The organism is Streptomyces sp. NBC_00289 (assembly GCF_041435115.1).
Lineage (GTDB): Bacteria > Actinomycetota > Actinomycetes > Streptomycetales > Streptomycetaceae > Streptomyces.
The window spans coordinates 5,459,659-5,515,536 of sequence record NZ_CP108046.1 but is presented as its reverse complement, the minus strand read 5'-3'; the positions used below and the strand labels follow the sequence as shown (position 1 = coordinate 5,515,536).

The window sequence follows — 55,878 nt, the reverse complement described above, 5'->3', positions numbered from 1 at the left end:
AGTACGCCTATCCGATGCACGTCCACGACGCGTGGACGCTGCTCATCGTGGACGACGGGGCCGTCCGGTACGACCTCGACCGGCACGAGCACGGCACCCCGGACGACACGGTGTCCCTGTTGCCGCCGCACGTTCCGCACAACGGCTCTCCCGCCACCCCGCACGGCTTCCGCAAGCGGGTCCTGTACCTGGACGACAGCCGGCTCGCCGACGACCTCATCGGGGCCGCCGTCGACGCGCCCGACCTGCGGGACCCGGTGCTGCGCCTGCGCGTCGGCCAACTGCACACCGCCATGGAGCGGCCCGGTGACGAGCTGGAGGCCGAGAGCAGGCTGACGCTCATCGCCGAACGGCTGCGTGCCCGGCTGCTGCCTGCCCTGGCGGCCGGCGCTCCGCGCCCTGACCCGGTCCTCGCCCGCCGGCTGCGGGAGCTGCTCGACGAGCACGTCGTCGACGGCCTCGGCCTCGAGGAGGCCGCCGGGCTCGTACACGCCCATCCCGCGCATCTCGTACGGGCGTTCAGCAGCGCCTACGGCATCGCCCCGCACCAGTACCTCAACTCCCGCCGGGTCGACCGCGCCCGCCGTCTGCTGCTCGACGGCCGCCCGCCCGGCGAGGTGGCCACGGCGACCGGCTTCTTCGACCAGTCCCATCTCACGCGCCACTTCCGGAAGTTGGTGGGAGTCACACCGGGGCGGTACGCCTTCGCAAGGTCGGCGGAAGGAACGCGACCGGTGGCGGGCGGCGGATAGCGTCCTGCATGGAGGACACGTAAGGCGGCCTCGAAAGAGCCCGGAAGGAGTCTCGTCGAGGTCAGTCGGCCGGGCGCTGTGTCAGGTGGGCGAACGCCTCCAGGTTCCGCGTCGACTCGCCGCGGGAGACGCGCCACGCGTACTCCTTGCGGATCGAGGACGCGAAGCCCAGCTCCAGAAGGGTGTTGAAGCTGCCGTCGGCCGCCTCCAGGACCTGTCCGAGGAGGCGGTCGGTCTCGTCGGCGGTGACGGCCGCCAGCGGCAGCTTGCCGGTGACGTAGACGTCGCCGAGCGGGTCGACGGCGTAACTCACGCCGTACAGCTTGAGGTTGCGCTCCAGGAGCCAGCGGTGGACGCCGGACTCGTTCTCGTCGGGGTGGCGGATCACGAAGGCGTTGAGGGAGAGCGAGTGTCTGCCGACCAGGAGTGAGACGGTCGTCGAGAGCTTGCGGGTGCCGGGGAGCTTCACGACGTAGTTGCCGGGAGCGGGGCTCTCCCATTCGAGTTCGGCGTCCTTCAGGAAGCCCTCGATCACCTGGGCCGCCGTCTCTGCATCAGCCATGGTGGGAGCGTACGCGACGCCGGTGGGACTGGGTCGCGGCCGTGTAGACGTCCGCGGTGGCGGCGGCCGCGGTGTCCCAGCCGAAGGACTGGGCGTGCCGGGCGGCGGCCGCGCCCATCCGGGGCGACAGGGCCGGGTCGTCGGCGAAGTCGCGCAGCACGCGCGCGTAGTCCGCGGGACGGTGCCCCTGGACCAGGAAGCCCGTCTGCCCGTCGCGTACGGCCACCGGGAGGCCGCCGACCGAGGCCGCCAGCACCGGCGTACCGGCCGCCTGCGCCTCTATGGCCACCAGGCCGAAGGACTCGCTGTAGGAGGGCATGACCAGGACGGAGGCCGCCCGGAACCAGTCCGCCAGCTGCTCCTGGCCGACGGGCGGACAGAACCGTACGACATCCGCGACGCCGAGTCGCGAGGCGAGTTTCTGCAGGCCCTCGGGCTTGGCCAGGCCGCTGCCGCTGAGGCCGCCGACCACCGGGACCACGAGGCTCGGGCGCAGATCGGGGCGCTCGTCCAGGAGGACGGCCACCGCGCGCAGGAGGACGTCGGGGGCCTTGAGGGGCTGGATACGGCCCGCGAAGAGCGGGATCAGCGCGTCCTGGGGCAGGCCGAGGCGGGCGCGGGCGGCGGCGCGGCCGTCGGCGGGGCGGAAGCGCTCGAGGTTCACGCCCGGGTGGACGACGGCGACCTTGCCGTGGTCGGCGGCGTAGTGCCGGACGAGTTCGTCGGCCTCTTCGGCGGTGTTGGCGATGAGGCGGTCCGCGGCGGCGACGATCTGCGTCTCGCCGATGACGCGGGCGGCGGGCTCGGGGGTGTCGCCGTCGGCCAGGTTGGCGTTCTTGACCTTGGCCATGGTGTGCATGGCGTGGACGAGGGGGACGCCCCAGCGCTGGGCGGCGAGCCAGCCGACGTGGCCGGAGAGCCAGTAGTGGGAGTGCACGAGGTCGTAGTAGCCCGGGCGGTGGCCGGCCCACGCCTGCATCACACCGTGCGTGAAGGCGCACAGCTGAGCCGGGAGGTCCTCCTTGGCCAGGCCCTCGTAGGGGCCCGCGTCGACGTGGCGGACGAGGACACCGGGGGCGAGCTCGACGGTCGGCGGGAGACCGCCGGTGGTCGCGCGCGTGAAGATCTCGACCTCGATGTTGATCGCGGCGAGCCGCTGCGCGAGCTCCACGATGTAGACGTTCATGCCGCCCGCGTCACCGGTGCCCGGCTGGTGGAGCGGTGAGGTGTGCACGGACAGCATGGCCACCCGGCGGGGGCGCCGGTGCAGCCTGAGGCGGGAGGGTGTCGCCGGGGAGCGCCGCCCGAGCCTGCTGACGTACTGGCTCACTTGGCGTTCCTCCTTGCTGCGGACATGCCTGTCGGAGGGCGTGGGGGACCCTCCATGGCTCTCCAACACCGGAAGACGCTGCTCCATTTCCCGCCTCCCCGTATTTGCCGAATCATTACCGGAGATCGCTCAACCGTTCGAGGTCTGGATGCGTGGTGGGTGGGTGGGGTGACTGGGGGCCCGTGCGGGGCGCATGGGAAGCGGGACGCACGGCGGCGGGTCGCGGGTGGGCACGGCCCGGCCGGTCCCCTGGTGCGCACCGCCGTCCGGGATACACACCGGGTCCAGGTGCGCACCGTCGGCCGGTCCCCTGGTGCGCACCGCGCGTCCCGGGTACCCGCATACCCTCGTACGTATGACTGCCGCCGCCCGCGCAGCGACCCGCCCCGTGGGAACGGTGACGCGCGGGACGACCAACCCCAACCGGCTGCGCCGTATGGACCGCTGGATCGCGGCCACGCACGGCGCCGAACTGCGTCGCGCCGCCGATCCGGTCGCCGTCGACCTCGGCTACGGCGCGGCCCCCTGGACCGCCGTCGAACTGCTCGCCCGGCTGCGTGACGTCGCCCCGCACGCGCGCGTGGTCGGCGTCGAGATCGAACCGGCGCGGGTCGCCGCCGCGAAGCCCTACGAGCGCGACGGGCTCGTCTTTCGGCACGGCGGCTTCGAGATTCCCCTTCCTCAGCGGCCGCTGCTCATCCGCGCGGCGAACGTCCTGCGCCAGTACGAGGAGGCGGAGGTCGCCGCGGTGTGGGAGCGGCTGTGCGGGCGGCTGGCACCGGGCGACCCGGCGACCGGCTCGCGGGGCGGGCTGCTGGTCGAGGGGACCTGCGACGAGATCGGGCGCCGGCACGTGTGGGTGGCGCTCGGCCCGGAGGGACCGCGCACGGTCACCTTCGCGACCCGGCTCGGCTCGCTGGAGCGCCCCTCGGACCTGGCCGAGCGCCTGCCGAAGGCGCTCATCCACCGCAATGTCCCCGGCGAGCCGGTGCACGCCTTCCTGCGTGACTTCGACCGCGCCTGGGCGGCCGCCGCGCCCTATGTGTCGTACGGCGCCCGGCAGCGCTGGATCCGGGCGGTGCGGGAGCTGGCCGCCGACTGGCCGGTGACGGACGGGCCCGTGCGGTGGCGGCAGGGTGAAGTGACCCTGCGCTGGGAGGCGTTGGCGCCGCGCGCCTGAACCCTCCGGCCGCCCGCTTCCCCCGTCCGACCTGCGGGGAACGATCTCCGTGAGTCGTTCGTCACACAGGCGGGGAGATCGTCGTGCCGCGGGGAGAAGGGGGGAGAAAACGCTTCGCGCGGCCTTGCAGTGCCTCTGTCTCTTTGCGCGACGACATGGCACGATCCCTCAGGCGTCCGTAAGTTACTGACGGTAAATCAGATGGCGGCAACAGGGATTCGGGGGCAGGGATATGGGAGCGGGCAGGCGCGGACTGATCACCGCGGCCGTGGCGGTGGTGTGCGCGGTCACCGTCCTCACGGCACCGGGCACGGCGTTCGCAGCCCCGGACCCCACGGCGTCACCGGCGGCCGGCTCGGGCACCGCCCCGGCGCTCCCGCCGAACAAGGACCTCGAGGCCGTCCGCAGACAGCTCGAGACGCTCTATCACGAGGCCGCCGTCGCCACCGACGCGTACAACGCGGCCGAGGAGAAGGCCCAGCGGCAGTCCGCGCAGATAGTCGAGCTGGCGAAGAAAATCGTCAAGGGCCAGGAGAAGCTGGCCGAGTTGAAGGACCGCGCGGGCGCCGCGGCCCGCGCCCAGTACCGCGGCGGCGGGCTGCCGGACGAGGCCCACCTGATGCTGAGCGACAACCCGCAGGAGTTCCTCGACGGCGCCGGCCGGGTGCTCCAGGGCCAGCGGGCGACCAAGGGTCTTCTCGGGGAGATGGCCCGCACCCAGCAGGACCTGGAGCTGTACGCGAAGGACGCCTCGACCCAGTGGAAGAAACTGGAGGCGGGCCGCAAGGCCAAGGCCGCGGCCACCAAGAAGGTCGAGCAGCGGATCGCGGCGGCCGAGGAGCTGGAGTCCCGGCTGGAGAAGGAGGACAAGGAGCGCCTCGCCGAGTTGGAGGAGGCGGCGGCCCGTCAGGCGCAGACCACCTGGCTCGACTCCGGAATCCTCGACGACATCGACGGCAGCGCGAGCGAGCAGGGCAAGAAGGCGGTGGAGTTCGCGACCGCCCAGCTGGGCAAGCCCTACGAGTGGGGCGCCGAGGGCCCGAAGACGTTCGACTGCTCCGGCCTGACCTCACAGGCCTGGGCGCACGCCGGGCATCCCGTCCCGCGCACCTCGCAGGAGCAGTGGAAGCAGCTGCCGCACGTCGCCGTCGAGGACATGCGGCCCGGTGACCTGGTCATCTACTTCGGCGACGCCAGCCATGTGGCGATGTACGTGGGGGACGGCGCGATCGTGCACGCCCCGCGACCCGGACGGACGGTGACCGTCGCGGGGGCCGGTTCCATGCCGATACTCGGGGTGGTACGACCGGACGCGTGAGCGTACGGAGGTGGACGGGCGGCGCCTCGGCCAGCCGGGCGGCGCCCGCGGGGCGAGGCCGCAGTCAGCGGGGCGGTGCCCGCGGGGTGGGGCGGTCGGCATGCGCGAGCCCGGCGAACGGCGTCGGTGGGGCAGGTGAACGGCGCCTGCGGGCAGGGTGAACGGCGTTGCGGTCCAGGTGAGCGGGGTTCGGGTGGCGGTGACCCGCGCCACGTGATCTGTCCCACGCCCGGCCTGCCGCCAACGTGACGTTCGTCATCCCGGCGACACCTCTGACCTGTCCAACTGATGTACTGATCGCGGCATATGACACTGGCCGACGCCCAAGCGGCCGGCCTCACACCATTCCGTTGCGGCGCCGACTACCGCTATGGTCCCCGTCGGTGGGTCGAGGTCCCTCGCCCCACCATGCCCTCGGGGGGAGGGAAGGAACCCAAGACGATGCCCGTACCCGTACCGCGGCAGAGAGCGATCCCGGCCGTGGAGAGTGGTCAGGCGCCGGTCGCGTCACCCAGCGGCCGCTCCAGGGAAGAGGCCCCGCGCACCGAAGCCACGGCCGCGATGCCTGCCGGGACGACGGCCGGTACCGCCCAGGGCACCACTCAGCCCCACCTGACGCTCCTGCTCATAGAGGACGATCCGGGCGGCTCGACAGCCGTGCCCGAACTGCAGGACGCGGCCGGCAGGCCGATCCGCATCCGTACCGCCCGCAACCTCACCGAGGCCGAGCGGCTGCTCACCGACGACGTCCACTGCATCCTGCTGGACCTCGCCCTGACCGCCCCCGGCCTGTCCGGTGACGACGAGGAACTGGCCGTACTCAGGCACGTGCTGCGGCTCGCGCCCCGGCACGCCGTCCTCGCGCTCACCGCGTCCGGCGACGCCGAACGCGGCACGGAGGCGGTGCGGGTGGGCGCCCAGGACTACCTGTTCCGGGACGAACTGGACGCTCGGCTGCTGAGCCGCGCGATCCGCTACGCCGTGGAGCGCAAGCGCTCCGACACGGCCGAGCGGCGGCTCGCCGAGGGCCGGATGCGCGCCCAGGAGAACCGCCGACTGGAGCGGGGCCTGCTGCCCACGCCCCTCCTGGAGGGCTCCTCCCTGCGCTTCGCGGCCCGCTACCGTCCGGGCCGTTCGCGTGCCCTGCTCGGCGGCGACTTCTACGACACCGTCCGCACCCCGGACGGCACGGTGCACGCCATGATCGGTGATGTCTGCGGCCACGGGCCCGACGAGGCGGCGCTCGGCGTGGAGCTGCGCATCGCCTGGCGGGCGCTGACCCTGGCGGGTCTGTGCGGGGACGAACTGCTGGGGACGCTGCAACAGGTCCTGGAGCACGAGCGCTCGGACGACGAGATCTTCGCGACGCTGTGCACGGTCGACATCGCGCCGGACGGCCGTCGCGCGGGCCTGTGCCTGGCGGGCCACCCCTCGCCGCTGATCGCCCGCCCGGGCCGGCCGGCCAAGCTGCTGCCGTACGACAACAACGGCCCCGCCCTCGGCCTGCTGCCGGGAGCCCGCTGGCCGCGTATGCAGGTGGAGCTGGGGGCCGAGTGGAGCCTGATGCTCTACACCGACGGTCTCATCGAGGGCCACATCGGCCAGGGCCGGGAACGCCTCGGCCAGGACGGCATGGTGGAGATGGTCCGTCGCCAGCTCGCCGAGGGACTGCGCGGCGAGGAGTTGCTGCGGGCCGCGGTCAACGAGGTCCGCGACCTCAACGGCGGCGAGCTGACGGACGACGTGGCGGTACTGCTCCTGGACCGGACGCCGTAGCCCCCACGCCGGCCTCGGATCACAGACACGCGCCCGGCCCACGGACGCGCCCCGGACGACAGGTCACTTGGCGCACACCGCACAAAAGGGCCACGCCGGACGGCAGTTCATCCGGCGCGGGCCGGACCACGGGCAGCAGTCGTACGCGAGCGAAAGCCGTGCCGTCGGCGCCGGCGTACGACGGGGCGGGGCTACCGTCCGCCGTTGTACGGCCCGTACGGTCCGTCGCTGCTGGAGCCGCCGCCTCGGCGGCTGCGGCCGCCACCCGGCAGACCGCGCAGGGCCGGGCGCACGTCGACCATGTACACGATGGACGCGACAAGGCCGATGATCGGCAGGAACGACAGGATCGGGAAGATCAGGCTCACCACGAAGGCGATGCCCAGGATGATCAGCCAGAACGGCTTGGTCTGCTTGTCGGCCGCGCGGTAACCGTCCTCGCGGCGCACGGCGGCGTCGAGCAGTGCGAAGCCGCTGAACAGGATCATGGCGACACTCAGCAGCCACATGAACCCTGCGAACCCCTGCATCAGCACAACGTCCACCACCCGAATCGGCTTGTCTTCACGCGGTCACCGTACCCGTTCCCGGAACCGTCACCCGGAGAACGGGCCGGGCACTCCAGGAGTGCCCGGCCCGTACACCTGCCCCGGTGCCTACTTGGCCGGCGGCGTGGTCTTCTTGGCGGTGGTCTTGCGCGCCGGGGCCGGAGCCGGAGCCTTCTTCGCGACGGGCTTCTTGGCCGCGGCGGACTCGGCCTTGACCGGGGTCGGCTCGGCCTTGACGGGGCCCGGCTTCGGGGCGGGCGTCTCGGTCTTGACCGGGGCCGGCTCGGCGTTCGGCTCGACGACGATCGCGAGTTCCTCGATCTCCTCGGCGGCCTCGCCACGCCAGGTCTTCACGGCCTGCTCGCCGTGCTCGGCGACCTTCTCGTAGGTCTCGCGGGCCTTCACGGCGTACTCGGCGGCGACGCCGACACCACGCAGGGCGATGTCCTGGGCCGACTCGCCGAGCTTCTTGAGGTCCGCGTCGAGCGTGCTGCCGAGCTTCTTCAGGTCACCGTCGAGGGTGCCGAAGAACTCGCCGACCCTGGCCTGCAGGCTCTCCTGGGCCTCCTTGGCCTTGGCACTGGCCTCCTTGGCCCGGGCGGCCGCCTTCTCCTGCACGGCCTTCGGGTCGGTGCCGCGTACGGCGTCGATGCGGGCCGGCGCCTCGGCGCGCAGCTGCTCCACCAGGCCGGGCACCTTCTTGGCCTGCTGCAGAGCCAGGTCGGCGGTGCCGGCGGCGAAGTAGAACGGAGTCGGGTCGCTGAAGGTCTTGCGCAGGTCGTCGGTGATGGCCATGGTGATGGTCCTCCCGTGTTTCTTTCGGCTGAGGGTTTTTGAGGTCCGCAGTCGGGCGGCCGGTCCCCTGGTCCGGATCAACTGGCCGTCTGCTGCGGATCGATGTCACTGGTACCGCTACTGCTGGTGATGCCGGTGTCGCCCGTACCGTTCGCACTGCTCTCGCCGGCCGCCTCGCCGATCTCGAATCCGTTCTCCTTGCGGAAGGACTCGTAGATCTGGAGCAGCACCTGCTTCTGCCGCTCGTTGAGCGTGGGGTCGGCGAGGAGGACCGCACGTGTCTCCACCTCGTCCCGGTCCCGCTCGGCGTCGAGGATGCCGGCCCGCACGTACAGCGTCTCGGCGGAGATCCGCAGCGCCTTGGCGACCTGCTGCAACACCTCCGCGCTCGGCTTGCGCAGCCCGCGTTCGATCTGGCTCAGATACGGATTGGACACCCCGGCGGCGTCGGCGAGCTGCCGCAGCGACAGCTGCGCCGTGCGCCGCTGCTCGCGCAGGTACTCACCGAGATTGCCGACGTTGAGCGATGCCATGTCTCCACAGTGCCGCATCGGCGCTAACTATTGCAAGCATCCGCTTGCAATAGTGCGCCACGCCACTCGGTCGGCGGTCCGCGCCCACCCGTTCGGACCCCAGTACCCACTCGTTCGGCCCGACACCCGCCTTTCTCCGGACAGGTCGCCCCGCTTCCGGTGGCTCACCGCGGTCCCCTCGCGCCGCCGAGCCACTCCTCCAGTGTCGCGAAGTCCTGGTCGGTGAGCCCGTACCGGTGGTCCACCCGGTGCAGGAGGGCCGGTCCGGGATGGTGGGCGGCGGTCCAGGTCCGGTCCTCGGCGGTGATCTCGTCGTCGACCCAGATGAAGGGACGGCCGGCCGCCCAGGCGACGAGGGGTCGGGTCTTCCAGTGCAGCGCGCCCGGCGGCTCGTCCTCGTCCGGCCAGTCCACCAGCGGCAGCGGGGGCAGCCCGAGCCAGGGCGCCACCACGACGTTCGCCTCCTCCAGCCAGGTCGTGGCCCACATCAACTCGCAGCCCAGAGCGAGCAGCCGCGGGCCGAGCGAGGGATCGACCCGGCTCAACAGGGGGTGCGCGGTGGACCGTACGACCGCGGTGGCGGGCGCCGGGTAGCGCGGGTACGGCCTTGCCGCCCCGAAGGGGATCAGCGTCCCGTCGACGTCGAGGAAGAGGAGCATCGAGGAACAGCATCGTCCAGAGCGGGCGCGCGGTGAAGCACGCGGCCCGCGAAATCGCCGACGACCGGCCACCGACCGTCAACCACCACCGACCACCCCCAGCCGCCGCTGACCACCCGCGATCAGAACGCCGGCGAATGGAACGGCAGGGATCAGACCGGCAGGGGTCAGACCGACAGGGATCAGAACGGCAGCGGCCGAGCGTGCACGACCTCCAGCCGCGACACCGCCCGGGTCAGCACGACGTACAGCCGGTGCAGGCCCCGCGCCTCCGCCTCGGCGATCGCCGCCGGCTCGACGGCGACGACGTGGTCGTACTCCAGGCCCTTGACGAGGCTCGCCGGCACCACGGCCACCCGGGCGCCGAGCTGGTCCGGGCCCGCCGCGTCGATGCCGGCCGCGTCGAGGGCCTCCCGCAGCCGGGGCACCTCCGCGTCGGCCGCGACGACCCCGACGGATCCCTCCCCGGCCAGGGCGTGCCGTACGGCCGACACGACCGCCTCCGGCACCTCGTCCGCCGCCACCCGCCTGATGGCCAACTCCCCGTCCCGGCGCAGGGAACGGCCCGCCGGCACATCCACGTCGAGGCGTTCCAGGAGGCGGTTGGCGAGCGTGACGACGGCTTCGGGGACCCTGAATCCGGTGGTCAGGGGGACGACGGCCGCGTCCGGCCTGCCGAGGTGGCGCAGGGTCGCCGGCCATGACCGCGCGGCCCACGGCGTGGTCCCCTGGGCCAGGTCGCCGAGAACCGTCAGCGATCCGAAGGCGGCGCGGCGGGCGATGGCCCGGCACTCCATCGGGGAGAGGTCCTGGGCCTCGTCGACGACGAGATGGCCGTACCCCGCCGGATGTTCGACGAGGCCGGCCACCTCGTCGAGGAGGACCAGGTCGGCGGCCGACCAGCGCGCCGACCTCCACGACCGCGGCGGCCGCGCCCACAGCAGGGCCCGCTGCTCGTCGGTGTCCAGCAGGCCGTCGGCGGCCCGTGCCAACGCCCGCGGGTCGGTGAGGAGTTCGGCGACGACCTCTTCCGGCGTCACCCGCGGCCATACGGCGTCGACGTACGCCCCGACGGGCCGCGCCCGCGAGATCGTCCGCGCCCAGGCGTTCGGCTGCGGCCCGGCCCGCCGCTCGGCCTGCGCCTGGAGAGACCGCACGACCCGGCTGCGCACCCGCTCCCGCCCCACGCCGTACGGCGGTTCCTCGGCCCGTACGGCGGCCACGATCCGTGTCAGTTCCGCGGTCTCGACCCGCCACCGGTAGGAACCGTCGGCGACCACGACCGGGGTGACGCCGTCGGCCGACACGCGCGCGTAGAGCGCCCGGCGCAGCACCTCCGCCATCCGGGCGTCGTGCTTGACGACGGCGGTCCCTTCCTCGTCGGCCCCCGTGACCGGCCGCCGGGCGATCTCGTCCTGGACGGTGGACTGCCGTACGCCGGCCTCGCCGAGGGCGGGCAGTACCTCGGAGATGTAGGAGAGGAAGGTCCGGTTGGGCCCGAGGATCAGCAGTCCGCCGCGCCGGATGCGTTGCGGGTGGGTGTAGAGCAGGTACGCGGCCCGGTGCAGGCCGACGGCGGTCTTGCCGGTGCCGGGGGCGCCCTGCACACAGACGGAGAGGGCGAGTTCCCCTCGTACGAGATGGTCCTGGTCGGGCTGGATGGTCGCGGCGATGTCCCGCATGGGACCGACGCGCGGTCGCTCGATCTCACGGGCGACGATGCCACCGGGGCGGACGTCCGTCCCGGAACCTTCCTCGGGCTCCGGCACGTCCAGGTGTTCGTCCTCCAGCCCGGTGAGGTCGGCGGAGTCGCCGCGGCTGCCCGGGGCCCAGCCGAACCTTCTCCGTACGGCGACGCCCTGCGGGTCGCGGGCGCTCGCCTGGTAGAAGGCGCGGGAGACGGGGGCGCGCCAGTCGACGACCAGGGGCGGGGCGGCGGGGTGCTCGGTGATCCGCAGCCGTCCGATGCGGTAGCGCTGTCCCGAGTGGTCGCCGGCGTCGGCGCTCCGGCCGAAGTCCAACCGTCCGAAGAACAGGGGCCCTTCGGGCAGTTCCCGTAGTTCCTTGGCCTGGCTGCGCAGGCGGTGACCGAGGACTTCGGCGTCGGCGCCGGATGCCGAGACGTCCTCGCCGGTGACGACCTGTTCCTGAGCCCCGTCGATCATGGCGGTGAGCGCGGCACGGCAGAGGTCGTGGTGGGCGCGTTCGCGGTTCAGGGAGTCCCGGAGCGAGTCCTGGAGGTCGCGGTCGGTAGACGTCATGGGTTCAGGATACAGAGACAACGTAACCGAGTAACGTTTTTTACCGCGTCTCACACCCGTCCACCGGCTAGGCGAATCGCGGCAGCCCCGCCGCCAGCAGCCCGAACGCCCGCTCCGCCGCCGCCACCGCGTCCCCGCGCACCTCCGCCACCCGCTCCCCCGCCGTGATCCGCCGCCAGTTCTCCTGCGCGAGGACCCGTCGTACGGCGATGATCTGCCCGGCCGCGAGCCGCGCGTCCAGGTCGTCGCCGAGGGCCTCGGCGAGCGCCGCCTCGGATCGCTCCAGGTAGCCGTACATCCGGGCGACCAGGGACGGGGTGCCATAGAGGAGCGCGTAGAAGGCGCCGACGCGCGGGTCGTCGTTGAGGCCGGTGATCGGATCGCATCGCTCCAGGCCGTCCAGGAAGTGCCGCCGCAGCGCGTCGAGCGGCCGCGCCTGCCCGGCCACCACCCGCGCGGCCTCGCGCTCGTGGTCGGAGATCCGGTACAGGACGAGGTCCTCCTTGGCCGGGAAGTACCGGAAGAGGGTCGGCTTGGAGATCTCGGCGGCGGCGGCGACCTCCGCGACCGAAACGGCGTCGAAGCCCCGCTCCAGGAAGAGCCCGACGGCGATGTCGGACACGCTCTCGTACATCCGCCGCTTCTTGCGCTCACGCAGGCCGCTCTCACTCATGCCGGTGAGCCTACGCACCGGGGGTCCGGCCATCGCTTGACCTCAAGCCTGCTTGAGGTCGAAGACTGCATGCACGCGCATGCACCTGCATGTGCGGCCACGAGCCGTCCATGAAGCCCGCGCGACGGGGTGACACGGACGTGCGGCACGTGGCACATGAACACCGTCACTTGAGGGATTCGTCATGCGAGCAGCACAGGTGAAGGACTTCGGCGGCCCGGAGGTCCTGGCCCCGGTGGAGCTCCCGGACCCGGTCCCGGGCCCGGGAGAGGTCCTGATCGACGTCGCCTACGCGGACACCATCTTCGTGGAGACCCAGGTGCGGGCGGGGTGGGGCCGCGACTACTTCCCCGTGACACCGCCGTACGTCCCGGGAGGCGGCGTCTCCGGAGTGGTCGCCGCACTCGGCCCCGACACCCCCGAGGAGTGGCTCGGCCGCAGGGTGACGTCCTTCGTCCAGGGCAGCTACGCCTCACGGGCGGTCGCCGCGTCCTCCGCCCTGACGGCCGTACCGGACGACGTGGACCTCCTCACGGCGGCGGCCCTGGTGCAGGACGGCGTGACGGCGGCGGGCGTACTGGAACTGACGGCGGTGACCGCCGGCGACCGGGTCCTGGTCCTGGGCGCGTCCGGCGGCATGGGAACGCTGCTGATCCAGCTGGCCCGGGCCCGGGGAGCACGCGTGGTGGCGTTGGCTCGCGGTCCCGAGAAGCTCGCCCTGGTGCGGGAGTTGGGCGCGACCCTGGCCGTCGACGCCGGCCCGTCCGACTGGCCGGAGCGGGCCCGCGAGGCCCTGGGCGGCGCGGCGGACGTGGTCCTCGACGGAGTGGGAGGCGACATCGGCACCGCGGCCTTCCCGCTGACCGCGGACGGCGGCCGCTTCTCCGCCCACGGCGCACCGTCCGGCGGCTTCGCCTCCATCGACGCCGACGCGGCCGACCGCCGGGGCATCACCCTGTTCGGCATCGGCGACGTCCGGTTCGCCCCGGCCGAACTGCGGCGCCTGACGTCGTACGCCCTTGGGGAAGCGGCGGCCGGGCGGGTGCGACCGGTGGTCGGACAGGTGGTGCCGCTGGAGCGGGCTTCGGAGGCGCATGCGCTGATCGAGGGGCGGGGGGTGGTGGGGAAGGTGGTGCTGGAGGTGTGAAGGTCCGGCGCGCGGTCTCGTGCCGCACCCCCTACGCGGACCGCCGAGCCAGTTGCCACAGATCGTCGAAATGCTTGTTCCACATGGAAACGGCTGCCTCAGCGGCAGCCGTGCCTTCCCCCGACCACACGTTGAGTTCGGCTCTGTAGCCCTTGGGGTCGTAGTACTCCGGGCCCTGGGGGTGCAGGCGCGATCGTGTGGAAAGGTCGTACAAGCCGTGCAGCACCTGCTGCCGGTTGAATATGCATACCTTGTCGCGCGGTATCCCCGGGTAGAAGCGGTACTCGCACTCCACGACCACGCGGCGGGTGGCGGTGAGCTGCGCCGCGAGATTCGACAGGGTTCCGTCGTATTCGTCGCAGCGCCGTTCCAACCGCTCCCGGTAGGCTGGGTCGTCCTCCGGCGCCTCGGCGAGGCCGACCTTGGACGGCACGAGCATCGGCTGCTTGAAGTCCGGCACCAGCATCCGGATCGAGACTCTGGTGGGGCCCGGATGGACGCGGAGGTCCTCCAGCCGGTCGGCCAGTTCGTTGAAGAGGGTCTCGCCCGTGTAGCCGAGAAAGCTGATCTCCACCCTCCGCGCTCTGAATGCCTCGCTGACGAACGTCCCGAGCTCGCTGGATTTCACGAGCGCCCGCGTCGGCACCCGGATCGACGCGGACAGATCCTTCACCTGGTCGTACAGCACGTAACCGACGAGACTGAGCAGCGCGCCACCGAGGTATGCCTTGCCCTCCAGGGCATCCCCTACCGGCTTGACGAACTGGGCGATCACACCGGTGGCGAAAATGCCGAGCAGCCCGACGCGGGTCACCACGGACTCGATGCGTTCCTGATAGCGCTTCAGCCTCCGCCCCAAGCCGTCATCGCCCGCACCGCTCGTCCCCTGGGACATGCCTGACCCCCTTCGCGCGTCGAAGCGACGGAGGCGACGTGCGACGTCCCATCAAGCGAGATGTGGCGTCACGTCATATTTCGTTGTCCACCCCCGCCTTGGCATGGCCATGATCTCCCTAGGTCAGGACGCGGGCAAGATGAGGATTCGTGGCCGGCCCCGCAGGCATGCCGAGCGAACCTTTGGCGGCCGCCAGCGTCATCGCGTACGACTGAACAGCCCGGAGGACGTTGGGGGCGTCCAGGTTGGCACCGGTCACCAGGCGGTCGAGATCCACATACGCGGAACGGACGATCTCGATCCATCGGTACACCCGCCAGTCGTCCCGCCAGTTGCTGGTGCAGGCGCGGGGCATGAGGCGCTCCCAGCGGTTGAACATGCGGTCACGGATCTCCGGCCGCGTCGGAGTGAGATGCATGTGCCGGACCAACTCGTACAGAGGGTCGCCGACGACGGCCATCTCCCAGTCGATGATGGTCAGAGCAAGCTTGTCCTCGCGCCGCACGAGGTTCCACGGATTGAGGTCACCATGCAGTAGGGCCGGGTCTCTCTCGGTCAAGCGGTGCCGGGAAAGGATCTGGCCGAGCCGGTCGGCGTCGGGCAGCCCGAGATTCCGGGCCAGCTGCTGTGATTCCTTGGGCAAACCGTCGACCAGCTGGACGAGTTGCTGCGCGAGCCAGTCGTAGAAGCGGCCCTCGCCGGCCGTGGGGTCGATCCGTTTGTAGTCGACTTCGGTCAGCGCACGGAGCTGGTCGACAAGCCGGTCCGCCTCGTGCGGAAGCAGCCCGTGCACCGGATGGCTGGGGGGGTGGTCGATCTCGCGGTGCCCCACGTACGTGTGGATCGCGAAGGGCTCCTTGCGGTAGCTCTTGCCCAGAGCCAGCACTCTGGGTGCCGCCACCTCCACGCGGGAGTCGTGGATCGCCCAGAGCACGGCGTGCTCGCTGAGAAAGCTGCGCTCACGTCTGCAAACCTGCGCCGCCTTGCGCCGCACCACGACCGGAAAGTCGACGCCCGACACCCAGACCACCGTGTTGAGGTGCGCGGTTCCCTTGAACACCCGGTGCGCCGGCGCGGTGCCCTCCGCGACCAGCGCCCGCGAGACGGCGTCGCGGGGAAAATCGGGTTGCTCCGGCACACGCCGGTCCGCCCGCCAGTCGACGAAGCTGCGCACCCACCGCAGACGGCTGCTGTCGTCCTTGCGGGACTCACGCCACCGGAAGAGGATCCGCTCGACCTCACTCTGTCCAGGAACGTTTCTGAGCCTGAGTGGTTCGGCCGCCGTTTCCAGGGCCCGGCAGACCTCTGTCGTCGCCTCGTCCAGGCTCTTCTGGTCCCGGGAGCCTGCCAGGGCCCTGGCAGCCCGCATCACGTCGGGGTAAAGGGACTGCGCCCGCTCGAACAGGACGTACTGACGCAGATCCTTGGACAGTCCGCCAGTGGCAGCAGGACGGACTCGGTGCATCGCCTCCGCCCATGCCTCGATCACCTCCGTCCATTGGTGGGACGGGTACCTCATACGGACGAGGTGGACGGCCAGGTCGTGCAGGGGGTCGCCGTAGGTGGCCAGTTCCCAGTCGACGCAGACCACGGGCGGGTCGCCGTCGTACGGCATGATCAGGTTGTCGCGATGCAGGTCCGCGTGGAGGAGGCTGTACGGCCGCCGCGCCATGGCGGGCACCCGCTCGGCCATCCGCGTGAGGGCGTCCTCGGGAATACCGAGTGCCGCGAACAGCCCACCGAACAGTTCCCAGTTCGGCTTTCTGATCTGCTGCTCAGCGAGGTTCGCCATCGTCTGCAGGAACCCCTGGCTGTCCAGGTGGTTGCGGGGCCAGGCAAGCGGTAGGGGTGGCAGAAGCCCTTTGCGTACCTGGGTCAGCTGAGCCAGTTGCTCGGCCAGCGCGCGGATGAGAAAGCTGTCGACGGGCTTGCCATTGGCGCACACGCTGGAGAGTGGCACGCCTTCCACATAGCTGTGGATCGCGATGTCGTCCTGCCGGGTGAGACACTCGGGGACATGTGGAAGGACACCTCTGATGGCGTCGAGGATTGTCGCTTCGTCCGGCCAGGTCCTGATCACCACGGGTAGCGCCTCGGCGCGTCGCCTCCGCACAGTCACCGACACACCCGGATTCCGGTTCAGGAGCCGCGCCATGGGCTCCGACAGGGGCAGTACGTAGTTCAGGTTGTGGTGTCCGCTGCTGGCTTGCCCCTCGCGGGCGGCGAGTGCCACGAATCGCGCACAGGTGACGGCGGCTGAGGCGCGTTCTCCCGGCAGGTAGCGGGAAGACGGGGATGCGCCCACTGGTCGCTCCGGATACTCGTGCGAGATGGAAGATACGGCAATACTTAAACGCCGAGAGGGTTTGCACGACCAGAGTCCGGCTTGAGTAGCCACAACGGGTGGTTTGGCGCTCTTCTGCGTCAGGTCGTTCGAGGTTGGCGTGTTCGCCATCCCATACGTACGAACGGGAGCGGTTGCTCACGCGGTTCGCGCATGCTACAGCACCCCCTCAGCTGTGACCCGCAGCCCTCGCCTATTCGCCGAGCAGGTTCCAGACCGACTCGAACCACATCTGCATGGCGTTGACGAAGACCGATCCCTGTGAATTCGGGTCGGCGTCCTTCACGTGGTGGGTGAGCGTGGCTCCGACGCCCAGGACGTCGAGGGCGGTGATCACCTCGCCGGTGCCCACGTCCATCTGGCGCTCGATCACCTCGTACATCCCGTGCAGAGCTTCGGCGCCGTTGAGCAGGTACAGCTTGAACGCGGGGATCAGTGGTGCGTGGCGGATCCTCAGGTCGACGGAGGGCACCAGGTTCTCGGTCCGCAGGTCGTTCAGCTGAACCCGCAAGGACTCCGTGTGGCGCTGTGTGATGGCGAGCAGGCGCTGCCGCGGCCGCTCGTCGCCCTCGTCGCCCTTGGCCCGGGGATAGGGCAGGGGCATCGTCTCGTCGGGCAGGAGCATGCGCAGGGCGATGTGCTGGGGCGCGATGTAACCGGAGCGGATGCGCTCCACCTGGAGACGGATGTGCGCGTCCAGGGACTCGGAGGTCAACGTGGAGACGTCGAGAGTCACTTCGGGCTGCTCGAAGGCCTCGCTGATGAGCGGCCCCAGTGTCATCCCGAGCCGCGTCCTGGTCGCCCTGGGCGTGGAGGACTGTATGCGCTGGGTCTTGATCACCCGTGAGCCGCTGCCCTGCCGTGATTCGATCCAGCCCTCGTCGACCAGCTCCCGCAGCGCCCGCTGGACGGTGTCCCGGGAGACCTCGAACTCCGCGGCGAGATCACGTTGCGCGGGCAGGAAGGAACGCAGCGGATAGGTCCCGTCCGTCATCCGGGCCCGCAGTTCACCGGAGACCTTCTGGAACTCCTTGCCGCTCCCACCCTGCCTGCCCTGCCGTGCGGTCACCTGTGGAACGTACCGCTTCCCCGCTTCCGGCAAAACGGCGGTCAACGGCTCCAATTGGCCTCCGTTGACGTCCCCGCGGAGAGTGAGAGAAAGGTGGCGACAAGGACCTGGCCGTCGGGGCTGCCGTGGTGTTCACGCTGCTGATGGCTCAGGCGTGAGACCGGAGGAGTTCGAGAACGGGCTGCAGCGAGTTCACGATCGTCTCGGCGCCCTCGTCCCGCAGGAGCTTCGCCTTGCGCTCGTTACGCGCGTAGCCGAGGAACGGGACGCCGGCCGCGCGGGCGGCCAGCAGGTCGGACGGTGTGTCGCCGATCATCAGAGCGGCTGAGGGAGCCGAGCCCATGGCGCTCAGGGCACGGGTCAGACAGTGGGGGTCGGGCTTGAGGCGGCTGAGCGTCGGGGTGCGGCCGTATATGTGCGGAGCGAAGCAGGGGACGAGATCCCGGCCGGTCAGGTATTTGCGGACACCTCGGGGGGAGTTGTTGGTGGCAATGGCCAGCCGGGTGCCGACAGCAGCCCATGTACGGATCAGCGGGTCGGCATACGGGGTTGGCATCGCCGTGGGCGTGGCCCGGAGCTCCTCCTGGGTCAAACGTTCCTCCAACTCCGCCACGAGGTCACTGCCGGGATGTCTGAGGTCCACAGCGCGCAGAACTACCTGCGGGTCCAGGGACTGCCGTTCCGTGTCGGTCAGCAGGCCGTGCAGGCCCCTGCCTTCGAGCCACTCCACCAGTTCGACCGCCACCCGCTCCGCCGAGTGTCCCGCGAACAGGCGGCAGATCGGTCCGTCGAAATCCCACAGGACGACCCGCGCGTTCATGATCAGGTTCCGGATCCGCTCGGGGTCGAACGCCGGTTGTGCTGCCGCCAGTTCGGTCTGCGTCGTATCAGAGGTCACTAAGAGAGTGTCAGGTCAGTCGTGATGGTTTCCCAGAGGGCGTCGAACCACTTCTGGGATTCCTCCACGAAGGCCGCGTCGCGCTGGCCGGTCCGCTTCTCGAAGGAGAAGAGGAGGGATTCGGTGCCGAGGACGTCGTACATGTCGAGCGTCCCGCTGTCGGAGGTCTCCTCGCGGCGCGTGACCATGTAGTACGCGATCAGCGCCTCCTCCTCGTTCAGGAGGTACAGCTTCACCGGCGGGGTGAAGGGCAGCGCGCGGAACGTCACCCGTACGTCGACGCCGTGCGAGGAGCGCAGGGTCTGCAGGTTGTGCCGCAGGACGTGACCCTGGGCGTTGCGCTGGGCCAGCCATCTCTGGTGGACGGGGTCGGCGTCGCCGCGGCCGTCGACGGGGACCGGGAAGGCGAGGGTGATGTCCCGGGACGGCAGGAGGATACGGACGTCGAGCGACTCGGGGCGGATGCGGCCCTCGTGGATCAGGCGGACCGGTTCACTCAGCGCCATCATGAGCGTCTCGGCCGTCAGACAGGCCGCGTCCACCCGCACGTGCGGCGCCGCGAAGGCTTCTGCCAGGCGCGGGGCCAGTCCCACCATGGTCGGCTGCGGTTCGGCCCGGCCGGCGGCCGGTTCGGCGATGCGCGGCGGGCTGCCCTTGCTCACGTTGCTGAGGAGACCGTCCTCCTGGAGTGCCCGCAGGGCTTGGCGGACGGTGCCCCGCTCCACGCCGAACTCCTCGGCGAGTTCGGCCTGGGTAGGCAGCCGGTCTCCGGCCTTCAGGTCCCCGCCGCGGATGCGTTCCCGCAGGCTGTCGGCGATTTCCTGGGGCGAGAGCTTTCTGCTGCCGTTCACTGCCACGTTCTCCTGGGTCACGACCAAACGCTACAACTTCGATCCATCTATGGGGAGTTGTTTGAAAGTTGTTTATGAGTAGGTACCAAGTGGGGACAACTACTACAGAGTTGGTTGCCAACTTACCGGAGTTGGCGGAAGGTTTGCCTCCTCATCGCCCCACCTCGTCCCGATCCCCTACGACCACCCCCACAACCGCCCCCCACGAACCGCCCGCCCCGGAAGCCCCGAAGGAGGAACCCCATCGTGCCTGTCCTCGCCCTTGTCTCCGCCGTCCTCGTCGTCGGTATCGAGCAGACCGTCCAGGTGAAGTACGGGATCACCGGCATCGTCGGCCTGCTCCTGCTCACCGTCGGCATCAAGTCCAACAGTCCGGCCGTCAGCTCCGTCGGGGCCGTGGTGCTCGCCCTCCTGGTCGCGGGGCCCGCCCTGTGAGGCAGGAGTCACCTGGCCGGCAGCCGTGGGAGACGATCAGTTCGTGAGCACGAGCTCCGAACTGATCGTCTCCCACAGTGCGTTGAACCACAGGTGGGACTGCTCCACGAACGTCGTGTCACGCAGGCCGGCGCCCTGTTCGAAAGCGAACAGCATCGACTGGGTGCCCTCGGCGTCGTACAGCTCGAGGCGCTCGTGGTCGATCTCCTCCGCGCGCCGCGAGAGCGTGTAGTACGCGAAGAGCGCCTCCGCGCCGTTGAGCAGGTACAGCTTCACCGGCGGGGTGAAGGGCAGGGCCCGGAAGGTGACGTCGACCTCGGTGCCGTGCGTGGCCCGCAGTGCCAACAGGTTGTGCCGCAACACCTGACCCTGGGCGTTGCGCTGGGCCAGCCAGCGGCGCTGCAGCCGGCCGTCGACCGAGGGGTCCACCGGAGCCGGGAAGGCGAGGTCGATGTCACGGCTCGGCAGCAGGATCCGCACGTCGATCTTGGCCGGATTCAGCTGTCCGGCGTGGATGCGGCGCAGGGGTTCGCCGATCGCGAGCGTGAGGGAGACCGAGGTCAGACACAGTGCGTCGATCTCGACGTGTGGGGACGCGAAGGCCGTCGCTATGCGGGGCGCGAGGCCCACGGTGGTGGGCAGCGGCGGGGCTGCCGGGCCGGTCAGGAGCCTGTCGAGGCCCAGATCGGGGGCGACCGTGGCCGGGCTGCCCTTCGACACGTTGGTCAGCAGGTGCTCTCCCTGCAGGATGCGCAGGGCCTGGCGTACGGCACCGCGCTCCACGCCGAACTCGTCGGCCAGGTTGGCCTGCGTGGGCATGCGCTGGCCCGGCCGCAGCGCACCGGACCTGATCCGGGCGCGCAGCTCGTCGGCCACCTCGTGATGTGACTTCTGTGGCCGCTGTGACCTCGACCGTCCATTGACGGAGGCATGTTTCGGGTCCACGGCCAAACAGTACAACTTCTCGCCATCTTTCGGCAGTTCGCCGGAAGGTGGTTATGAGACGCTTCCAAACGGAGATAAGTACTGTTGAGTTGGTCGCCAACTTGAGCAACGTGGTCAAACCTTCACAAGGTTGGCCGATCGTTCTCCCTTCCGGAGGGGAGCCGGGAGTCCGATCGGTCCGCAACACAGCCCAGCCACAACTGAACACCGAGGACCAGCCACAACTTCATACAGCGGGCATGCGCAAGGCATGCCGGGTACAGCCACAACCGAAGAGCACGGCCAACAGCACAGCTACGGATGGATCAGCACCAATCCAGTCGCCGACACCGAGGAGCACTCAGAACATGTCCGGGCACCACGGTCGCCCGGACGTACGCAGCAGGGCGTCGGCCTCACGGGCGGCGCCCGCTCGTTCTTCCCGGACCCGGCCCAGTGCCGCCAGCCGCGAGGCCGACTCGTCGCCCAGCCACAGCGGCGCCAACTCCCGGACGTCGAGCGTGAGCTCGGCATCCCGAGTGGTCGGCGCACAGGACGCGCCCTGCGCCGACGCCTCCAGCCGGAAGCGGCCGCCGGCCAGCCCGGTCCCGTCGACGACCTCCAGCACCAGCGAGCCCGAACGGTCGTACGTGCGCGCTTCCAGGGCCCGTACGACGTCGAGGATCCGCACCCACAGCCAGTCGGACTGCGTGCTGATCCTGGCCGCCCTCGGGTCCGGCAGGAAGTGCGGGAGCAGGTCGTCGGGGCCGCGCCAGCCACTCTTGACCTTGGTGATCCAGTCGATCGAGCACAGGTAGTGCCACAGGGCGCGCTCGGCGGCCGGCGTCGACGCGATCAGCCAGTTCACCTCCGCCGTGTTGTGCGGCCGCTTGTCGTGCCAGTTGTCGTCCGACTCGTAGGAGGCCAGCCCCTCGACCTCGCCGTCCGCCGAGCGGTACACGGCGTAGAAGGGCTCGGTCCACGACGAGCCGTACCGGATGGCGCCGGTGTTGACCCGCCACCACACGTCGCCGCGGCTGACCGCGCCCGGCACGGCCCGGCGCAGCCGCTCGTGCAGGTCGGGGCCGAGCTTGCGGACGTCCTCCGCCTCGACGAGGTCGATCCGGCCGCCGTCCTCCGGAACCGGGCGGCGGCGGTCGAGGCCGGTGCGCGGCACGTCGATCGTCCACTCGGTCATCGAGGTGGCGGGGCCGAAGCCGTAGCGGCCGTAGATCGGGTACTCGGCGGCGATCAGGGTCGCGACGACATCCCCGCGCTCCTTGGCGGCCGCCAGGTCCTGGGCCATCATGCGGGTGAGCAGGCCGCGGCGGCGGTGGGTGGCGGTGACCGTGACGCCCGTGATGGCGTCGGCCTGGACGAAGGCCCCGCCGACGGCCGTGAGTTCCTGGGCGAAGGACTTGAAGGTCGCCACGCAGCGACCGCCGTCGAAGGCGCCGAGGTAGCGGCCCGGGGTGAACTGGGCGCGGCGGGCCTCGAGCTCGGTGTCGGACGGGGTGGGCGGGCGCAGGAAGCCGGTGTTCACCGCGCGGAGCCAGTCGGGGAACTCGGTCTCGGTGATCGGGCGTATGTCGATGTCGGGGCGGCTGGTCATGAGGTCACGTTAGGTGGACCGGGGGTGGGTGTCGCGGGGATTTCCGTGCCCCTGCCTCGCGGCTCCGGCCGTCCCGGGTGAACCGGGGCCCGCCCCCTCAGAACGTCGCCCGGATCTCCCCCACCTCGTGCTCCCCGCCCGTCAGCGGTGCCCGGCCGATGCGCTGTACCACCGGGCTCTGCACCCCCATGAGGGTCAGGGTGCGGGCGAGTACCGGGCCCAGCGCCCGGCCGGCCCCGTCCTCGATCTTGAAGGCGAGGGACCGGCCGTCCGGGAGGGCGACCGCCTGGACCGCCTCCGCGCCCATCTTGGACAGGGCGCCGGGGATCTCCCGCATCAGCCAGGTGTCGGGGCGGCGGGTGCCGGCGACGTACTCGGGGTGGGCCCGCATGGCGTCGGCGACCCGGCGTTCGGGGGTGCCGGGGTCGGCGAGGACGAACGCACGGTAGGCGCGGGCCAGGCCGGTCAGGCTGATCGCCATCAGGGGCGCACCGCACCCGTCCGTGCCGACGGCCGCGACCGGTTCGCCGGCCGCTTCCTCCACCACCTCGTGGACGAGCCGCTGGAGCGGGTGCGCCGGGTCGAGGTAGGAGTCGAGCGGCCAGTCGCGGAGCACGCACGCGGCCAGCATCGCGGTGTGCTTGCCGGAGCAGTTCATCACCACCCGGTCGCGGACGGCGCCCGAGGCCAGGTAGGTCTCCCGCTCCACCGCGTCCAGGGGGAGGTCGGGCGGGCACTGCAGTCGGGCGGCGGTGAGGCCGTGCTCGTCCAGCATTTTCTGGACCAGGTCGCGGTGGAAGATCTCGCCGGAGTGGCTCGCGGCGGCCAGCGCCAGCCGCTCGCCGGTCAGCTCCAGGCCGGCCCGCAGCACACCCGCCGCCTGCATCGGCTTGTTGGAGGAGCGGGGGAAGACCGGCGCCGTCACGTCACCCAGTGCCAGCTCCACGGCCCCGTCGGCGTCCAGCACGACCAGGCTGCCCCGGTGCCGCCCCTCGACGAAGCCGGAGCGCACGACCTCGGCGAGGACGGGCGCGGGGGCCGGGGCGGGAACGGACGGGGAGGGTATCGCGGGGGCGGAGACGGACATCGGCGGTGGCCTTCCGGTGCTCGGGACCCGCCCCCCGGGGAGGAGCGGGTACTCGGGACCCCACCCCCGGGAGGGGCAGGGGCTCGGGACCCACCCCGGAAGGGGCCCGGGATCACCGGGCCGCGGCCTCACACGAGCAGGTCGTCGACTTGTGCTTCCCCTTCACGGTACCTGCGGGCGATCTCCGCGCTGCAGTCGTCGGCGGTGCGCTGGAGCCGCTGTCGGCGCCGGGAGACCTGCTGCTCGTACCGCACGAGACGGCCCATCGCCGTGTGCAGTTCGAGGTCCGTGCGGGCGTCCAGGTCGGAGAGCTCGACCTCGCCGAGCATCTCCGCCGCGAGCAGCCGGTACTCCTCGCTGTGCGGGGTGCCCAGCGTCACATGGCGGGCGGAGGAGCGGTACCGGGCCGGGGCGTCGGTCAGGATCTGCGGGAGCCGCTCCATCACGGAGCCCGTCACGGAGCCCTTGCCCAGGTCCACGACGGACACGGGTCCACGCCGGGTGAGTTCCGCGCGCAGGATGTCGATACGGCCCTGCAGCAGCCGCCGTACGTAGCTGAGGTCGGCCTCGTCCCGCTGGGCGTCCCGGCGCAGGGTGCGCAGTTCGGGCAGGCTGAGCGGGGTCAGGTCGTGCTCGGCGTCCGCTGCCAGCAGCGCGCTGTCGGTGCGCTGCAGGGGCGGCCGCAGTGTCCGCAGATCTCCCGCGGCTTCTCCCGCACAGACCTCTGTCGCGCAAATCAACGGGACAGCCCCAGGCGGCCGCCCGGTACTCGGTGTGCTCATGTGCCTCAACCGTCCCCTCGACCGGAGTGTGGAAGCATCGTGCCACCCCAAGTGGCCGCTATGTGACCGAGTGCCCCCGATCGGCCCCAGATGGGGGGGTAAGAGCAAAAAAGAAGCCCCGTACGAGCCACTGCGGACCGCACGGCATGATGGTCGGCATGCGAGCGGTGGTGCAGAGGGTGGACGGCGCGAGCGTCGTCGTGGACGGCGAGACGGTCGGGTCGATCGAGGGCGAGGGGCTGTGCGTCCTGGTCGGGGTGACTCACGAGGACACCAAGGAGAAGGCGGCCCAGCTGGCCCGCAAACTCTGGTCGGTACGCATGCTGGCGGAGGAGAGGTCGTGCTCCGACATCGACGCCCCGCTCCTCGTCATCAGCCAGTTCACGCTGTACGGCGACGCCCGCAAGGGCCGCCGCCCCACCTGGAACGCGGCCGCGCCGGGCGATGTCGCCGAGCCGCTGGTCGACGAGGTCGTCGCCCAGCTCCGCTCGCTGGGGGCGACGGTGGCGACGGGCCGGTTCGGCGCGCAGATGAGGGTCTCGCTGACGAACGACGGCCCGTTCACCGTCCTGCTCGAGATGTGACCGTCCCGACGGAGCCGCGGCGGCTCCTGGGCAGCGGCTCCTGGGGCTCCGGCGGCTAGGGCTCTACGACGACTTCCTGGGCGGCCGCCGTCGTGTCGGCGACGAGGGGCGCGTCCAGCGGTACGTTCCGCTTGACCAGGGCGAGGGCGACCGGGCCGAGCTCGTGGTGACGTACGGACGTCGTGATGAAGCCGATCTTCCGGCCGTCGGGACCCTCGTCCGCGCGCCGGAGTTCCGTGCCCGCCGCCGGCAGGTGGACCTCGCTGCCGTCCAGGTGGAGGAAGACGAGCCGGCGCGGGGGCTTGCCCAGGTTCTCGACCCGTGCCACCGTCTCCTGGCCGCGGTAGCAGCCCTTCTGCAGGTGCACCGCGGTGCCGATCCAGCCCAGCTCGTGCGGGATGGTGCGGTGGTCGGTCTCGAAGCCGAGGCGGGGGCGGTGGTGCTCGACGCGGAACGCCTCGTACGCCAGGATGCCGGCCGGCGGGCCCGCGTTCTCGGCGAACGACTCCAGGCCGGCGCGCGGCACGAAGAGGTCGCGGCCGTACGGCGTCTCCCGGACGACGGCGCCCTCGGGCACCTCCGCGATCGAACCGGCCGGCAGGTGCACGACGGCGAACTCGGCGGTCCGGTCGGTGACTTCGACCCGGTAGAAGAACTTCATCGACTCCAGGTAGGCGATCAGCGCGTCCTGGGTGCCGGGTTCGACGTGCGCCCAGACGGTCTCACCGTCGTCGACGAGGTACAGCGCGTGCTCGATGTGGCCGTTCGCGGACAGGATCAGCGCTTCGGTGGCCTGACCGGTGGGCAGGTCGCTCACGTGCTGGGTGAGCAGCAGGTGCAGCCAGCTCAGCCGATCGTCACCGGTGATGGCGACGACTCCGCGGTGCGAGAGGTCGACGAAACCGGCGCCGTCGGCGAGGGCGCGCTGCTCGCGGAACAGGTCGCCGTAGTGGGCGGCGACGCCTTCGTCCACGCCCTCGGCGGGAACGGCGCCGGGCAGGGACAGCAGAGGGCTCTTCATATGGTCAAGCCTACGACTCGGTAGTTGAACTCTTGGAAGTTGAACTTTTGAGCCGGCAGTCCCGGCATCGGCCGAAGATCGCGAAGTGCTTCATGTCCGTGTCGAAGCCGAAGGTCTCGCGCAGCGTGGCCGTGAAGTCGGCGGCCACCGCGATGTCGGCCTCGATCACGTTCGTGCAGTCCCGGCAGACGAGGTGGATGTGATGGTGCCGGTCCGCCAGGTGGTACGTCGGCGCCCCGTGCCCCAGATGCGCGTGGCTGACCAGCTCGAGTTCCTCCAGGAGCTCGAGGGTCCGGTACACCGTGGAGATGTTGACCCCCGACGCCGTCTTCCGTACTTCCACGAGGATGTCGTCGGGGGTCGCGTGCTCGAGGGTGTCCACGGCTTCCAGCACGAGTTGCCGCTGCGGCGTCAGCCGGTAGCCGCGCTGCCTGAGGTCACTCTTCCAGTCGGTGCTCACCACACCAGAGAGTCTAGGACTACTTGAAGAAAGCGATCCCGTCGTCCGGCATGTCGTCCGGCAGGGCCTTCGCCCAGCGCTCGACGTCCTCCGGGGAGACGACCTTCTTGAGGTGCGCGGACATGTAGGGGCGCAGCTCGACCTCGGGGGTCTGCTTCTCGCCGACCCACATGAGGTCGCTCTTGACGTAGCCGTACAGGCGCTTGCCGCCGGTGTACGGGCCCGAGGCGGCCGTGCGCGCGACCGCGTCCGTGACCAGGTCGATCTGCGGCTTCTGGTGCGCCAGCTCGCCGTACCAGATCTCGACGACGCCGTCGTCGCGGGTCATCGTGACCTCGACCTTGCGGTCGGCGTCGATACGCCAGTATCCGGACTCGGACTCCAGCGGCCGGACCTTGTTCCCCTCGTTGTCCAGCACCCATGTGTGGGAGCGGTACTCCAGGAAGTCTCGGCCGTCGTGCGCGAATTCGACCTCCTGCCCGAAGTTGCACTTCTCGGAGCCGGGGAAGTCGTGCACGCCCGCGCCCGCCCAGGTACCGAGCAGGAAGGCGAGCGGGACCAGGTCCCGGTGGAGGTCGGACGGGATCTCGATCATGATCGGCAGTTCCTAGACGAAGGTCAGCGCTGGCCCTGGTACAGCTTCTTCACGGTCAGTCCGGCGAAGGCGAGGACGCCGACGCAGACCAGAACCAGCAGGGCTTCGAAGAATGCCTCAAGCACGGGGTGCTCCTTGGTGAGCGAGGGTGGGCGGTACAGCGGTGCTACAAGAGCCGGGCCCCACTCTAGTCGGGTGGGGCCCGGCTCTCTCTGCGAGGTGCGGATGCGGCGGGCCCGGCCCCCGCGGAGGGCTCAGCCGAGCAGCTGGGCCTGGAGGACCACCGTCTGCTGGAAGGGCACGGCCGCGGCGGCGCCCTTGCGGGACTGGAGGATCACCGCGTAGACGTCTCCGGCGGAGAGGTAGGCCTGACGGACCTGCTCGGCGCCGTACGGCTTGGGCTCGACGTAGGCGATACGGGAGACCTCCGAGACGGCGGCCGCCTCGGGGAAGCCCTCGTCGTCGACGGCGTCGGCCGCGCCGCGCACCCGGTAGGTCGGGCTGACGAACGGGACGGCGTCACTCGCCAGCTCCGTCTCGACGACGTTCGCCGTGCCGAACTGGAGCAGGTAGACCCGCGTCCGGGTGCCGTCCGGGGTGGTCCAGCCGCGGGCCGCGATGTGCCGCAGGCCGGTGTCGACGAGCTTCTGCCCGAGCTCCTCGCGGTCCTCCTTCAGCGCGAACTCCGCCAGGTAGTCCTTGGTCGCCAGCCAGCCGTCCGAGCCGCCCAGCGCCTTGTCCTCCTTCGCCCCCTCGGGCGCGGGCAGGACCAGGGCGCGCAGGTCGGCGTAGTGCGTGCCGGTCTTGTTGTCGGCGGCGAAGGGGCCGGGGCTCCCGGCAGGCAGCGGCGGCTTGGCGAGCCGGGGGAAGTCCCAGCGCCCGTCCGACTCGGTCGCGAGTCCTGGCAGGTCCGTGCGCTCCATCCGCGTGATCCCGTACGCCGCCGAGGCCCCGACCGCCGCGAACACGAGGACGCCGGCGGTCCAGCGGAGGGCGGCCCGCAGCACCCGGCGGTCCTTGCGCGGCGGGGCCGGAGGCGGGCTGGTGAGGGGGAGCGCGGGAAGGGGCGGTGCCCCTCCGGCCGCATTGGCCGTTCCGGCCACGTCGATCGGGTCCGCCGCTCGGGGCAGATCGATCGTTCCGGCCGCTCCGGCCGGGTCCGCCGTGTCCGGCTGTGTCGTCTGTTGCTGCTCGGTCATACCGATTCCCCCGGCTCGGCGATGCGGTCGAGTTGGGTGCGCAGGAGTGCCGCGACTCCCGCGGTGTCCAGCGGCTTGGCACCGTATGCCGAGGCGGTGACCAGGACGTCACCCACGTACGCGGAGCAGAACATCCGGTCGATGTCGGCGGCGGTGGTGCCGGGCAGCCGGAAGCAGCGGGCGTCGTCGTGGCCCTTGATTTTCGGCCCCTCGCGGTAGAGGTCCAGGGCGGCGAGGAACTCGTTCTGGGCGTTCGCGCTGTTGCGGACCGCGGTCTTGTCGGCCATCCGGGCGAGCACGACGTTCACCGAGAAGATGCCCTCGTCCTGCAGGTAGGCGTACGTCTGGCCGCTGAAGTAGCTGCGCATCGCCATGCCCTTGATGCGCTGCCGGTCGATCTCCCGCTCCAACTGCTTGCGCACGGTGCGGGGCAGTCCGCTCACCGACTCCTTGCGCAGGGCGGTGGCCTGGGCGCCGCTGAGCTGCCCGTGGGAGCCGAACTGCGCGATGTCCGGGCCGCGGACCCAGCCGTCGGTGCCGTACGGCACGAGCTGGCCGGCGAGTCCGGTCCGGGCCGTCGTCGTCTTCTTCCCGGCCTTGTTCCTCGGGAACTTCCAGGTCGGGGCGCCCGCCTCGCGGTCGGCGTCCCGTACGGTCACGACCGTGACGGCCACCCCGGCGACGAGCGCCCCGGCGAGCAGGGCGGAACCGGCGACGGCCACGACTCGGCCCCACCTCACCGGCTTGCGCGCCGCGGTCACCGGCTCCGCCTCCTGTATGTCGTTGCCGTCTCCGTTCACAGCCGCTCCATCTGCCGCTCGGCAAGATCCATGATCGCCTTCTTGCCGATCGGCTTGCTGTCGTAGATCCACATCTCCATCGCGACGTCCCCGCGCCAGGCGTGCGCCTCGGCCCCGTACAACGGCAGGTATCCGGCCTTGGTGGTCGGCTCGGTGTGGACGTACGCCATGCCGTCCCCGGTGCCGGGGATGCCCCAGCTGTCGGTGCCGGCGTCCTTCTCGGCCCAGTCCTGCTGGTTGTTGCTGTTGTCGGCGGCCGCCATGCTGTTCTCCTGCCGGAACTGGACCAGCCGGACGGTCACGCGGTACGTGCTGCCGACCTCCCAGCCGGTGACGGCGGCCCTGCGGAACTCGTCGTTGACGAGAATGCCGAACTCGTCGCCCGGCCGGGTGTAGTCGTCGGCGTAGGCGGCGATGTCCATCCAGCCCCCGCTGCTTGCCAACCAGTCGGGCTCCTTGCTGCCCGCCGGCTTCCTCAGCAGCAGTCTGCGCAGATCACCGTCGGTCTTGACCTTGTGGTCCCGGGCGGCCGAGAGCGGCTCGGGGCCGTCACCCTTCGCCTGCGCGAGGGTCGGCTGCGAGAGCGGGGGCAGCTTGGTCGGCTCGCGGTCGGCCTGGACCAGGTAGCCGGCGCAGGTGCCGGCGACGAGCCCGAGCGCGGCGGCGCCGGCGATCAACAGGGCCGTACGCCCGCGGCGGCGCGACGGCCGGGACGCGGCGGGAGGCTGAGCCGCTTCCCCGGCCCCGGCGGGCGGGTCCGTGTGTACCGGTACAACCGGCACATCAGCTGCTTCTTCTCCCACTTCGGGTACTTCCAAGACGTCCCCCCACGAACGCGAAGCGCGCATTCCGTATGCGCGCTCACAGGAGACTCGTGGTCGGCGACCCGAGTTGTAAGGACGTTGATTACGATTCGGTCATGGCGAAGAAGCTCGTGATCAAGGTGACCGCGGGGGCCGATGCCCCCGAGCGCTGCTCCCAGGCGTTCACGGTGGCGGCGGTGGCCGTGGCCAGCGGAGTCGACGTCTCCCTGTGGCTGACCGGCGAGTCCGCGTGGTTCGCGCTGCCGGGCCGCGCCGCGGAGTTCGAGCTGCCGCACGCGGCACCGCTGCCCGACCTGCTCGACTCGGTGCTGGCGGCCGGCCGGATCACCCTGTGCACCCAGTGCGCGGCCCGCCGCGACATCACGGAGAAGGACGTCATCGAGGGCGTCCGGATCGCGGGCGCCCAGGTCTTCGTCCAGGAGGCCCTGGGGGACGAGACGCAGGCGCTCGTGTACTGATCGCGCGTACCGGTCCCGGCCCCTGTCCCCTCCGGGATCTTCGATCTTCTACTGGCGCCGTTTCTTCCCGTCCAGTTCGTCCCACCAGTCGTCGGACTTCGGGTCGCCGGAGGGGTCGTCCCACCAGCGGTCCTCGGGGCCGCGACGGTTGGCGACCATCGCGGCGACCGGTGGGATCACCATGGCGACCACGCACATCCCGACGGCCACCGGAACCGACCAGATGCGCACGACCCCCCAGGCCAGGACGAACAGCGCGATGCAGATGCCCATCATCACGAAGTAGGCGTGCCGTCGTCGGGCGTACATGGCTCCAGGGTAGGACCGGCACGGGCCGTGCACCCGTCCGGGGAAAGCGCGGGTTCCCGAGTGTGCGAAAGGGCCGCACCCCGGGGTCGAGTCCGGGGTGCGGCCCTTCGCCGTCAGGTTTGGCTCAGACCGCGATCGCGACCTCGGAGAGGCCGCCCTGCTGGGCGACGACGGTGCGGTCGGCGGTGCCGCCGGGGACGAGGGCGCGCACGGTCCAGGTGCCCTCGGCCGCGTAGAAGCGGAACTGGCCCGTCGCGGAGGTCGGGACCTCCGCGGTGAACTCGCCGGTCGAGTCCAGCAGACGGACGTAGCCGGTCACGGGCTCGCCGTCGCGGGTCACCTGACCCTGGATGGTGGTCTCACCGGGCTTGATCGTCGAGGCGTCCGGGCCGCCGGCCTTCGCTCCGCACATGTCGTACTCCTGTAGAGGTGTTGAAAGGTCGGTCGGGGGTGGTTACTTGTTGGCGCCGAGCTCGATCGGCACGCCGACGAGGGAGCCGTACTCGGTCCAGGAGCCGTCGTAGTTCTTGACGTTCTCCACACCGAGCAGCTCGTGCAGCACGAACCAGGTGAGCGCGGAGCGCTCACCGATGCGGCAGTAGGCGATGGTGTCCTTCGCCAGGTCGACCTGCTCGTCGGCGTAGAGCTCCTTGAGCTCGTCGTCCGACTTGAAGGTGCCGTCGTCGTTGGCGTTCTTCGACCACGGGATGTTGCGGGCGGACGGGACGTGACCCGGGCGCTGCGACTGCTCCTGCGGCAGGTGGGCGGGCGCGAGCAGCTTGCCGGAGAACTCGTCGGGCGAGCGCACGTCGACCAGGTTCTGCGAACCGATCGCGGCGACGACGTCGTCACGGAAGGCGCGGATGGCCTTGTTCTGCGGCTTGGCCTTGTAGTCGGTCGTGGCGCGCTCGGGCACGTCCTCGACCAGCTCGCGGGCGTCGAGCTCCCACTTCTTGCGGCCACCGTCGAGGAGCTTGACGTTGTCGTGGCCGTAGAGCTTGAAGTACCAGTAGGCGTACGACGCGAACCAGTTGTTGTTGCCGCCGTAGAGGATCACCAGCGTGTCGTTGGCGATGCCCTTCGCCGACAGGAGCTTCTCGAAGCCCTCCTGGTCGACGAAGTCACGGCGGACGGGGTCCTGGAGGTCCTGGGTCCAGTCGATCCGGATCGCGTTCCTGATGTGGTTCTTCTCGTAGATGGACGTGTCCTCGTCCACCTCGACCACGGCGATGCTCGGGTCGTCCAGGTGGTCCTGGACCCACTCGGCGTCTACCAGGACGTCGCTGCGGCTCATGCTCTTTCTCCTCCGGGGCAGTTACGGCGGGGCGTGCAGTGAGAGGGGTGCGCGCGCTCGTGGGGCGAGGGCAGCACACGGGCGCCCTTCACAGGGCGCGGGGAATGCGGAAGGCGGCGCTTCCGCTCAGAAGGTGCGACAGAGCATGGCGGCGACGCGGCACAGGTCTACTGCCCGCCGCTTCGTGAGATCCGCCTGTCGCTTCATGCGTCGATCGTAGGGACGGACAGCGGGACATGTCACCGCCGTGTCGTATTTTGAGATGCGATCGTCCGGGATGCGAGACAGAAAGGGGGCCCGGCCCGTGCTCGCACGGTTCCCGGGCCCGCGGATGGGCTGTCACATCTACGGTGCGGACGGCCACGTCTCACGAGTCGGACGGACCTGGTCCGCCGACCGTCGTCCTACCCGGCCAGCCGGACGTTCGAACCCTTCACGGAGATCCGCACACCGTCCTGCGCGGCCTGCACCTTGTCCAGGCGGATCCCGCCGGGCAGCCCGTCGATGGTCTGCTGGAAGTCGGTGATCGAGCGGATCCTGGTCTCCGCGAGGTCGACACCGAGGTCCGGCAGGGAGTCCGCGTGCACCGTCACGGTGTCGCCGTCGACGACCGCGGCCGAACTGAGGACGGAGACCGTGCGCGGGAGCCTGGCGCCGAGGACGGTCGCGTCGAGCTCGACCTTGAGCTTGCCGTTGCCGCCGTCGGACAGGCCCACGATCCGGGCGGTGACGCCGGGTCCCACCTGGGTGGGCTCGGACTTGGCCGCCTTGAGCAACGTGTCGTAGCCGAGGGTCGCGGTGCCGGTGGCGGTGGCCGCGGTGGCGGAACTGAAGTCGCCGGAGAACGTGACGTTCCTCATCTCGGCCGTCAGCCCGTCGATGCGGATCGTGTCGTCGCCGGCGCCGGTGGACGCCTCGTAGCCCTCGATGCCGACCTCGACGTCGTCCAGTTCACCGCCGGCGGCCTGGGTGAGGAAGGGGAAGCCCTTGATGGAGACGTCCGGGGTGGTGGCCAGGTTCTCCGTGGTCCGCAGCTTGTCCGCCGCCTCGCCCTCCGCGAAGTTGACCGCCACTCGGTCCGCGATCACGAAGAGGCCGCCCAGGATCACGACGACGATCAGAAGTATTCGCAGTGCGCGCATGCGGTATGTCCCCCACCACGTCGGTCCGTGACGACCGGGTGGCCGCCGAGCGCGAGACTAGTCCCGCGGGGCACGGCGGACGGGGAATTGTCGATCACCTGTGACAGGGGAGATCGATCACCTGTGACCGGGGGGACCGGCAGACCGGAACGCCGTCCGGCGGAGCCCGGGCCACGGTCCGGCGCACACCGGGACACGTTGCGGCGACACCGGCAAACCGTGCGCCGGAGACCCGGGGGCCCTTCGGCGCGCGCCGGTCGACCCCCGCGTTCCGGCTATCCCAGCGCCCGGCCCAGTACCCACACCGCCGGTGCCGCGGCCGCCAGGGGCAGCGCCACCCCGGCCGTGAAGTGCACGAACCGCGACGGATAGTCGTAGCTCGCCACCCGGTGTCCGATGAGCGCGCACACCGCCGCCGCCGCGCCGAGCAGCGCGCCCTTCGCGCCGATCCCGGTCATCCCGCCGACCGCGATGCCCGCACCCGCCGCGGCGAGCAGCGCCACCACGACGGACGCCGGCGTCGGCAGCGGCAGGGCGCGGGCCAGGACGGCCACCGCCACCGCGGCCGCTCCGACGGTCACCGCGTCCGCCTCGGCCGCGAGGTACCCGGCCGCGACGACGGCAAGCGCCGCCGAGGCGACGGTCGCCATCAGGCCGTACATCCGCTCGTCCGGCTCGGCGTGCGAACGCAACTGGAGGACGAGGGTCAGCAGGACCCAGACGCCCAGGGTGCCGAGGATCGCCGCGGGCCCGTTCTCACGGCCCGCCGCCAGCAGCACCACGTCGGCGGTGAGGGCGCCCGCGAAGGCGAGCGCGATGCCCTGCCGGGCGGGCCACATGCCGTTCAGCCGGAACCAGCCGGCCGCGGTCACGGCCTGCAGGACGACGAGCGGGACAAGCAGGGCGTACGAGCCGACGGCCGCCGTGGCGGACAGCAGGAGACCCAGCAGAGCGGTGAGCGCGGCGGGCTGCATGCCGGGTTCGATGACCGGCGAACGGCCTTCGAGCCGGGCCCGCTGGGCGTCGGTGACGCGGGCGTTCCCGGCGACGGTGGCGGGACCGTAGCCGGCGGCGCCGGGAGCCGCCGGGGCCTGCCGAGTCACCGGAGCGGGCTGGGAGACCTGAGCGGGCTGTGCGGGCTGCGGGTGGCCGGGGTCGTACGCCTGCGGCGGGAGGTACGAGGTGTCGGCCGCCGGGACGGGCGCGTGCATCTGCGTCTCCCAGGTCTGCCCCTGCCACTGCTGCGTGTACTGCTGCGCGGCCTGCGGGTCCCCGTACTGCTGCTGACCCGGCCACGCCTGCTGCTGTTGCCCGTGCGGGTGCTGTGCGTGCACCTGCTGTGCGTGTGGCTGCGGCTGCTGTTGCTCCTGTGACTGTGGCTGCTGCTGTGACGGCTGCTGCTGGTACGGGTCGTAGCCCTCGTAACCCTCGTAGCCCTCGGGCGCCTGGTACCCCTGATGCCCCTGGTATCCCTGATGCCCCTGATAAGGGGCACCGCCCTCGTACGGCTGGTTGGTCATCTCACCCTCCTGCGAACGGCGGGAGCACCTCGACCGTGCCGCCGTCGGTCAGCCGTACCGTCTCATGTCCGCGGGTGCCCACGGGGTCGCCGTCGACGAGGAACGAGCATCGCAGCAGGACCCGTACGAGTTCGCCGGGGTGTCGCTCACGCGCCGCGTCGAGCGCCTCGGCGAGCGTGGCCGCGTCGTGCGGCTCCTCGGCGACTCCGGCCGCGGCCTTCGCGGCCGCCCAGTAGCGCACCGTGACCTTTGCCATCTCGTTCCTCTGTGTATCGGCAGTCAACAGGGTCAGGCTAGCCCGCCCGTGCGGCGGCCCAGTCTCCGATCCGGCCCAGCAGCTCGTCGCCGACCGCGTGTTCGGCGTGCCCCATGCCCGGTTCCAGCCAGAGTTCGCCGTGGTCACCGGCGGCCGCGGCCAGCATGCGGGGGTGGTCCACCGGGAAGTAGCCGTCGCTGTCGCCGTGCACGATCAGCAACGGCGTCGGGGCGATCCTCGGCACCGCCTCCACCGGGGACAGCGGGACCGGGTCCCACTCCCGGTGGTGGATGCGCGTACGGAGCCCGTAGCGGCCCACCAGACGGCCCGCGGGCCGGGTCACGATCCAGTGCAGCCGCCGCATGGGGGCCGTGCCCCGGTAGTACCAGCGGGCGGGGGCACTCACCGAGACCACCGCGTCCGTGTGCGCGTCCCCGGTTCCCGCACTCCCCGCACCCCCCGGCCCTCGTCCGTGGAGCGCCGCGTGGCGCAGCACCACCGAGCCGCCCATCGAGAAGCCGACGGTGACCACGCGCGCGTGGCCGAGCTCGCGCGCCCAGGTCACCGCGGCCGCCAGATCGAGCACCTCCCGGTCGCCGACGGTCGACCGCCCGCCGGACGCCCCGTGCCCCCGGAAGGAGAACGTGACCACGGCCCCGTAACGGCCGAACGCCTCCGCCACCCGTCGCACGTGCGGCCGGTCCACATCGCCCGTGAAACCGTGCGCGACGACGAACACCAGGTCACGGGAAGGTGGCGCGGAGGCGTCGTATACGGCCGTGACCGGCTCGTATACGGAATCGATCGTCACCCCGTCGACCGTGTGCAGAAACGTCCGCAAACGGGTATGTCTGCTTGTCTCGGAGTGCGGACGATCGGTGGAACGCGCCACATGACCTGCCGAACCAGTGCTCATGTGGGCTATTCTGCTCGGCAGAGGACTCGGGCAGCGCAGCCCCCGGGTCCTTTTGTGCTTTCGGAAGCCTTGTATACGAAGCGGGAAACCGCAGGTGTACAGGGCCTCGGAGAGCATCGCGGGCTCCAGGGCGATGGAGCCGCACCAGTACCACGGCTGCGAAGCAGTGCCGCAAACGTCCTCGCAGGGACCGAGGAGGAACCAGACGTTATGGGCGAGCGAACCGTGCACGTACGTATGACGACCCAGGCAGGTGGGGCGCGATGAGTTCTCTGCTGCTCCTGACGAACGCCCTCCAGCCCTCGACGGAGGTGCTCCCCGCTCTCGGCCTTCTGCTGCACAACGTGCGCGTGGCACCCGCAGAGGGCCCCGCACTCGTCGACACCCCAGGTGCCGACGTCATCCTGATCGACGGCCGCCGTGACCTCCCGCAGGTCCGCAGCCTGTGTCAGCTGCTGCGTTCCACCGGACCTGGCTGCCCCCTCATCCTCGTCGTCACCGAGGGCGGCCTGGCCGCCGTCACCGCCGACTGGGGCATCGACGACGTCCTGCTCGACACCGCGGGCCCCGCCGAGGTCGAGGCGCGGCTGCGGCTGGCCATGGGCCGGCAGCAGATCGTCAACGACGACTCCCCCATGGAGATCCGCAACGGCGACCTGTCCGTGGACGAGGCGACCTACTCCGCCAAGCTCAAGGGCCGGGTCCTGGACCTCACCTTCAAGGAGTTCGAGCTCCTGAAGTACCTGGCCCAGCACCCGGGCCGCGTCTTCACCCGCGCGCAGCTGCTCCAGGAGGTCTGGGGCTACGACTACTTCGGCGGCACCCGGACCGTCGACGTCCACGTACGACGGCTGCGCGCCAAGCTCGGAGTCGAGCACGAGTCGCTGATCGGGACCGTCCGGAACGTCGGTTATCGATTCGTTACGCCGGAGAAGGGCGACCGCGGCGGCGACGACGCGAAGGCCAAGGCGACCGGTGGCCAGACGTCCGCTTCCACCCCGGCAAAGCCGGAGGATGCGGACGAGACGGCCGCCCTGGACGCCGCCGAGGTCCCCGCCGAGGCGTAGCGGGCGCTCGGGCAGGGCATGGCTTCCGCACCGGGAGCCGCAGGGATGCTTCCGCGCGCCCTGCGCAGAGCGGGTCCATCCGCTTGACGCCCTGCCCAGAGCGGGTCCATCCGCGTAGACTCCGCGCGTGGCCAAGGTGACTCGGGATGACGTAGCGCGGCTGGCAGGGACATCCACTGCCGTGGTCAGTTATGTCATCAACAACGGACCCCGGCCGGTCGCACCGGCCACGCGCGAGCGTGTCCTCGCCGCGATCAAGGAACTGTCGTACCGGCCGGACCGGGTGGCGCAGGCCATGGCCTCGCGGCGCACGGACCTCATAGGCCTGATCGTGCCGGACGCGCGCCAGCCCTTCTTCGGGGAGATGGCGCACGCCGTCGAACAGGCGGCGTCCGAGCGCGGAAAGATGGTCCTCGTCGGCAACTCCGACTACGTGGCCGAACGCGAGGTCCACTACCTGCGGGCCTTCCTGGGCATGCGGGTGTCCGGACTCATCCTGGTCAGCCACGCGCTGAACGACCTGGCCGCCGCCGAGATCGACGCCTGGGACGCCAGGGTGGTCCTGCTGCACGAGCGGCCCGAGGCCATCGACGACGTCGCCGTCGTCACGGACGACCTGGGCGGCGCCCAGCTCGCCGTCCGTCACCTCCTCGAGCACGGCTACGAGTACGTGGCCTGTATGGGCGGCACCGCGGACACCCCGGCGGTCGGCGACCCGGTCTCCGACCACGTCGAGGGATGGCGGCGCGCGATGAAGGAGGCCGGTCTCGCCACCGAGGACCGGCTCATCGAGGCCCCGTACAACCGCTACGACGCCTATCGGGTCGCCCTGGAGTTCCTCGCCGGGCCCGACCGTCCGCCCGCGGTCTTCTGCTCCACCGACGACCAGGCGATCGGCGTGCTGCGCGCGGCCCGCGAACTGCGCATCGAGGTGCCGGGCGAGCTGGCGGTCGCCGGCTTCGACGACATCAAGGAAGCCGCGCTGGCGGACCCGCCGCTGACCACGATCGCGTCGGACCGCTCGGCCATGGCCCGGTCGGCGGTCGACCTCGTCCTCGACGACGGGGTGCGGGTCACGGGATCGCGCCGCGAGCGGCTGAAGGTGTTCCCCTCCCGGCTGGTGACGCGCAGCTCCTGCGGCTGCGTGTGAGGCTTCACACCGTTTCCTGAGGGTTGTCTGAGAGACCTCGCCAAGCCGCGAGGACGACCTTTACATCGGGCATACGAGGTTCTGCCGGGCTTCTCAGGGAGCACTCAGCAAGCTCTCATGGTCACCGGACAAGCTCTGTTCCATGACCGAGAGCTTCCGCCGCAGCGGCGAGTACGAGCACCCCCAGGGTCACGGCGACCAGACCGCGTACCCCCAGCAGCAGCATGCCTCTTCCCCCGTCGACCCCGAGTGGCCGCCCCCGCCGGCCCACGACCCGGCGCAGCCGGTCACCGTGGAGCCCGGCACCACGGTGTGGCCCGCGCAGGCCTCCCACTCCGCGGCCCCGGCCTCCTTCACCGCCGAGAGCGGCCCCCAGGCCGGGTACGCCACCGCGCAGCCCGGCCCGGCCGCCGGCGCCTACGGTCACCCGCAGGCCGGCGGGTACGGCGGCGCGCAGGGTGGTGACGGCAGCGGCGGCGGTACGGCACTCCTCACCGCGATCCCGGCCGAGCCCGCGCCGAAGAGGAAGCGGACCCGGGGACCGATGGCGCTGCTCGCCGCCGTGGCGCTCGTCGCGGCAGCCGTCGGCGGCGGTACCGCCTACGCCGTCCAGGAGCTGACCGGCAACGACACCGTCGCCGCCAGCAGCAGCACCAGCACCAACGTGGTGCCCTCCAGCAAGAAGGGCGACATCGCCGCGATCGCCGCGGCGGTCAGCCCGAGCATCGTCGAGATCAACGCCACCTCGAACGCCGGCGAGTCCACCGGCTCCGGCGTGATCATCACCAGCGGCGGCGAGATCATCACCAACAACCACGTCATCTCCGGTGCCACGTCGATCAAGGTGAAGACCAGCGACGGCAAGGAGTACACGGCGAAGGTCGTCGGCACCGACAGCAAGAAGGACCTCGCCCTGATCAAGCTGGAGAACGCCTCCGGCCTGAAGACGGCGACCCTGGGCAACTCCGACGGCGTGCAGGTCGGCGACACGGTCGTGGCGATCGGCTCCCCCGAGGGCCTGACCGGCACCGTCACCAGCGGCATCGTCTCCGCCCTCGACCGTGACGTGACCGTCTCGACGGACGAGAGCCAGCAGCAGGGCCAGGGCGGCGGCAACGGCAGCGGTCAGTGGCCGTTCGAGTTCGGCGGCCAGCAGTTCAACGGCCAGACCGGCTCCTCCACGACGACGTACAAGGCGCTCCAGACGGACGCCTCCCTCAACCCCGGCAACTCCGGCGGCGCACTGATCGACATGAACGGCAACATCGTCGGCATCAACTCCGCGATGTACTCCGCCGGCTCCGACTCCTCGACCGCCGGCAGCGCCGGGCTCGGCTTCTCCATCCCGATCAACACCGTCAAGGCCGACCTGAACACGCTGCGGGCCGGCGGCTCCGACAGCTGACCCGCCCCCCGACTCGGCACCGAACCAGCAGGGAGTACGTCATGATCAAGCAGGTTTCGCACACGGTGGCCGGTACCGGCCCGGCCGACCTCGCCCTGGCCTTCGAGGTGGCGTACGACCTCCACGCGCCGGTGACACGGGCGCAGGCCTCGCGGGCGCCGGAGCTGGCTCCCCCGCAGCTGATGGGCCTGCGCACCACCGCCGCCCGCCCGCACCGCCGCAAGGTGCGGCTGAACCGGCTCGCGGCGATGCGCGGCTGATTCCGCCCAGCCCTTCGCCTCACTCGCCAGCCGGGAAGCATGCGAGGCTGAGAGCGTTCAGCCCTCGTGCCCGTCCCACCGCACCCTAGGACCCGAAGCCCATGAGCCCCGCCGATGGCGACCGTGACACCCAGCGCATCCTGATCGTCGACGACGAGCCCGCGGTGCGCGAGGCACTCCAGCGCAGCCTCGCCTTCGAGGGGTACGACACGGAGGTCGCCGTGGACGGCGCGGACGCGCTGGAGAAGGCGACCGTCTACCAGCCCGACCTGGTGGTCCTCGACATCCAGATGCCGCGCATGGACGGTCTGACCGCCGCCCGCCGGATGCGCGGCGCGGGCACCACGACGCCGATCCTGATGCTGACCGCCCGCGACACGGTCGGCGACCGCGTGACGGGCCTGGACGCCGGTGCGGACGACTACCTGGTCAAGCCCTTCGAGCTGGACGAACTCTTCGCCCGGGTCCGCGCGTTGCTGCGGCGCAGCTCGTACGCGGCTGCGCTGGCCGACAGCGTCGAGGCGGACGACGCCCTCACCTTCGGCGACCTCCGCATGGACCTGGCGACCCGGGAGGTCACCCGGGCCGGCCGGCCCGTGGAACTGACCCGCACGGAGTTCACCCTGCTCGAGATGTTCATGGCCCACCCGCGCCAGGTCCTCACCCGCGAGCAGATCCTGAAGGCGGTCTGGGGCTTCGACTTCGAGCCCTCGTCCAACTCCCTCGACGTGTACGTCATGTACCTGCGCCGCAAGACGGAGTCGGGCGGCGAGTCCCGGCTCGTGCACACGGTGCGTGGCGTGGGGTACGTGCTGCGACAGGGCGGGGCGGAGTGAACAGGCTCGCACGCCGGTTCCGCTCCCTGCCGATCCGGTCCCGCCTCGCCATGCTGGTCGCGGCGGCGGTGGCGTTCGCGGTGGCGGCGGTTTCGGTGACGTGTTGGTTCATCGTGCAGGGGAAGTTGTACGGGGAGCTGAACAACGACTTGCAGTCGTCGTTCCACGGCATGTCCGCGGATGAGTTCACGCAGCTCACCAAGTCCTGTCTTCAGGAACCGTCGTCGAACGAGTTCGGCGGGGGGCGGCTCAGGGGCTACGCGCAGATCATCAGTGCTGAGGGCAAGGTCTGTCTGCTGCCCGGTTCCATGGCTCAGGTGAAGGTCACCGGCCAGGACAAGGCCGTGGCCAAGAATCCCGAAGTCGGCTCCGAGACCTTCCGCAACGGCTCTGACAGCGACGGCAACGCGGTACGCGTGATGACCACGGCGGTACTCATCAAGGAGGGCCCCGTCACCCAGGGCGTGGTCGCGAACTACGCCTTCGTCGTCGCTGTCCCGCTCGAGGGAACCCAGTCCACCCTCAACGAACTCGCCCTCATCCTCCTCCTCGTCTCCGGCATCGGCGTCATCGGAGCGGGCGCCGCCGGCCTGGCAGTCGCCCGCGCGGGTCTGCGTCCCGTCGACAAGCTCACCGAGGCCGTCGAACACGTGGCACGCACTGAGGACTTGAGTATCCGCATCCCCGTGGAGGAGGACAGCGAGGACGAAGTCGCCCGCCTCTCCCGTTCCTTCAACTCGATGACCTCCTCCCTCGCGAACTCCCGCGAGCTGCAACAGCAGCTCATCGCGGACGCGGGCCACGAGCTCCGTACGCCCCTCACCTCCCTCCGTACGAACATCGAGCTCCTCAGCCGGAGCGAGGAGATCGGCAGGCCGATTCCCGCCGCCGACCGGAAGGCGCTGCTCTCCTCGGTCAAGGCGCAGATGACCGAGCTGGCCGCGCTGATCGGCGACCTGCAGGAGCTGTCGCGGCCGGACACGGGCTCGCACACGGGCAAGACGCGGGTGCTGGCCTGGCAGGACGTCGTCGAGTCGGCCCTGCGCCGGGCCCGTCTGCGCGGTCCCGAGCTGACGATCACCGCCGACGTGCAGCCCTGGTACGTACGGGCGGAGCCGTCCGCCCTGGAGCGCGCGGTGGTCAACATCCTCGACAACGCGGTGAAGTTCAGCCCGGAGGGCGGCACGGTGGACGTGCGGCTCGGCGGCGGCGTCCTGACCGTCCGCGACCACGGCCCCGGCATCCCCGCCGACGAACTCCCGCACGTCTTCGACCGCTTCTGGCGCTCCCCGAGCGCCCGCGCCCTGCCCGGCTCCGGCCTCGGCCTGTCGATCGTGGCCCGCACGGTCCAGCAGGCGGGCGGCGAGGTGTCCCTGACGCAGGCCGACGGCGGCGGCACGATCGCCACGATCCGTCTGCCGGGAGCGCCCACGCCTCCGCCCGGGGGTCCTGCCGACGCCTGATCCCGGCGGGCGGTTCCGGCAACCTTTCCCCCACCAGCTGCGACCAGCAAGTGACGTAACCCCTCACTTGACCTGATCGGAAGCAGCCCGTGACTGAGAACCGCAACAGGCCCCGGCATCGGAGGCGGAAGACCGCACTGACGGTCGGTGTCCCCCTGGCGCTGACCTCCGCCGGCGCTCTCGCATATGGCACCGTGTTCGGCGTGTTCGGCGAGGACGTACGGCCCACGGCCTCCGCGGCCACCGCCCCCGCCTGGGCCACCGCCACCGCGGACGGCTTCGCGTCGGTGAACGCCCTGGGCCAGAACGGGACGTACGGCGGCCGGGACGGCAGGACCGTGACGGTGAGGACGCTCGCCGACCTGGAGAAGTACGCGACGGCCGCCGAGCCGTACGTCATCGTCGTCGCGGCGACGATCACCATGGATCCGGTCGGGAAGGAGATCAAGGTCCAGTCGGACAAGACCGTCGTCGGCTCCGGGACGTCCGGCCAGATCGTCGGCGGCGGGTTCTTCCTCGGCGCGGGGGTCCACAACGTGATCATCCGGAACCTCACCATCCGGGACGCGTACCAGGGCGTGTGGAACGACAAGGAGCACGACTACGACGGCATCCAGATGGACGGCGCACACCACGTCTGGATCGACCACAACGACATCCGGCACATGGCCGACGGGCTCATCGACAGCCGCAAGGACACCACCTACCTGACCGTGTCCTGGAACAAGCTGAGCCAGGACAACAAGGCGTTCGGCATCGGCTGGACCGACAACGTGACCGCCGACCTCACGATCCACCACAACTGGATCCGCGAGACCGAGCAGCGCAACCCCTCCACGGACAACGTCGCCCACGCGCACCTCTACAACAACTTCCTGGAGGACGAGGCGGGGACGGACATCACGTCGTCCTACGGCAACTACTCGCGCGGCGGCACGAACATGGTGCTGGAGAACTCCTACTTCCAGGGGCTCACCAACCCGGTCGTCCGGGACGCCACCGCCACCCTCGTCCAGCGCGGCAACGTCTTCTCCGGCACGACCGGCAGGAACGAGAGCGGCGGCACGGGCGCGGCCTGGGATCCGAAGAGCTTCTACGGCTACACCCCGGACAAGGCCGCCGACGTGCCGGCGCTGCTCAGGTCCGGTGCGGGACCGCGTACTTCCATCGGTACGACGGCGACCACGACCACCACCACCAAAGCGGCCGCCACCACCCTCACCGTGGCCAAGGACGGCAGCGGCCAGTACACGACCGTCCAGGCCGCCGTGAACGCCGTCCCCGCGAACAACCCCTCCCGTGTCGTGATCGCCGTCAAGCCGGGCACCTACCGCGAGCTGGTCAAGGTCCCGTCCAACAAGCCGCACGTCACCATCCGGGGCACCGGCGGCAGCCGCAAGGACACCACGATCGTCTACGACAACGCGTCCGGTACGCCGAAGCCCGACGGCTCGGGCACGTACGGCACCGGCGGCAGTGCCACCGTCGCCGTCGACGCGGACGACTTCCAGGCCCGCAACCTGACCATCTCCAACGACTTCGACGAGGCCGCCCACCAGGACATCGCCAGCCAGGCGGTCGCCCTGCGCACCTCCGCCGACAAGGTGTTCCTCGACGGGGTCATCGTCAGCGGCGACCAGGACACGCTGCTGGTGGACACCGCGGCCAAGGAGAAGCTGGGCCGGGTCTACATGACCAACTCCTACGTCGTCGGCAACGTCGACTTCGTCTTCGGCCGCGCCACCGCGGTGATCGACAAGTCGGTCATCACCCTGAAGAAGCGCTGGAACGGCACCTCGGCCGGCTATGTCACCGCCCCCAGCACCGCCGCCGGCCGCAAGGGCATCCTCATCGCCAACTCCACGGTGAACGGCGACGTCTCCGACCGCGGCTTCTATCTCGGCCGGCCCTGGCACGCCGGCGGGGACACGACCCTCGACCCGCAGACCACCGTCCGCAACACCTCTCTGAGCGCCGCGATCCGGACCACTCCGTGGACCGACATGAGCGGATTCTCCTGGAAGGACGACCGCTTCGCCGAGTACGGGAACAGCGGCGCGGGCGCGGGCACGGCGAGCTCCGACCGCCCGCAGCTGACCGACGCCCAGGCCGCCGGCCAGGAGGTCGCGGACTGGCTGGGCGACTGGACGCCCACCTCTTCCTGACGGCCGCGGGGCCTGTCGGACCGCTCAGGTCGCGGACACGCTCCAGCCGCCGGCCGGACGTCGCCCGAGCGTCAGGGTGTCGTCCGGTCGGCCGGTGAGGGCTGGGGGCAGCGGTCCTGCCAGCCGGGCGTACGCGCCGTCCCTGGCGACCAGTTCCGCGTGGGTGCCCGTCTCCACCAGGCGCCCCCGGTCGACGACCAGGATGCGGTCGGCGTCGGGGGCGAGGCTCAGGTCGTGGGTGATCATGATCGTCGTACGGCCGGACATGAGGCGGCGCAGGGGCTGTACGACCTGGCGGGCGGCGACCGAGTCGAGGCCGGCCGTCGGCTCGTCGAGGACCAGGACGGGTGCCCCGCGCAGCATCGCGCGGGCGATGGTGATCCGCTTCAGCTGGCCGCCGGACAGGGCCGCCGTGCCGGGGGCGATCCCGGTGTCGTAGCCCTCGGGCAGTGCGGTGACGAAGTCGTGCGCCGCGGCCGACCGTGCCGCCCGCTCGATCTCCGCGTCGCTCGCGCCGGGGCGGCCGCAGGCGATGTTCTCGCGGATGGTGCCGTTGAGGATCAGCGTCTCCTGCGGCAGCAGGGCGACGTTCTCGCGCAGGAACTCCAGCGGTACGTCGGTGAGAGGGACGCCGTCCAGGCAGATCACGCCCGCGGAGGGGTCGTAGAAGCGGGTGAGGAGCTTGGACAGGGTGGACTTGCCGGCGCCGCTCGGGCCGGTCACGATCACCAGTTCGCCGGGGGCGACGGTGAGGCTGACCTCGTCGAGGGACGCGCGGTGGGCTCCGGGGTAGCCGAAGGTGACGCCGTGGAAGCCGACCCAGCCGCGGACGGGCCAGGCCGGGACGGGTTCGGCGGGGTCGGTGACGGCGGGTTCGGCGTCCAGGATCTCGCCGAGGCGTTCCGCGCCGGCCGTGGCCGCGGTGAGGGTCAGGCCGAGCCGGCCGAGGCTGCGGACCGGCGGGTAGAGGTAACCGACGAAGGCGGCGAAGGCGAGGAGCTGGCCCAGGGTCATGCGGCCGGCGGAGATCTCCCACACCCCGAGGCCGATCACGGTGAGCACGCACACCGTCTCGACGACCTCGACGAACTGCTCGTACATCTCGCTCAGCCGCGCCCCGCGCACGCTCGCCCGCAGCCAGGCGCGGGCCTCGCGGTCGAGCCGCCTCTCCTCGTCCCGGCGGCGGTTGTACGCCTGGGTGAGGACGACGTTGCCGAGCGACTCCTCCACCACCGAGGTGATCGCGCCGTCGGCGACCCGCTCGTCCCGGGAGGTCTGCCGGATACGGCCGGAGAAGCGGCGGGCGGCGAGCAGGAAGAGGGGGGCCAGGACGAAGGTGGCCAGGGCCAGGTCCCAGCGGAGGTAGAGGGCGGCGCAGGCGTAGAAGACGGCGGAGAAGGCCGCGGAGACCGTGCCGACGACTCCCGACACGACCATCTGCTCGATCGCCTCGACGTCACCGGTGAGCCGCTCGACCAGGTCGCCCTGCCGGTGCTTCTGGAAGAAGTGCGGGGGCAGGTCCTGGACATGGCCGAACACACCCGCCCGCAGCCGCAGGACGAATCTCTCCGCGGTCCAGGTCGCCAGCGAGTTGCCGAGGTAACCGACCAGCGCGCCCAGTGCGGCGACACCCAGCCAGGCTCCGGCCGGGCCCCAGAAGGCCGCGAGCGAGCCGGCCTTCAGGGCGTTGTCGGTGAGCTGCGCGAACAGCAGGATCGAGGCGGTCTCGGCGAGCGCGGACACCACCACGCACGACACGATCACCACCAGCCACCCGCGGTCGCCGCGGGTCAGCGGCCAGAAACGGCGGAAGGCCCGCCGGACTTCCCTCATGGTCGACAACGTCCTCTCCTGCTCTCGCGGACATGGCCGAGGCGGGGCCACGGGGCGAGCACGCTCGCCGACCGTCGACCCCGCCTCGTGACGGGCCTCAGCCCTCCGGCACTCAACCCTTGTGCGCGACCGGGCGGCGCTTCGGGGCGGCCTTCCTGGGCGCGGGCTTCGCGGCGCGCCTCGGGGCCGGGGCGGCGGGCTTGCGGTTCTTCTTCACCGGGGCGATCTTGTGGAAGCTCATGGGAAATTCCCTCTCCGTCACTGCTCTGCAACAGTCCTTCTACCGATCTGCTGCAATTGCCTATGAATTACTTGGATTTACTCAGGTGAATTCTTCGTAAGTCCCCGAAGGGTCTTCGTCAGCCCTTGTGGGCGACCGGGCGGCGCTTGGGCGCGGCCTTCTTGACGACCTTCTTCTTGACGATCGGGGCAGCGTGCTTGCGGCCCTTCTTCACCGGGGCGATCTTATGGAAGCTCATGACTGTCTCCTTCGTCCGTGCGGGTCGGTGCGGGTGAATTCCCTCTGCCGTTCGCGTTCTTCGCTTTCGCGTCGTTCGCTGTCGACATGGAAAACACTACGGGACCCCGAAGCCGGAAAAAGCCAATTCCGCTGAGACCTCGATGAATTGCGCCTGAGACAGTTTTCAGGCGGCCCACGGAACCAAACCCGGACTCACACAGGTTTTAATACGGGCCGGGCGGTCAGCGGCCGAACGCCAGCCCCGCCCCGCTCAGGCGCACCCTGATCCCGTCCTCCTCCACCCGCACATCCCGCAGCCGTACCTCCCCCTGCTCCGGCTTCGGCAGCCGGAAGCCCAGGGAGAGCCGGTCGGTGAGGACCGGGCGGGTGAGCCGGCTGAGGGCGTCGAGGAGGGCGGGGTCCAGGCCCAGACGCTCCAGGAGCTCCGGGTGGGCCGCGGCCAGGTCGACGAGGTTGAGGCGGACGGCCCGGTGGGCGAAGCGTGGGGTGCCGGTCAGGGTGGCGAGCCTGTCGTCGTCGCGCAGCGCCTCGCGTACGGCGGAGTCGGGGACACCCAGCGCGCGGACGACCGACGGGACCGACAGCAGGGCCTTCGCCTTGCGGGTCTCGTGGGCCAGGTGGGCGGCCGCCCCGGGCGTCAGATGCAGGCCCTCCGAGGCGCGGGTGCCCGGCCGGTACGTCGCCAGGTCCCCGATGTCCAGGCGCATTCCGCCGATCTGCGTGGAGACGGCCCGGTCACCGTTCCGGCGGATCCGCGCGTCCGCCCGCAGCAGCAGGTCGTGTCCGGCGACGGGCAGCGTGCCGCGCGCCCGGACCCGGTCGGGGCCGTCGCCGGTGAACGTGACCTGGGACGAGCCGAGTTCGCGGTTCAGATCGTCGAAGGACAGCAGGACGTCGCCCTGGAGTTCGGGGATGCGGGCGCCACGTACGGCGGTCGCGCCGTCGGCGTCGAGCCGTACACCCTTCGCCGTCGCCGACACCTCGGCGAGCGAGACCCGGTCGGCCGCCACGTCCGGCACGGTCACCCGCACCGAGTCCAGGCGGTCGTCGGCGAGTTGGGTGAGGAAGGGGAAGCCGTCGATCTCGACCTCGGGGGCGGCGGCCAGCCCGAGCTGGTCCTTGAGGGTGTCCGCCGCCTTGTGCTCGGCGTAGAGCAGGGCCCAGCGGTCGGCGAGGGCGAGGAAGGCGGCGAGGACGGCCAGGCCCACCACCGCCTTCGCGGCGAGGGGCAGGCCCGCGAACCTGCCCCTGCGCCGACGGCCCCCTCGACGGTGGTTGGGCGGGACCCAGTCGCTCTCGGGCTCGTCACTCCCGGGCCCGTCGCTCCCGGGCTGGCCGCTCCCGGGTTCCGGCGGCGGGCGGCCTTCGTCGGGGAAGAAGTCTTCCGGAGGCTCGTCGTCGAGGGCGGCGAGCTGTTCGTAGGGATTGCGGGGGTGCTGATGCGCCGGTATGGGGTGGGGGGTACGCATCGATCCATCCGACCATGCGTACCGGCCCCACCCGCAACCCGTACCCCCGTTGTGCGATCCACCTCACGGGAATCCGCCCCCCGCACGGGAGCCACCGCGAGGCAACTGCCCGCGCTCTACTGCACGATCGTGATCCGGTCGGCGGCCGGCGGCGCGATCGGGCTGGTGGCCGAGGAGTTGGCCGTCAGGTACTGCTCCAGGGCCGCGAGGTCGTCCGAGCCGACGAGGTCGTTGGTGCCCTGGCCCAGGGTGGTGAAGCCGTCGCCGCCGCCCGCGAGGAAGCTGTTGGTCGCGACCCGGTAGGTGGCGGACGGGTCGATGGCCGCGCCGTTGAGCTTGACGGAGTCGGCGACGACCCGGTCGGCGCCCGTCTTCGTCAGGTCCAGCGTGTACGTCAGACCGGAGGAGACCTGAAGGATCTTCGGCGCGCTCGCGTTCACGCCGCTCACCTGCTCCTTGAGCGCCTGGACGACCTGGGCGCCGGTGAAGTCCTGGAGGTTCACGGTGTTGGCGAAGGGCTGGACGGTGAAGCCCTCGGCGTACGTCACCACGCCGTCGCCCTCGGCACCCTTGGCCGCGTAGGTCAGCCCGGCCCGGACACCGCCCGGGTTCATCAGCGCCAGGTCCGTCCCGGCGTCGAGGGACTTGCCGTGGGCGAGCTGCGCGTCGGCGATCAGGTCACCCATGGGGGACTCGGTGCCGGTGTTCGGGATGTCGGCGGAGATGTAGCCGATCGCCCGGTTGCCGATGGGCGCGGCGAGGGTGTTCCACCTGCTGATCAGCTCGGTCAGGTCGGTCGCCTTGGGGACGTCCCGGGTGACCACGTGGTTCGCCGACGTCACGGCCGTACGGGCGATGTCACCCGTGCGACGGTCGTAAGTGAGGGTGGTGTCGGTGTAGAGGCGGCCGAAGGACGCGGCCGAGGTGACCATGCGGGGCTTGCCCGACGGGTCGGGGATGGTGCAGACGTACGCGGTGTGGGTGTGGCCCGTCACCAGGGCGTCCACCGACGGCGTGATGTTCTTGGCGATGTCGACGATGGGGCCGGAGACACCGGCGCCCGCGCCCGGCGAGTCGCAGTCGTAGTTGTACGAGCCGGAGGACGGCAGGCCGCCCTCGTGGATGAGCGCGACGATCGACTTGACGCCCTGCTTCTGCAGCACCTTGGCGTACTTGTTGATCGTCTCGACCTCGTCCTTGAAGGTGAGGCCCTTGACGCCGTCGGCCGAGACGATGCCCGGGGTGCCCTCCAGGGTCACGCCGATGAAGCCGACCTTGACGTCCTTCTTCTTCCACACCCAGTAGGGCTTGAGGATCGGCTTGCCGGTCTTCTGGTCGAGGACGTTGGCGGCGAGGTAGGGGAAGTCGGCGCCCTCGAACCTCTTGTCCGTGTAGCAGCCGGCGGTCGGGTGGCAGCCGCCGTTCTGCAGCCGGGCCAGTTCCTTGGCGCCCTCGTCGAACTCGTGGTTGCCGACGCTGGTCACGTCGAGGTCGAGCTTGTTCAGCGCCTCGATGGTGGGCTCGTCGTGGAAGAGGCCCGAGATCAGCGGGGACGCGCCGACCATGTCGCCGCCGGCCGCGGTGATGGAGTAGGGGTTGCCCTTGCGGGCCTCGCGCAGATGGGTCGCGAGGTACTCGACACCACCCGCGTCGATGGTCTTCGTCGTGCCGTCCGCCTGGAGCTCGGTGACCCGGCCGGAGGAACCGGACGGCGGCTCCAGGTTGCCGTGCAGGTCGTTGAAGGACAGCAGTTGTACGTCCTGGTAGCGGCTCGGCTTGTGACCGCCCGGCTTGCCGTGGCCCTCGCCGGCGGACGCCGTCGCCGGCAGCGCGGCGGCCAGGGCACCGACGGTGACCAGAGCGCCGGCCGCGGCGAGAACTCGGTACGTACGACGTCTGCGGCGGTCGCGCGACGGCTGGGACATGGCTGGCATTCGCCCCCCTGTGTGTTGGCTGAGATCGTGGCCCCCGTCCGGCGCAGCCTAGAGTCAACGCGCGTAGCGCGACAGGGGGTTCGCGGTTACATCCTGGTTTCCCTTTACCCAACCCTTTGCCGCCACTTTGCGGGCCCCTCCCCGTACCCTCGTACGCATGACCAGCGACGACGCCGAACGGCCCGGTATCCCCCGCTCCATCGAAACCCGCTCCGCGCTCTCCCCCGAGCAGACCGACGCCGTGCTCGGACTGCTCGCCGAGGCCGCCCGGGAAGACGGACAGCAGGCGGTGTCCGAACAGGGACGGCTCCAGTTGCGCGGCGGCGAACGCCCGGGAGTGGCTCATCTGCTGCTGACCGTCGGCGACGAGCTCATCGGCTACGCCCAGCTCGAGGACACCGACCCCGTCGAGGCACCGGCCGCCGAACTGGTCGTACACCCCGGGCACCGCGGACACGGGCACGGGCGGGCCCTCGGCGCCGCGCTGCTGGCCGCGTCCGGCAAACGGCTGCGGGTGTGGGCGCACGGCGGCCACTCCGCCGCCCGGCACCTCGCCCAGGTCCTGGGGCTCACCCTGTTCCGCGAACTGCGGCAGATGCGGCGCTCGTTGGACGACCTCGACCTGCCCGAGCCGGTGTTCCCCGAGGGCGTGACCGTACGTACCTTCGTGCCCGGCGTCGACGACGCGGCCTGGCTCGCCGTCAACGCCGCCGCCTTCGCCCACCATCCCGAGCAGGGGTCCCTCACCCAACGGGACCTGGAGGACCGGATGGGGGAACCGTGGTTCGACCCGGCGGGCTTCTTCCTCGCCTTCCGGGGCGACGAACTGGCTGGCTTCCACTGGACCAAGGTCCACGCGGAGGAACGGCTGGGTGAGGTGTACGTCCTCGGTGTGCGGCCGGGGGCGCAGGGCGGGGGGCTGGGCAAGGCCCTCACCACGGTGGGGCTGCGGCATCTGGCGGGTCAGGCGCTGCCCGCGGCGATGCTGTACGTCGATGCCGACAACAAGGCGGCTGTGGCCGTGTACGAGCGGTTGGGGTTCGCGACGTACGAGACGGACCTGATGTACCGGACGGAGACGTGACGGTCGGCGCCGGTTCGTCGGTCACCGGCGCCGGTGGGGGTCTTGCTGGGGGCTGCCGCCCCCAGCCCCTCGCCTCGGCCTGAACGGCCTCGTCCTCAAGCGCCGGACGGGCTGAAAAACCTGCCGAACCGTCTCCGTCGCAGCGGCTCCGGGCCGCAGGCCGCCCACACCACCACCGCCGCGACCAGCACCGCCGACCAGCGGTCGTGTGCCGCCTGCCAGTTGGCGGCCTTCGGGATCGCGAAAAGGGTCCAGCGGTTCGGCAGGAGCAGCGGGGCGAGGGTGGCGGTGAAGAGGAGGCCGGCCGCCACCGGGATGCCCGGCCGCGGTTGCCGGCCGAACCGCAGGGCTGCCGCCGCGGCGGCCAGGGCGAGGGTGAGCGTCGCGGCCGCCTCCAGGGTGATGCCCCCCACCGGGGGCCGCAGCTCCGCCGGGACCAGGAGCAGTGCGGCCGTCCACCACAGCGCGGCGAGTGGGGCGACGAGGGCCGCCCGCAGCGTCTGGCGGACCGGCCGGGGGGTCGGTACCGCTGCCGTGGTGTCGCGGGCCGGGTCGTCCAGCAGGAACGCCAGGCCCATCGCGAACGCGAGGGCGGCGGCCCGCAGCAGGTTGAGCGTCAGCCAGGCGTTGAAGCCACCCTCGAACAGCCGCGGCAGTGCGGCGAGCAGCAGTCCCGCGGCGCCGCCGGCGCCCAGCATCCCCCACGGCAGCGTGCGCCGGACCGGGGCGACCAGGGCCCGCCACACCGCGAAGCCGCGCGTCCTGGCCTCGGCCGTCACGGAGTTCGTCGTCTGGGGCTCCGTCTCGCGCTCCGTCCGCGGTGTCACTCGTCGCACTGGTCCTCGCCCTTCGGCACGGCCACGCCCAGCAGTTCCGCCGCGCGTGCCGCGGTCACCTTCGCGGACGTCAGCTCCGTCCAGTTCGCCTTCACCTTCGCCGTCACCTCGGCGCGCGGGCGGTCGAACAGTTCCCGTACGACCTCCGTCTGAGCGGTCGTCATGGACAGGGGGTCGGTCGGGGAGAGGACGATGGCCGATCCGGTCACGCTGTCGTCGAGGCGCACGTTGCGGAAGGAGGCCACCGGGTCGGACTGCGCGCCGAGCGCCAGCCACATGACGGTCACCATCCGGCCGTCGCACATCTCGCCGCCCGCCTTCTCCTTGCCCGCCACCAGGACCGAGGCGACGGCGGCCGCGAACTCGGGGACGCGGTTGCCGCCCCAGGCGGTGCCGACGCTCACCTGGCCGGGCTTGGTGAGCGGGTCGATGGCGCTGTCGCTGGAGAGGCCGTACCGGGCCTCGACGCGCTGTCGTACGAGCAGGGGCCGCGTGGCCGCGGTGCCGCCGGCGAGGGACTGGACCTGGTCCACGATCCCGGCCCAGGTGCCTGTGCGGGGCGTCCATTCGGGGAAGGCGCAGTACGTCGAGCGGCCTTCGCGGACGCAGGTCTGTTCCTTCTCCGGGGTGACCGAGGCCCGTTCGCGGGCGGCGGTCGTCGCGGCCGGGACGCCCGCCGTCTGGCAGGCCCCGCCGACCACGGCCAGCACGAGGGCGCCGCCGAGGACGGCCTTGAGGGCGTGCGGGGTGCGGCCGGCATGGGCCACGATCGCGCACAGGGCCACGGACAGGGCCAGGCCGAGGAGGTAGAGGGCGTGCCAGGCGGCGGGCCGGCCCAGCAGGTCGGACGGCAGCGTCTTGGCGGTGTTCTCGCCGACCACCGGGTACAGCCACCTCGTGCCGTCGTCGCCTGGGGAGGGGATCGTGCCGAGGAGGAACACCAGCAGGCAGAAGACGATCAGTAGCGGGGCCGTGATCAGCGACGACAGCACCCGGGCGAGCAGCGCGCCGACCGCCCCGAACAGCAGCACCACCAGCGGTCCGACGAGCAGTTCGGACGGCGAGCCGTGCCCGATCGCGCCGGGCCGCAGCGCCTGCCAGGCGAACTGGACGGCGACGCCCACGGTGACGAGCACCGCGACCGGGGCCACCGACAGCACGTGGGCGGCCGTACGCTGCCACGGCTGGAGGACCAGGACGGCGAGGTGCCGTTCGGTGTCGTGCCGCCTGGAGCGCAGCATCGCGTGGTTCACGCACAGCAGCACCGCGAGGCCGACGAGGAGCGGCCCGCCCTGGGTGGCGCGGTCGGCGTCCTGGAGGGCCGGGTAGCCGTCGAAGGCGTCCCGGGTGCGCCACACGATCCAGCCGGTGTACGCGGCCAGCGCGAGGAGGACGAGGACGCGCGACAGCAGCTTGCGCGCCTCGAAACGGGCGAGGGTGAACACGGCCGCCCAGGAGCGGCTCGGCTGGGTCGTCACGACGGCCGGGGCCGCCGCCTCCAGGAGCGTGCCACTCATGCCGCCACCTCCGCGTCCGTGCCGTCGAGAGTGAGCAGGTAGCCGTCCTCCAGGGTGGGTTCGAGGAGGTCGGCGCCGCCGGGTGGATCGCCCACGTTGCGGAAGGAGCCGGTGCCGGTGCGCCAGCCCGCCCTGGCGCCGGGGGCGCGTTCGGTGCTGCTCCACACCCGGCCGGCCGCCCGGGCGGTCAGCTCGGCGGGGGTGCCGTCGAAGTGGATGTGTCCGTCCGCCATGACCAGGACCCGGTGGCAGAGCATCGCCACGTCCTCGGTCTGGTGGGTGGACAGCAGGACCGTCCGGCCCTCTCCGGCCTCGGCGATCAACTCCCGGAACCGCATGCGCTGTTCGGGGTCGAGTCCCACGGTCGGCTCGTCGAGGACGAGGAAGTCTGGGTCGCCGACGAGCGCGGCGGCCAGCGCGACCCGCTGCCGCATGCCGCCGGACAGCTTCTTGATGCGCCTGCCGCGCATGTCGGCGAGGTCGACCTGGTCCAGGACGCGCCGCACCTCCCGGTGGCGTACCGCGCGGTCGGTGAGCTCCTTCAGGATCGCCACGTAGTCGACGAACTCGAAGGCCGTGAAGTCGGGGTGGAAGCCGGGTGTCTGCGGCAGATAGCCGAGCCGGCGCCGCACCTCCTGCCGGCCGAGCGCCGTTCCCGGGTCGTGGCCGAGCACGGTGAAGGCCCCCTGATCGGCGGGCACGGCCGTGGCCAGCACCCTCAACAGGGTCGTCTTGCCCGCCCCGTTGGGCCCGAGCAGCCCGGTGACGCCCCGTGTCAGCCGTAGCGACACGTCGTCGAGGGCACGGGTACCGCCGTAACGCAGGCACAGCCCGGCGGCGGAGACGGTGGGGGTCATGCGGCACTCCTCTGGGAGAAATCGAAGCGGTCGCGTACCGCGAAGAGCAGGCCGGCGGCGAGCGCGGCGACTGCCGCGGCCACGCCCTGTCCGGCCGCGGTGAACGGTGCGAGGGTTCCGCCGTCGGCGGCCTGGCGTGCCACGAGCAGCAGCACGGCCCAGCCCACGCCGACGGCGGAGGGCGCGAGGACCGGTCCGAGGCGCGGGGTCAGCGCGAGGGAGGTCGAGGTGAGGGCGAACGCGGGCAGCAGCCAGCCGAGCGCGCTCAGCCCGTAGCCGGGCAGGGCGAGGGTGGCCAGCCCGTTCAGGCCGACCCCGGCGGCGAGCACGGCGACGGTCCGGATCATCAGCAGCCGGAAGCCGTGCGTCGGCGAGACGACGGCCATCTCGTACGTCGGGTCCAGCGCGGGCCCGTACGACAGGGCGACGCCGCCGAGCGGCAGCAGCGGGGCGAGGGCGAGGAAGAGGGCGGGCGAGCCGGTGGTCCGGGCCGTGTGGGTGGCGAGCACGGTCATGCCGAGCACGGCGACGACCGCGCCCAGCCAGGAGCGGCGCAGCACGGGCGCGGCCGCGAGCAGCCGCGCGATGTGGTCGGGCACCCCGAGCCGCACCAGGAGCGACTCGAGCCGGCCCGGCCGGGGCGCGTCCAGTTCGGCGTCCAGCCGTTCCCATCCGGCGTCGAGGGCGGCGGTGTCGCCGGCCTCGGCGAGGACGGCCCGGCACCGGGCGCAGGCGGTGAGGTGGGTGTCGGCGGACCACAGGGCGGGGGGCGCCAACTCGTTCTGGGCGTAGGCCCGCAGGTCCTCCTCGGTCACGTGCCAGGTCATGCCAGCGCCTCCCGCAGTTGCTTACGGGCCCGCATCGCCCGCGTCTTGACCGTGCCCGGGGGTATCCCGAGCAGGACGGCCGCCTCACGGGTGGTCAGCCCGTCGATGACCGTGGCCTGGAGCACCGCCCGCAGTTCCGGCGACAGCCGCACCAGGGCCCCGGCGAGGTCTCCGTGCTCCACCCCGGCGAGGACGCGTTCCTCCGCCGACGCCTCGTTCCGGTGCCGCAGCCGCGTCAGTGCCTGCCGCAGCCGGCCGCGTGCCCCGTCGCCGCGCAGCACGTCGATCAGCCGCCGCGACCCGATGCGCCACAGCCATCCGGCGGCGTCCCCGGCGCTCCCGGCGCTCCCGTCCTCGCGATGGCGCGCCGTGCCCCGCCACACCGCGAGGAACGTCTCCTGTACGACGTCGTCGACGATCCCGGCGTCGGCACAGCGGCCCCGCAGACGGGCGGTCAGCCAGGGCGCGTAGCGCCGGTACAGCTCCTCGAAGGCGCGCCGGTCCCCGTCAGCGGCGATGGCCCGCAGCAGTTCCCCGTCGCTTCTCGTTCCGCTCACGTCCCCTCATCGGACCGGCGGTGCCGATCGGTTCACGAAACCACGCTTGACTTTCCGGCCCCATCTGCAACACCCTTTCACTACTCAATTAGTGAAAGGGTGTTGTCGAGTGGTGGAATACCGCATCGACCGGCACAGCGGGGTGGCCACCTACGTCCAGATCGTCCAGCAGACCAAACAGGCGCTGCGGCTGGGGCACCTCGAACCGGGCGACCGGCTGCCCACGGCCCGCGAGGTCGTCGAGGCCACCGCCATCAACCCCAACACCGTGCTCAAGGCCTACCGCGAGCTGGAGCGCGAGGGCCTGGTCGAGGCGCGCCGGGGACTC

56 protein-coding genes (2 of these 56 cut by a window edge) are annotated in these 55,878 nt (G+C 71.2%); 17 read left to right on the top strand and 39 right to left on the bottom strand.

Going from position 1 to position 55,878, the window contains the following annotated elements; genetic code table 11:
• Window positions 1-752: the 3' portion of an AraC family transcriptional regulator gene (locus OG985_RS25065; protein WP_371670578.1), read on the top strand. 79 nt of this gene lie to the left of the window's left edge; 752 of the gene's 831 nt are visible here — the last part of the coding sequence; the start codon falls outside the window, past its left edge; its stop codon occupies window positions 750-752.
• A 61-nt stretch (window positions 753-813) separates the two neighbouring features.
• On the opposite strand, the gene OG985_RS25060 is transcribed toward OG985_RS25065, so the two are convergent.
• Window positions 814-1,314 carry a YbjN domain-containing protein gene (locus OG985_RS25060; RefSeq protein WP_371670577.1) on the bottom strand — a complete coding sequence of 167 codons (501 nt, stop codon included), beginning with the start codon at window positions 1,312-1,314 and terminating at the stop codon, window positions 814-816.
• On the bottom strand, window positions 1,307-2,644 hold the full coding sequence (mshA, locus tag OG985_RS25055; RefSeq protein ID WP_371670576.1) for a D-inositol-3-phosphate glycosyltransferase: 1,338 nt from the start codon (window positions 2,642-2,644) through the stop codon (window positions 1,307-1,309). The genes OG985_RS25060 and mshA overlap by 8 nt, the downstream gene beginning before the upstream one ends.
• A 355-nt stretch (window positions 2,645-2,999) precedes the next feature.
• Between mshA and OG985_RS25050 the strand changes: the two genes are divergently transcribed.
• The 3 genes from OG985_RS25050 (at window position 3,000) to OG985_RS25040 (ending at window position 6,918) form a co-directional block, all read left to right on the top strand.
• Window positions 3,000-3,824, top strand: coding sequence for a class I SAM-dependent methyltransferase (locus OG985_RS25050; protein WP_371670575.1), 825 nt, complete (start codon window positions 3,000-3,002; stop codon window positions 3,822-3,824).
• Between the two features lie 232 nt (window positions 3,825-4,056).
• Complete coding sequence (locus tag OG985_RS25045; protein ID WP_371670574.1) at window positions 4,057-5,142, top strand: NlpC/P60 family protein; 1,086 nt, start codon at window positions 4,057-4,059, stop codon at window positions 5,140-5,142.
• A gap of 441 nt (window positions 5,143-5,583) precedes the next feature.
• Window positions 5,584-6,918, top strand: a complete 1,335-nt coding sequence (locus OG985_RS25040) for a PP2C family protein-serine/threonine phosphatase (protein WP_371670573.1) — start codon at window positions 5,584-5,586, stop codon at window positions 6,916-6,918.
• 191 nt (window positions 6,919-7,109) lie between these two features.
• Here the strand turns inward: OG985_RS25040 and OG985_RS25035 are convergent, their stop codons facing one another.
• The 6 genes from OG985_RS25035 to OG985_RS25010 all read right to left on the bottom strand — a co-directional run bounded on the left by OG985_RS25035 (window position 7,110) and on the right by OG985_RS25010 (window position 12,387).
• Window positions 7,110-7,448 (bottom strand): DUF2516 family protein, encoded by a 339-nt coding sequence (locus tag OG985_RS25035; RefSeq protein ID WP_371670572.1) that lies wholly within the window; start codon window positions 7,446-7,448, stop codon window positions 7,110-7,112.
• A 126-nt stretch (window positions 7,449-7,574) separates the two neighbouring features.
• A complete protein-coding gene (locus OG985_RS25030; protein ID WP_371670571.1) occupies window positions 7,575-8,261 on the bottom strand; it encodes a hypothetical protein in 687 nt (228 codons plus the stop codon).
• Between the two features lie 77 nt (window positions 8,262-8,338).
• Window positions 8,339-8,794 (bottom strand): helix-turn-helix domain-containing protein, encoded by a 456-nt coding sequence (locus tag OG985_RS25025; protein ID WP_371670570.1) that lies wholly within the window; start codon window positions 8,792-8,794, stop codon window positions 8,339-8,341.
• A gap of 164 nt (window positions 8,795-8,958) precedes the next feature.
• Window positions 8,959-9,453 carry an HAD domain-containing protein gene (locus tag OG985_RS25020; RefSeq protein ID WP_371670569.1) on the bottom strand — a complete coding sequence of 165 codons (495 nt, stop codon included), beginning with the start codon at window positions 9,451-9,453 and terminating at the stop codon, window positions 8,959-8,961.
• 182 nt (window positions 9,454-9,635) lie between these two features.
• A complete protein-coding gene (locus tag OG985_RS25015; protein ID WP_371670568.1) occupies window positions 9,636-11,714 on the bottom strand; it encodes an AAA family ATPase in 2,079 nt (692 codons plus the stop codon).
• Between the two features lie 67 nt (window positions 11,715-11,781).
• Window positions 11,782-12,387 (bottom strand): TetR/AcrR family transcriptional regulator, encoded by a 606-nt coding sequence (locus OG985_RS25010; RefSeq protein WP_371670567.1) that lies wholly within the window; start codon window positions 12,385-12,387, stop codon window positions 11,782-11,784.
• A gap of 184 nt (window positions 12,388-12,571) precedes the next feature.
• Between OG985_RS25010 and OG985_RS25005 the strand changes: the two genes are divergently transcribed.
• The gene (locus OG985_RS25005) at window positions 12,572-13,534 is read left to right on the top strand and encodes a zinc-binding dehydrogenase (RefSeq protein ID WP_371670566.1); all 963 of its coding nucleotides are present in this window, start codon (window positions 12,572-12,574) and stop codon (window positions 13,532-13,534) included.
• A gap of 31 nt (window positions 13,535-13,565) precedes the next feature.
• On the opposite strand, the gene OG985_RS25000 is transcribed toward OG985_RS25005, so the two are convergent.
• The 5 genes from OG985_RS25000 to OG985_RS24980 form a co-directional block, all read right to left on the bottom strand.
• Window positions 13,566-14,429, bottom strand: a complete 864-nt coding sequence (locus OG985_RS25000) for a hypothetical protein (protein ID WP_371670565.1) — start codon at window positions 14,427-14,429, stop codon at window positions 13,566-13,568.
• 118 nt (window positions 14,430-14,547) lie between these two features.
• Window positions 14,548-16,734 carry an aminoglycoside phosphotransferase family protein gene (locus OG985_RS24995; protein ID WP_371674487.1) on the bottom strand — a complete coding sequence of 729 codons (2,187 nt, stop codon included), beginning with the start codon at window positions 16,732-16,734 and terminating at the stop codon, window positions 14,548-14,550.
• 232 nt (window positions 16,735-16,966) lie between these two features.
• Window positions 16,967-17,842, bottom strand: coding sequence for a GntR family transcriptional regulator (locus tag OG985_RS24990; protein WP_371670564.1), 876 nt, complete (start codon window positions 17,840-17,842; stop codon window positions 16,967-16,969).
• 148 nt (window positions 17,843-17,990) lie between these two features.
• Window positions 17,991-18,662 (bottom strand): HAD family hydrolase, encoded by a 672-nt coding sequence (locus tag OG985_RS24985; protein WP_371674486.1) that lies wholly within the window; start codon window positions 18,660-18,662, stop codon window positions 17,991-17,993.
• Between the two features lie 77 nt (window positions 18,663-18,739).
• Window positions 18,740-19,618, bottom strand: coding sequence for a GntR family transcriptional regulator (locus OG985_RS24980; RefSeq protein WP_371670563.1), 879 nt, complete (start codon window positions 19,616-19,618; stop codon window positions 18,740-18,742).
• A gap of 219 nt (window positions 19,619-19,837) precedes the next feature.
• On the opposite strand from OG985_RS24980, the gene OG985_RS24975 reads away from it, so the two are divergent.
• Entirely contained in the window at window positions 19,838-20,026 is a 189-nt protein-coding gene (locus OG985_RS24975) for a hypothetical protein (RefSeq protein WP_371670562.1), read from the top strand.
• A gap of 36 nt (window positions 20,027-20,062) precedes the next feature.
• Here the strand turns inward: OG985_RS24975 and OG985_RS24970 are convergent, their stop codons facing one another.
• From OG985_RS24970 to OG985_RS24955, 4 genes are all read right to left on the bottom strand, one after another.
• On the bottom strand, window positions 20,063-20,977 hold the full coding sequence (locus tag OG985_RS24970; protein WP_371670561.1) for a winged helix-turn-helix domain-containing protein: 915 nt from the start codon (window positions 20,975-20,977) through the stop codon (window positions 20,063-20,065).
• Between the two features lie 334 nt (window positions 20,978-21,311).
• Complete coding sequence (locus tag OG985_RS24965; protein ID WP_371670560.1) at window positions 21,312-22,562, bottom strand: GNAT family N-acetyltransferase; 1,251 nt, start codon at window positions 22,560-22,562, stop codon at window positions 21,312-21,314.
• Window positions 22,563-22,659: 97 nt separating this feature from the next.
• Entirely contained in the window at window positions 22,660-23,649 is a 990-nt protein-coding gene (locus OG985_RS24960) for an asparaginase (RefSeq protein WP_371670559.1), read from the bottom strand.
• 128 nt (window positions 23,650-23,777) lie between these two features.
• Window positions 23,778-24,431 (bottom strand): aerial mycelium formation protein, encoded by a 654-nt coding sequence (locus tag OG985_RS24955; RefSeq protein WP_371670558.1) that lies wholly within the window; start codon window positions 24,429-24,431, stop codon window positions 23,778-23,780.
• Between the two features lie 158 nt (window positions 24,432-24,589).
• Between OG985_RS24955 and dtd the strand changes: the two genes are divergently transcribed.
• Window positions 24,590-25,015 (top strand): D-aminoacyl-tRNA deacylase, encoded by a 426-nt coding sequence (dtd, locus tag OG985_RS24950; RefSeq protein ID WP_371670557.1) that lies wholly within the window; start codon window positions 24,590-24,592, stop codon window positions 25,013-25,015.
• A gap of 55 nt (window positions 25,016-25,070) precedes the next feature.
• On the opposite strand, the gene OG985_RS24945 is transcribed toward dtd, so the two are convergent.
• From OG985_RS24945 to OG985_RS24920, 6 genes are all read right to left on the bottom strand, one after another.
• Window positions 25,071-26,036 (bottom strand): folate-binding protein YgfZ, encoded by a 966-nt coding sequence (locus OG985_RS24945; protein WP_371670556.1) that lies wholly within the window; start codon window positions 26,034-26,036, stop codon window positions 25,071-25,073.
• A 10-nt stretch (window positions 26,037-26,046) separates the two neighbouring features.
• A complete protein-coding gene (locus OG985_RS24940; protein ID WP_371670555.1) occupies window positions 26,047-26,499 on the bottom strand; it encodes a Fur family transcriptional regulator in 453 nt (150 codons plus the stop codon).
• Window positions 26,500-26,515: 16 nt separating this feature from the next.
• A complete protein-coding gene (locus OG985_RS24935) occupies window positions 26,516-27,091 on the bottom strand; it encodes an FABP family protein (protein ID WP_371670554.1) in 576 nt (191 codons plus the stop codon).
• Window positions 27,092-27,345: 254 nt separating this feature from the next.
• Window positions 27,346-28,290 carry a hypothetical protein gene (locus OG985_RS24930; protein ID WP_371670553.1) on the bottom strand — a complete coding sequence of 315 codons (945 nt, stop codon included), beginning with the start codon at window positions 28,288-28,290 and terminating at the stop codon, window positions 27,346-27,348.
• The gene (locus OG985_RS24925) at window positions 28,287-29,090 is read right to left on the bottom strand and encodes a hypothetical protein (protein ID WP_371670552.1); all 804 of its coding nucleotides are present in this window, start codon (window positions 29,088-29,090) and stop codon (window positions 28,287-28,289) included. Before OG985_RS24925 ends, OG985_RS24930 begins: the two co-directional genes overlap by 4 nt.
• Window positions 29,087-29,872 carry a hypothetical protein gene (locus OG985_RS24920; protein ID WP_371670551.1) on the bottom strand — a complete coding sequence of 262 codons (786 nt, stop codon included), beginning with the start codon at window positions 29,870-29,872 and terminating at the stop codon, window positions 29,087-29,089. Before OG985_RS24920 ends, OG985_RS24925 begins: the two co-directional genes overlap by 4 nt.
• 137 nt (window positions 29,873-30,009) lie before the next feature.
• On the opposite strand from OG985_RS24920, the gene OG985_RS24915 reads away from it, so the two are divergent.
• Window positions 30,010-30,372, top strand: coding sequence for a DsrE family protein (locus OG985_RS24915; protein WP_371670550.1), 363 nt, complete (start codon window positions 30,010-30,012; stop codon window positions 30,370-30,372).
• Between the two features lie 48 nt (window positions 30,373-30,420).
• On the opposite strand, the gene OG985_RS24910 is transcribed toward OG985_RS24915, so the two are convergent.
• The 7 genes from OG985_RS24910 to OG985_RS24880 form a co-directional block, all read right to left on the bottom strand.
• The gene (locus OG985_RS24910; protein WP_371670549.1) at window positions 30,421-30,681 is read right to left on the bottom strand and encodes a DUF3099 domain-containing protein; all 261 of its coding nucleotides are present in this window, start codon (window positions 30,679-30,681) and stop codon (window positions 30,421-30,423) included.
• Window positions 30,682-30,805: 124 nt separating this feature from the next.
• Window positions 30,806-31,093: a DUF1416 domain-containing protein gene (locus OG985_RS24905; RefSeq protein ID WP_359621824.1), complete on the bottom strand. Its 288-nt coding sequence runs from the start codon at window positions 31,091-31,093 to the stop codon at window positions 30,806-30,808.
• A 42-nt stretch (window positions 31,094-31,135) separates the two neighbouring features.
• Window positions 31,136-31,975 (bottom strand): sulfurtransferase, encoded by an 840-nt coding sequence (locus OG985_RS24900; protein ID WP_371670548.1) that lies wholly within the window; start codon window positions 31,973-31,975, stop codon window positions 31,136-31,138.
• A gap of 404 nt (window positions 31,976-32,379) precedes the next feature.
• Window positions 32,380-33,117 (bottom strand): DUF2993 domain-containing protein, encoded by a 738-nt coding sequence (locus OG985_RS24895; protein ID WP_371670547.1) that lies wholly within the window; start codon window positions 33,115-33,117, stop codon window positions 32,380-32,382.
• A 275-nt stretch (window positions 33,118-33,392) separates the two neighbouring features.
• Window positions 33,393-34,637 (bottom strand): hypothetical protein, encoded by a 1,245-nt coding sequence (locus OG985_RS24890; protein ID WP_371670546.1) that lies wholly within the window; start codon window positions 34,635-34,637, stop codon window positions 33,393-33,395.
• 1 nt (window position 34,638) lies between these two features.
• Window positions 34,639-34,893, bottom strand: a complete 255-nt coding sequence (locus OG985_RS24885) for a MoaD/ThiS family protein (protein WP_371670545.1) — start codon at window positions 34,891-34,893, stop codon at window positions 34,639-34,641.
• A gap of 37 nt (window positions 34,894-34,930) precedes the next feature.
• Window positions 34,931-35,809, bottom strand: coding sequence for an alpha/beta hydrolase (locus tag OG985_RS24880; protein WP_371670544.1), 879 nt, complete (start codon window positions 35,807-35,809; stop codon window positions 34,931-34,933).
• A 263-nt stretch (window positions 35,810-36,072) separates the two neighbouring features.
• Between OG985_RS24880 and OG985_RS24875 the strand changes: the two genes are divergently transcribed.
• The 7 genes from OG985_RS24875 to OG985_RS24845 all read left to right on the top strand — a co-directional run bounded on the left by OG985_RS24875 (window position 36,073) and on the right by OG985_RS24845 (window position 44,155).
• Window positions 36,073-36,876, top strand: coding sequence for a response regulator transcription factor (locus OG985_RS24875; protein WP_371670543.1), 804 nt, complete (start codon window positions 36,073-36,075; stop codon window positions 36,874-36,876).
• Between the two features lie 127 nt (window positions 36,877-37,003).
• Window positions 37,004-38,026 (top strand): LacI family DNA-binding transcriptional regulator, encoded by a 1,023-nt coding sequence (locus OG985_RS24870; protein WP_371670542.1) that lies wholly within the window; start codon window positions 37,004-37,006, stop codon window positions 38,024-38,026.
• Between the two features lie 142 nt (window positions 38,027-38,168).
• A complete protein-coding gene (locus OG985_RS24865) occupies window positions 38,169-39,431 on the top strand; it encodes a S1C family serine protease (RefSeq protein ID WP_371670541.1) in 1,263 nt (420 codons plus the stop codon).
• Between the two features lie 41 nt (window positions 39,432-39,472).
• On the top strand, window positions 39,473-39,691 hold the full coding sequence (locus OG985_RS24860; protein ID WP_371670540.1) for a hypothetical protein: 219 nt from the start codon (window positions 39,473-39,475) through the stop codon (window positions 39,689-39,691).
• 101 nt (window positions 39,692-39,792) lie between these two features.
• Window positions 39,793-40,527 (top strand): response regulator transcription factor, encoded by a 735-nt coding sequence (locus tag OG985_RS24855; RefSeq protein WP_371670539.1) that lies wholly within the window; start codon window positions 39,793-39,795, stop codon window positions 40,525-40,527.
• Complete coding sequence (locus tag OG985_RS24850) at window positions 40,524-41,990, top strand: sensor histidine kinase (protein WP_371670538.1); 1,467 nt, start codon at window positions 40,524-40,526, stop codon at window positions 41,988-41,990. The genes OG985_RS24855 and OG985_RS24850 overlap by 4 nt, the downstream gene beginning before the upstream one ends.
• Before the next feature lie 89 nt (window positions 41,991-42,079).
• Window positions 42,080-44,155 carry a pectinesterase family protein gene (locus OG985_RS24845; protein WP_371670537.1) on the top strand — a complete coding sequence of 692 codons (2,076 nt, stop codon included), beginning with the start codon at window positions 42,080-42,082 and terminating at the stop codon, window positions 44,153-44,155.
• Window positions 44,156-44,179: 24 nt separating this feature from the next.
• Here OG985_RS24845 and OG985_RS24840 read toward each other — a convergent pair whose 3' ends face one another.
• From OG985_RS24840 to OG985_RS24825, 4 genes are all read right to left on the bottom strand, one after another.
• Entirely contained in the window at window positions 44,180-45,988 is a 1,809-nt protein-coding gene (locus OG985_RS24840) for an ABC transporter ATP-binding protein (RefSeq protein WP_371670535.1), read from the bottom strand.
• A 112-nt stretch (window positions 45,989-46,100) separates the two neighbouring features.
• Complete coding sequence (locus tag OG985_RS24835; RefSeq protein ID WP_371670534.1) at window positions 46,101-46,229, bottom strand: hypothetical protein; 129 nt, start codon at window positions 46,227-46,229, stop codon at window positions 46,101-46,103.
• Window positions 46,230-46,690: 461 nt separating this feature from the next.
• Window positions 46,691-47,938, bottom strand: a complete 1,248-nt coding sequence (locus OG985_RS24830) for a DUF2993 domain-containing protein (protein ID WP_371670533.1) — start codon at window positions 47,936-47,938, stop codon at window positions 46,691-46,693.
• 116 nt (window positions 47,939-48,054) lie between these two features.
• Entirely contained in the window at window positions 48,055-49,872 is a 1,818-nt protein-coding gene (locus tag OG985_RS24825) for a bifunctional UDP-sugar hydrolase/5'-nucleotidase (RefSeq protein ID WP_371670532.1), read from the bottom strand.
• 157 nt (window positions 49,873-50,029) lie between these two features.
• Here OG985_RS24825 and mshD point away from each other — a divergent pair, with 157 nt between their 5' ends.
• Complete coding sequence (gene mshD, locus OG985_RS24820; protein ID WP_371670530.1) at window positions 50,030-50,956, top strand: mycothiol synthase; 927 nt, start codon at window positions 50,030-50,032, stop codon at window positions 50,954-50,956.
• Between the two features lie 95 nt (window positions 50,957-51,051).
• On the opposite strand, the gene OG985_RS24815 is transcribed toward mshD, so the two are convergent.
• The 5 genes from OG985_RS24815 to OG985_RS24795 are packed head-to-tail and all read right to left on the bottom strand — an operon-like array spanning window position 51,052 to window position 55,550.
• A complete protein-coding gene (locus OG985_RS24815; protein ID WP_371670529.1) occupies window positions 51,052-51,783 on the bottom strand; it encodes an ABC transporter in 732 nt (243 codons plus the stop codon).
• The gene (locus tag OG985_RS24810) at window positions 51,780-53,309 is read right to left on the bottom strand and encodes an ABC transporter permease (protein ID WP_371670528.1); all 1,530 of its coding nucleotides are present in this window, start codon (window positions 53,307-53,309) and stop codon (window positions 51,780-51,782) included. Before OG985_RS24810 ends, OG985_RS24815 begins: the two co-directional genes overlap by 4 nt.
• The gene (locus tag OG985_RS24805) at window positions 53,306-54,166 is read right to left on the bottom strand and encodes an ABC transporter ATP-binding protein (RefSeq protein WP_371670527.1); all 861 of its coding nucleotides are present in this window, start codon (window positions 54,164-54,166) and stop codon (window positions 53,306-53,308) included. The genes OG985_RS24810 and OG985_RS24805 overlap by 4 nt, the downstream gene beginning before the upstream one ends.
• Window positions 54,163-54,993, bottom strand: a complete 831-nt coding sequence (locus OG985_RS24800) for a zf-HC2 domain-containing protein (RefSeq protein ID WP_371670526.1) — start codon at window positions 54,991-54,993, stop codon at window positions 54,163-54,165. Before OG985_RS24800 ends, OG985_RS24805 begins: the two co-directional genes overlap by 4 nt.
• The gene (locus tag OG985_RS24795; RefSeq protein WP_371670525.1) at window positions 54,990-55,550 is read right to left on the bottom strand and encodes an RNA polymerase sigma factor; all 561 of its coding nucleotides are present in this window, start codon (window positions 55,548-55,550) and stop codon (window positions 54,990-54,992) included. The genes OG985_RS24800 and OG985_RS24795 overlap by 4 nt, the downstream gene beginning before the upstream one ends.
• A 109-nt stretch (window positions 55,551-55,659) precedes the next feature.
• On the opposite strand from OG985_RS24795, the gene OG985_RS24790 reads away from it, so the two are divergent.
• On the top strand, window positions 55,660-55,878 hold the 5' portion of the coding sequence (locus tag OG985_RS24790; protein WP_371670524.1) for a GntR family transcriptional regulator. The gene runs 201 nt beyond the window's last position; 219 of the gene's 420 nt are visible here — the first part of the coding sequence; it begins with the start codon at window positions 55,660-55,662; its stop codon lies beyond the right edge, outside the window.

Coding starts and splice junctions, on each gene's coding strand:
- OG985_RS25050 (WP_371670575.1), top strand. CDS start 3,000: ATGACTGCCGCCGCCCGCGCAGCGACCCGCCCCGTGGGAACGGTGACG.
- OG985_RS24805 (WP_371670527.1), bottom strand. CDS start 54,166: ATGACCCCCACCGTCTCCGCCGCCGGGCTGTGCCTGCGTTACGGCGGT.
- OG985_RS24930 (WP_371670553.1), bottom strand. CDS start 28,290: ATGACCGAGCAGCAACAGACGACACAGCCGGACACGGCGGACCCGGCC.
- OG985_RS24885 (WP_371670545.1), bottom strand. CDS start 34,893: ATGGCAAAGGTCACGGTGCGCTACTGGGCGGCCGCGAAGGCCGCGGCC.
- OG985_RS24960 (WP_371670559.1), bottom strand. CDS start 23,649: ATGTCCGTCTCCGCCCCCGCGATACCCTCCCCGTCCGTTCCCGCCCCG.
- OG985_RS24900 (WP_371670548.1), bottom strand. CDS start 31,975: ATGAGCCGCAGCGACGTCCTGGTAGACGCCGAGTGGGTCCAGGACCAC.
- OG985_RS24875 (WP_371670543.1), top strand. CDS start 36,073: ATGAGTTCTCTGCTGCTCCTGACGAACGCCCTCCAGCCCTCGACGGAG.
- OG985_RS24840 (WP_371670535.1), bottom strand. CDS start 45,988: ATGAGGGAAGTCCGGCGGGCCTTCCGCCGTTTCTGGCCGCTGACCCGC.
- OG985_RS25060 (WP_371670577.1), bottom strand. CDS start 1,314: ATGGCTGATGCAGAGACGGCGGCCCAGGTGATCGAGGGCTTCCTGAAG.
- OG985_RS24825 (WP_371670532.1), bottom strand. CDS start 49,872: ATGCCAGCCATGTCCCAGCCGTCGCGCGACCGCCGCAGACGTCGTACG.
- OG985_RS24810 (WP_371670528.1), bottom strand. CDS start 53,309: ATGAGTGGCACGCTCCTGGAGGCGGCGGCCCCGGCCGTCGTGACGACC.
- OG985_RS24890 (WP_371670546.1), bottom strand. CDS start 34,637: ATGACCAACCAGCCGTACGAGGGCGGTGCCCCTTATCAGGGGCATCAG.
- OG985_RS24835 (WP_371670534.1), bottom strand. CDS start 46,229: ATGAGCTTCCACAAGATCGCCCCGGTGAAGAAGAACCGCAAGCCCGCC.
- OG985_RS24985 (WP_371674486.1), bottom strand. CDS start 18,662: ATGAACGCGCGGGTCGTCCTGTGGGATTTCGACGGACCGATCTGCCGC.
- OG985_RS25000 (WP_371670565.1), bottom strand. CDS start 14,429: ATGTCCCAGGGGACGAGCGGTGCGGGCGATGACGGCTTGGGGCGGAGG.
- OG985_RS24895 (WP_371670547.1), bottom strand. CDS start 33,117: ATGCGCGCACTGCGAATACTTCTGATCGTCGTCGTGATCCTGGGCGGC.
- OG985_RS24955 (WP_371670558.1), bottom strand. CDS start 24,431: ATGAGCACACCGAGTACCGGGCGGCCGCCTGGGGCTGTCCCGTTGATT.
- OG985_RS25025 (WP_371670570.1), bottom strand. CDS start 8,794: ATGGCATCGCTCAACGTCGGCAATCTCGGTGAGTACCTGCGCGAGCAG.
- OG985_RS25010 (WP_371670567.1), bottom strand. CDS start 12,387: ATGAGTGAGAGCGGCCTGCGTGAGCGCAAGAAGCGGCGGATGTACGAG.
- OG985_RS25040 (WP_371670573.1), top strand. CDS start 5,584: ATGCCCGTACCCGTACCGCGGCAGAGAGCGATCCCGGCCGTGGAGAGT.
- OG985_RS24910 (WP_371670549.1), bottom strand. CDS start 30,681: ATGTACGCCCGACGACGGCACGCCTACTTCGTGATGATGGGCATCTGC.
- OG985_RS25020 (WP_371670569.1), bottom strand. CDS start 9,453: ATGCTCCTCTTCCTCGACGTCGACGGGACGCTGATCCCCTTCGGGGCG.
- dtd (WP_371670557.1), top strand. CDS start 24,590: ATGCGAGCGGTGGTGCAGAGGGTGGACGGCGCGAGCGTCGTCGTGGAC.
- OG985_RS25015 (WP_371670568.1), bottom strand. CDS start 11,714: ATGACGTCTACCGACCGCGACCTCCAGGACTCGCTCCGGGACTCCCTG.
- OG985_RS24880 (WP_371670544.1), bottom strand. CDS start 35,809: ATGAGCACTGGTTCGGCAGGTCATGTGGCGCGTTCCACCGATCGTCCG.
- OG985_RS24860 (WP_371670540.1), top strand. CDS start 39,473: ATGATCAAGCAGGTTTCGCACACGGTGGCCGGTACCGGCCCGGCCGAC.
- OG985_RS24800 (WP_371670526.1), bottom strand. CDS start 54,993: ATGACCTGGCACGTGACCGAGGAGGACCTGCGGGCCTACGCCCAGAAC.
- OG985_RS24965 (WP_371670560.1), bottom strand. CDS start 22,562: ATGACCAGCCGCCCCGACATCGACATACGCCCGATCACCGAGACCGAG.
- OG985_RS25035 (WP_371670572.1), bottom strand. CDS start 7,448: ATGCAGGGGTTCGCAGGGTTCATGTGGCTGCTGAGTGTCGCCATGATC.
- OG985_RS25045 (WP_371670574.1), top strand. CDS start 4,057: ATGGGAGCGGGCAGGCGCGGACTGATCACCGCGGCCGTGGCGGTGGTG.
- mshD (WP_371670530.1), top strand. CDS start 50,030: ATGACCAGCGACGACGCCGAACGGCCCGGTATCCCCCGCTCCATCGAA.
- OG985_RS24915 (WP_371670550.1), top strand. CDS start 30,010: ATGGCGAAGAAGCTCGTGATCAAGGTGACCGCGGGGGCCGATGCCCCC.
- OG985_RS24865 (WP_371670541.1), top strand. CDS start 38,169: ATGACCGAGAGCTTCCGCCGCAGCGGCGAGTACGAGCACCCCCAGGGT.
- OG985_RS24855 (WP_371670539.1), top strand. CDS start 39,793: ATGAGCCCCGCCGATGGCGACCGTGACACCCAGCGCATCCTGATCGTC.
- OG985_RS25005 (WP_371670566.1), top strand. CDS start 12,572: ATGCGAGCAGCACAGGTGAAGGACTTCGGCGGCCCGGAGGTCCTGGCC.
- OG985_RS25030 (WP_371670571.1), bottom strand. CDS start 8,261: ATGGCCATCACCGACGACCTGCGCAAGACCTTCAGCGACCCGACTCCG.
- OG985_RS24935 (WP_371670554.1), bottom strand. CDS start 27,091: ATGATCGAGATCCCGTCCGACCTCCACCGGGACCTGGTCCCGCTCGCC.
- OG985_RS24905 (WP_359621824.1), bottom strand. CDS start 31,093: ATGTGCGGAGCGAAGGCCGGCGGCCCGGACGCCTCGACGATCAAGCCC.
- OG985_RS24830 (WP_371670533.1), bottom strand. CDS start 47,938: ATGCGTACCCCCCACCCCATACCGGCGCATCAGCACCCCCGCAATCCC.
- OG985_RS24945 (WP_371670556.1), bottom strand. CDS start 26,036: ATGAAGAGCCCTCTGCTGTCCCTGCCCGGCGCCGTTCCCGCCGAGGGC.